Raw genomic sequence first — 56,387 nt, forward strand, 5'->3', positions numbered from 1 at the left:
ACAAGTTAAACGTTGCTGCGGTTTGGCCGGTGTTTTTGCATTGTCCGTAATATAGCGGATTAACAAAAACCGGTACGGCGTTGCCCCGCCCCGGCCCAAAGGGAACGGTTCCCTAAGGTGATGGAGCGCCGGGCGGATCGGTTCCGTACTATCCGTACTGCCTGCGGCCCGCCGCCTTGTCCTGATTTTTGTTAATCCGCTATGGTTTAAAGCTTTGTTTCTTAAGTCCGCAGAGTATGCCATGGTTAGACCTTCAACGTTGAGTGTTGTACTATTTTGTTTTTAATTGAATATAGAATTGAGGGCGGAACAGTCGGTGCAGGCACCGTTTGAAACCAGGCAAATCAGCTATGCCTGGCGGGAATCGGGCAGCCCTGAAGAAACCGTATTGACCGCACAAACCGCCGATTCCCCGGATTTACCCGTACAGGCAGTATTGAACCTAACGCACCGTTCCCATAACGGGAAACCCCTAATTCTCCCCTGACTTCAGACGGCATAAAGTCGGCATGCCGTCTGGAAACCAAAAATCTAAAAAGGAACAACCATGCAAACCCTGACCATCATCCGACCCGACGATATGCACCTGCACCTGCGCGACGGCGACGCGCTCAAAGCCGTTGCCCCTTATACCGCCCGCCAAATGGGGCGCGCCGTCATTATGCCCAACCTCAAACCGCCCGTCGTCAGCGTAGCCGACGCGCTTGCCTACAAAGCGCGCATTATGGCGGCGTTGCCCGAAGGCAGCGCGTTTGAGCCGCTGATGACGCTTTACCTGACCGACCAAGCCACGCCCGAACTCGTGCGCGAAGCCAAAGCCGCCGGCATCGTCGCCTTCAAACTCTACCCCGCAGGCGCGACCACCAATTCCGATTCCGGCGTAACCGACCTGTTCAAGCTCATCCCCGTGTTGGAAGAAATGGCAAAACAGGGCATCCTGTTCCTCGTTCACGGCGAAGTAACCGACCCCGAAATCGACATTTTCGACCGCGAAGCCGCCTTTATCGGGCGCGTGATGAAACCCGTTTTGGCGCAAGTGCCGAATCTTAAAGTCGTGTTCGAACACATCACCACCGCCGAAGCCGCCCGCCTCGTTTTGGAAGCCGGCGACAACGTTGCCGCCACCGTTACCCCGCAACACCTCCTGCTCAACCGCAACGACCTCTTGGTCGGCGGTGTGCGCCCCCATCATTTCTGCCTGCCCGTACTCAAACGCGAAACCCACCGTCAGGCATTGGTCGCCGCCGTTACCGGCGAGAAGGCGCACAAATTCTTCCTCGGCACCGACTCCGCGCCGCACGCCAAATCCGCCAAAGAAAACGCCTGCGGCTGCGCCGGTATGTTCAGCGCGATGACCGCCGTCGAACTTTACGCCGAAGTGTTTGAAAAAGCAGGCGCGTTGGACAAACTCGAAGCCTTCGCCTCGAAAAACGGCGCAAGGTTCTACGGCATTCCGGAAAACGCCGACACGATTACCCTTGTCAAACAAAGCCAAACCGTTCCCGCAAGCGTCCCTTACGGCGACGGCGAACTTGTCCCGATGCGCGCGGGCGGCGAAATCGGCTGGACGGTGCAGTATTGATTGAACGGTCAAGCAAAATGCCGTCTGAAAGGTTTTCAGACGGCATTTGTGTATTTTCCGATTCGGATTTTCCGAGTATCAACGGCGTTTGGGCTCGTCTGGGCGGATTTGGGCGGCGAGTTTGTCGAGGATGCCGTTGACGAATTTGTGCCCGTCCGTGCCGCCGAAGGTTTTGGTAACTTCGATGGCTTCGTTGATAATGACGGGGTAGGGCGTTTCGGGCATAGCGGAAAGCTCGTGGCAGGCGGTCAGCAAAACGGCGCGTTCGATGGGGTTGAGGTCTTTTTCGTCCCTGTCGAGCAGCGGGCGGATTTTTTGGATGTAGTCCGCTGCGTTGGTTTGTGTGCCGAAGAAGAGTTTGTTGAACAATTCTTCGTCCGCTTTGGCAAAATCGGACATTTCGCGGATGTTTTTAGCAATCTCGGGTGCTGCGGTGCGGTTGATAAGGGATTGGTAAACGGCTTGTACGGCAAGCTCGCGGGAACGGCGGCGGGCTGTTTTCATGATTTTTCCTTGAAACGGTTGGGCGGCACGGTATGCCGTCTGAAACGGAAAGGGCGCATCGGTGTACGCCCTGTTTGTTATTCTTCGTCTTCAAACTGTTCTTCGAGCAGAAGGTTGACGAGGTTGGCGCATTCTACGGCGACTTTGGCGGCATCCGAGGCTTTTTCTCCAATCCGTTCAATTGCCTGCGCGTCGTTTTCGGTGGTCAGGACGGCGTTGGCAATCGGGATGTTGTAGTCGAGTGCGACGCGGCCGATCCCTGCGCCGGATTCGTTGGCAACCAGCTCGAAATGGTAGGTTTCGCCACGAATGACGACGCCGATGGCAATCAGTGCGTCAAATTTTTCGGAAGAGGCAAAGTTCATCAGCGCGATGGGGATTTCAAGCGCGCCGGGTACGGTGGCGACGGTGATGTTTTCGTCTGCTACGCCCAATTCTTGGAGGGTGCGGCAGCAGACTTTGAGCATTTGGCTGCCGATTTCGTTGGTGAAGCGTGCCTGTACGATGCCGATGCGGAGGTGTTTGCCGTCGAGGTTGGGGGCGATGGTGTTCATTGGGTGTCCTTTGGTATTCGGGGTTTCGGAATGCCGTCTGAAGGTTTCAGTCTTGCGGCTGCCAGTCGGCAACGGTTTGGAATGTGCCGTCTTCGGCAAGCTCCCACGCGCTGCCTTCGGGTTGGGAAAGCAGTGCGGCGGTTTCAGGGTTGGTTTTGGTGATGTCGGCGAGGCTGACGATGCTGAAGTTGTCGGGGTCGTCGGTGTATTCGTCGGTTTCGTCGCCGCTGAAGAAACGCCAGCCGCTGTCGTTTTCAAAAACGGGGGCTTCGCGGTAAAGGAAGCCGACGGGCCGGTTTTGTTTGGCGACGGTGTTGGTGGCGATGCAGCGGTCGAGTGCCGAGGAAAGTGCTTGTGCAAATGCGTTCATTGCGGGAATACGTTGGGGGGGAACTTGCGGATTTTACCACGATTCCCGCGTTGTCGGCAGACGGCGGCGGTTTGGTGGTACAATGTGCGCCGTTTGCAGCCTTAAGGTGTTTCTGTATTTTTGGAGTATGGAAACGCATTCGGGCTGTTTTTTGCGGAAGACGGTAATGAAAGACGATGTTTTGAAACGGCAGGCACATACTGCGATACAGAAAAAGTTAGGCTACGCGTTCCGCGATATGTCGCTTTTGCGGCGGGCTTTGACCCACAGGAGCCATCATGCGAAGCACAACGAACGGTTCGAGTTTGTCGGCGATTCGATTTTGAATTATACGGTGGCGCGGATGCTGTTTGACGCGTTTCCGAAGTTGACCGAGGGCGAGTTGTCGCGGTTGAGGGCGAGTCTGGTCAATGAGGGCGTGCTGGCGGAAATGGCGGCGGAAATGAATGTCGGCGACGGTCTGTATTTGGGGGCGGGCGAGTTGAAGAGCGGCGGCTTCAGACGGCCTTCGATACTGGCGGACGCGATGGAGGCGATGTTTGCCGCCGTCAGCTTCGATGCCGATTTCAACACGGCGGAAAAGGTGGTGCGCCATTTGTTTGCAGAACGCGTCCGGCGCGCCGATTTCCAAAATCAGGCAAAAGACGGCAAAACTGCTTTGCAGGAGGCGTTGCAGGCGCGCCGTTTCGCCTTGCCGAAATACCGCATCGAAGAGCAAATCGGCCATGCCAACGACAGTATGTTTGTCATTTCCTGCGATTTGGGCGAACTGGGTTTCGTGTGCCGTGCCAAAGGGACGAGCCGCAAGGCGGCGGAACAGGAGGCGGCGAAAGAGGCTTTGAAATGGCTGGAAGAGAAGCTGCCGCTGAAGAAGAAAAAGAAATGAGGCGGCGCGTGAATATGCCGTCTGAAATGTGGATATGAAAGCGAATATGGATATTGAAACCTTCCTTGCAGGGGAACGCGCCGCCGGCGGATACCGTTGCGGCTTCGTGGCGATTGTCGGTCGTCCGAACGTGGGCAAATCAACGCTGATGAACCATCTCATCGGTCAGAAAATCAGTATTACCAGCAAAAAGGCGCAGACGACGCGCAACCGCGTAACGGGGATTTATACCGACGATACCGCGCAGTTCGTGTTTGTCGATACGCCGGGCTTTCAAACCGACCACCGCAACGCGCTCAACGACAGGCTGAATCAAAATGTTACCGAGGCGCTCGGCGGTGTGGATGTGGTGGTTTTCGTCGTGGAGGCGATGCGCCTTACCGATGCCGACCGCGTCGTGTTGAAACAACTGCCCAAGCACACGCCGGTCATTTTAGTGATCAACAAAATCGACAAGGACAAGGCGAAAGACCGTTACGCGCTGGAGGCGTTTGTTGCCCAAGTGCGCGCCGAATTTGAATTTGCGGCGGCGGAGGCGGTCAGTGCGAAACACGGTTTGCGGATTGCCAACCTGTTGGAGCTGCTCAAGCCGTATCTGCCCGAAAGCGTACCGATGTATCCCGAAGACATGGTTACGGACAAATCGGCGCGTTTTTTGGCGATGGAAATCGTGCGTGAAAAACTCTTCCGCTATTTGGGCGAGGAGCTGCCTTATGCGATGAACGTCGAAGTGGAGCAGTTTGAAGAGGGAGACGGTTTGAACCGCATCTACATCGCCGTTTTGGTCGACAAAGAAAGCCAAAAGGCGATTTTGATCGGTAAAGGCGGGGAGCGTTTGAAAAAAATTTCCACCGAAGCGCGGCTGGATATGGAAAAACTGTTTGATAACAAAGTATTTTTGAAGGTCTGGGTCAAAGTCAAATCCGGTTGGGCAGACGACATTCGCTTCCTGCGCGAGCTGGGTTTGTAGTTTTTCTTGCTGAACTTTACGCAAATGCCGTCTGAACAGGTTTCGGACGGCATTTTGTTTCAATCGGGAATATCTTTGTTAAAAACGGGTTGATATTATCTGTGCATATTAATATAATGATAATTATTATTAATTAAATAGGGGGGATAGGGATGCGTAAACTGAATTATTACGGTATTGCCTTGCTGCCGTTGATGCTGGCATCCTGCGGCGGCAATTTCGGCGTGCAGCCTGTTGTCGAATCAACGCCGACCGCGTACCCCGTCACTTTCAAGTCTAAGGACGTTCCCACTTCCCCCCCCCTGCCGAGCCTTCGGTAGAAACCACGCCGGTCAACCGGCCCGCCGTCGGTGCGGCAATGCGGTTGTTGAGGCGGAATACTGCTTTTCATCGTGAAGATGGCACGGCAATTCCCGATAGCAAACAAGCAGAAGAAAAGCTGTCGTTTAAAGAAGGTGATGTTCTGTTTTTATACGGTTCAAAAGGAAATAAACTTCAACAACTTAAAAGCGAAATTCATAAACGTGATTCCGATGTAGAAATTAGGACGTCAGAAAAGGAAAATAAAAAATATAATTATAAATTTGTGGATGCCGGTTATGTATATACTAAAAACGGAAAAGATGAAATCGAACAGAACTCAGGTGGTAAGCGGTTTACCCACCGTTTTGGTTATGACGGTTTTGTATATTATTCCGGAGAACGTCCTTCCCAATCTTTACCGAGCGCGGGAACGGTAAAATATTTCGGCAACTGGCAATATATGACCGATGCCAAACGTCATCGGACAGGTAAGGCGGTTGCCAGTGACGATTTGGGTTATATAACATTTTATGGTAACGATATTGGTGCAACTTCTTATGCGGCTAAGGATGCCGACGACAGGGAAAAACATCCTGCCGAATATACGGTTGATTTCGACAAAAAAATCCTAAAGGGCGAGCTGATTAAAAATCAGTATGTGCAAAAGAAAAATGATCCTAAAAAACCGCTGACCATTTACAACATCACTGCCGATTTAAACGGCAACCGCTTTACCGGCAGTGCCAAAGTTAACACCGAGGTGAAGACGAGACACGCTGATAAAGAATATTTGTTTTTCCATACCGATGCCGATCAGCGGCTTGAGGGCGGTTTTTTCGGCGATAACGGAGAAGAGCTTGCCGGACGGTTTATCAGTAACGACAACGGCGTATTCGGCGTATTCGCAGGCAAACAAAAAACAAACGCATCAGGCACAAATCCTGCTATGCCGTTTGGAAAACACACCAAAATCTTGGATTCTCTAAAAATTTCCGTTGACGAGGCGACTGATGAAAATCCCCGTCCGTTTGAGGTTTCCACTATGCCCGATTTTGGTCATCCCGACAAACTTCTTGTCGAAGGGCGTGAAATTCCTTTGGTTAGCAAAGAGAAAACCATCGATCTTGCCGACGGCAGGAAAATGACCGTCAGTGCTTGTTGCGACTTTTTGACCTATGTGAAACTCGGACGGATAAAAACCGAACGCCCCGCCGTCAAACCGAAGGCGCAGGACGAAGAGGATTCGGGTATTAATAACGGTGAAGAAAGCGAAGACGAAGAAGAAATCGCCGAAGAAAGCGAAGACGAAGTTTCCGAAGATGATAACGGCGAAGACGAAGACGAAATCGTCGAAGAAGAAGCTGATGAAGCTGAAGAAATCGAAGAAGAAGCTGAAGAGGAAGAACCCGAAGAAGAATCGCCGGAAGAAGGCAACGGTGTTTCAGACGGCATCCCGCCCGCCCCGGAAGCCCTTAAAGGCAGGGACATCGACCTTTTCCTGAAAGGTATCCGCACGGCGGAAGCCGACATTCCAAAAACCGGAACGGCGCATTATACCGGCACTTGGGAAGCGCGTATCGGCGAACCCATTCAATGGGATAATAAGGCGGATAAAGCGGCAAAAGCAGAATTTGACGTTGATTTCGGCAATAAATCGATTTCCGGAACGCTGACGGAGCAAAACGGTGTAGAACCTGCTTTCCGTATTGAAAACGGCGTGATTGAGGGCAACGGTTTCCACGCAACAGCACGCACTCGGGATAACGGCATCAATCTTTCGGGAAATGGTTCGACTAATCCTCAAAGTTTCAAAGCCGACAATCTTCTTGTAACGGGCGGCTTTTACGGCCCGCAGGCGGCGGAATTGGGCGGCACTATTTTCAATAAGGATGGGAAATCTCTTGGTATAACTGAAGATATTGAAAATGAAGTTGAAAATGAAGCTGATGTTGGCGAACAGTTAGAACCTGAAGTTAAACCCCAATTCGGCGTGGTATTCGGTGCGAAGAAAGATAATAAAGAGGTGGAAAAATGAATAAGAAACACGGTTTTCCGCTGACTTTGACGGCGTTGGCCATTGCAACCGCTTTTCCGGCTTATGCTGCCCAAGCGGGGGCGGCGGCACTTGATGCGGCGCAAAGTCAATCATTGAAAGAGGTTACCGTCCGTGCCGCCAAAGTGGGACGGCGATCGAAAGAGGCGACAGGTTTGGGCAAAATCGTCAAAACGTCGGAAACGTTGAACAAAGAACAGGTACTCGGTATCCGCGACCTGACGCGCTACGATCCGGGCGTGGCGGTTGTCGAACAGGGCAACGGCGCGAGCGGCGGCTACTCGATACGCGGCGTAGATAAAAACCGTGTGGCGGTTTCGGTTGACGGCGTTGCCCAAATACAGGCGTTTACCGTGCAGGGATCGTTGAGCGGATACGGCGGACGCGGCGGCAGCGGCGCAATCAACGAAATCGAATATGAAAACATCAGCACGGTGGAAATCGACAAAGGCGCCGGTTCGTCCGATCACGGCAGCGGCGCACTCGGCGGCGCGGTCGCCTTCCGCACCAAAGAGGCGGCAGACCTGATTTCAGACGGCAAAAGCTGGGGGATACAGGCAAAAACCGCTTACGGCAGTAAAAACCGCCAATTTATGAAGTCGCTCGGCGCGGGGTTCAGCAAAGACGGTTGGGAAGGGCTGCTAATCCGAACCGAACGCCAAGGGCGGGAAACGCGCCCGCACGGCGATATTGCGGACGGGGTGGAATACGGCATAGACCGTTTGGACGCGTTCCGCCAGACATACGATATTAAACGCAAGACAACAGAGCCATTTTTCTTAGTAGAGGGCGAGAATACACTCAAGCCCGTGGCAAAATTGGCGGGCTACGGGATATATTTGAACCGCCAGCTCAACCGCTGGGTAAAAGAACGTATTGAACAAAATCAGCCTTTAAGTGCTGAAGAAGAGGCGCAGGTGCGGGAGGCGCAGGCGCGCCACGAAAACCTGTCCGCCCAAGCCTACACGGGCGGCGGCAGGATATTGCCCGATCCGATGGATTACCGCAGCGGCTCTTGGCTTGCCAAGCTGGGCTACCGCTTCGGCGGCAGGCATTATGTCGGCGGCGTGTTTGAGGATACCAAACAGCGTTACGACATCCGCGATATGACGGAAAAACAGTATTACGGTACGGACGAGGCGGAAAAGTTTAGAGACAAGAGCGGGGTGTACGACGGCGACGATTTCCGCGACGGCTTGTATTTTGTGCCGAATATAGAAGAGTGGAAGGGCGATAAAAATTTGGTCAAGGGCATAGGTTTGAAATATTCCCGCACCAAATTTATTGACGAACATCACCGCCGCCGCCGTATGGGTTTGCTGTACCGTTATGAAAATGAGAAATACTCGGACAACTGGGCGGATAAGGCGGTGTTGTCGTTTGACAAACAGGGCGTGGCAACCGACAACAACACGCTGAAGCTGAATTGCGCCGTGTATCCTGCCGTGGACAAATCCTGCCGCGCGTCGGCGGACAAACCGTATTCCTACGACAGCAGCGACCGTTTCCACTACCGCGAACAGCACAATGTTTTGAATGCCTCGTTTGAGAAGTCGCTGAAAAACAAATGGACGAAACACCATCTGACTTTGGGCTTCGGTTACGATGCTTCCAAAGCAGTATCCCGCCCAGAACAGCTTTCCCACAATGCGGCAAGGATTTCGGAATCCACGGGATTCGATGAAAAGAATCAAGATAAGTACCGTTTGGGTAAGCCCGAAGTCGTCGAAGGGTCGGTCTGCGGCTATATCGAAACCCTGCGTTCCCGCAAATGCGTGCCAAGAAAAATCAACGGCAGCAATATCCACATTTCTTTGAACGACCGTTTTTCAATCGGCAAATATTTTGATTTCAGCTTGGGCGGCAGGTACGACCGGAAAAACTTCACCACGTCGGAAGAACTCGTCCGCAGCGGGCGGTATGCCGACCGTTCGTGGAACAGCGGCATCGTGTTCAAACCGAACCGGCATTTTTCCGTGTCTTACCGCGCCTCCAGCGGCTTCAGAACGCCTTCCTTCCAAGAACTTTTCGGGATAGACATTTATCACGATTATCCGAAAGGCTGGCAGCGTCCCGCCCTGAAATCGGAAAAGGCAGCCAACCGGGAAATCGGTTTGCAGTGGAAGGGCGATTTCGGCTTTTTGGAAATCAGCAGTTTCCGCAACCGTTATACCGATATGATTGCCGTTGCCGATCAAAAAACCAAATTGCCGGATTCAGCAGGACGATTGACAGAGATTGATATACGCGATTATTACAATGCCCAAAATATGTCGCTTCAAGGCATCAACATCTTGGGGAAAATCGACTGGAACGGCGTATACGGCAAACTGCCCGAAGGCCTGTACACCACATTGGCGTACAACCGTATCAAACCGAAATCGGTATCCAACCGGCCGGACTTGTCCCTCCGCAGCTATGCTTTGGATGCGGTACAGCCGTCGCGTTATGTTTTGGGGTTCGGATACGACCAGCCCGAGGGGAAATGGGGCGCAAACATTATGCTGACCTATTCCAAAGGGAAAAACCCTGACGAGCTTGCTTATCTGGCAGGCGATCAAAAACGATATTCGGCAGGAAGGGTTACGTCTTCTTGGAAAACGGCAGATGTTTCCGCTTATCTGAATCTGAAAAAACGGCTGACCTTGAGGGCGGCTATCTACAATATCGGCAACTACCGCTACGTTACTTGGGAATCCTTGCGCCAGACTGCGGAAAGCACGGCAAACCGGCACGGCGGCGACAGCAACTATGGAAGGTATGCCGCACCGGGCAGGAACTTCAGCCTCGCGCTCGAAATGAAGTTTTAAAGGAAATGCCGTCTGGAAGCTTGATCTGCACCCCAAAAGTCGGACTAAACCGCCAACTGATTAAGGTGCAGGTTTTTTTGATTCAATATAAACAAGATTTCCGCCGTCATTCCCGCGCAGGCGGGAATCCGGACATTCAATGCTAAGGCAATTTATCGGAAATGACTGAAACTCAAAAAACCGGATTCCCACTTTCGTGGGAATGACGCGATTAGAGTTTCAAAATTTATTCTAAATAGCTGAAGCTCAATGAACCGGGTTCCCGCCTGCGCGGGAATGACGGGATTAAGTTTTCAAAATTCATCAGAAATTATTGATTTAATGGCATAAATTTTTGAGATTATAGTGGATTAACAAAAATCAGGACAAGGCGACGAAGCCGCAGACAGTACAAATAGTACGGCAAGGCGAGGCAACGCCGTACTGGTTTTTGTTAATCCACTATAAGTCATTCCGGCGGCAATTTTTGTTGCTTTAACGGGATAGGCGGTTGGCGGTTGCGATAAAGGCGGCGACTTTGGCGGGGTCTTTTTTGCCTTTAGACGCTTCCACGCCGCCGGATACGTCGACCGCTTCCGCTCCGGTGATGCGGACGGCTTCGCCGACGTTTTCAGGGGTCAGCCCGCCGGCAAGCACCCACGGCTTGCCCGAATATTCCGCCAACAGCGTCCAGTCGAAGCGGTGTCCGGTGCCGCCGTATTCCGAAGGGTGATAGGCATCGAACAGCAGTGCCTGAGCGTTGGGGAAGCGCGTGGCGGCGTTTCGGATGTCTGATGCCGTCTGAACACGAATGGCTTTAATATAGGGGCGGTCGAACTGCCGGCAGAATGCATCGTCTTCGTCGCCGTGGAATTGGATGATGTGTATCGGCACTTCGGCAAGGATGCGGCGGATGTTTTGCGCGCTTTCGTTGACGAAAAGGGCGACAACGCTGACAAACGGCGGCAGTGCGGCGGCGATTTTTTGTGCTTTAATGATGTCGATAGCGCGGGGGCTTTGGGGGTAAAAAACCAGTCCCAATGCGTCTGCGCCGGCGTGGGCGGCATACAGTGCGTCTTCCGGTGTGGTGATGCCGCAGATTTTGGTGCGGATTTTCCTCATTCGGTATTCCTTTATTTGGGAAACGGTGCGCTTGTGCCGTTTCAGACGGCATTCCCGATCAGTCGATTTTGATGTATTCGACAGAAAGGATTTCAATTTCCTCACGGCCTTCCGGCGTGTTCAAAACCACTTCGTCGCCTTCGCGCGCTTTAATCAGGCAACGCGCCAACGGCGAAATCCAAGAAATTTTGTTTTGCGCGGTATCGATTTCATCGACGCCGACGATTTTGACGGTTTGCTCGCGCCCGTCGCCACGCAACAGACCGACGGTCGCGCCGAAAAATACTTGGTCGGTCGCTTCGCGCAATTCGGGATCGACGACGACGGCAGCCTCCAAACGTTTGGTCAGGAAACGGATGCGGCGGTCGATTTCGCGCATACGGCGTTTGCCGTAAAGATAGTCGCCGTTTTCGCTGCGGTCGCCGTTGCCTGCCGCCCAGTTGACGATTTGGACGATTTCGGGGCGTTCTTTATTGACCAGTTGATAAAGCTCGTCTTTCAATGCCTGCCAGCCGGCGGGCGTAATGTAGTTTTTGGTTTCGGTACTCATATCGTGTGCGGATGAAACGGGAAATGTGATGCCGATATGGGAAATGCCGTCTGAAAACCCAACGTTCGGATTTCAGACGGCATCGCGGTTTGGGAAGCCTTATTCTTCGTCGCCCGCATCGCTGATGCTGATGCTGTGTTCCATCCTGCTCGGGTGGATTTTCAGACCGGCGCAGCCGGATTTCTCGGCAGACAGGCGGTCGAGGTAGGCATCATCGATGTCGCCGGTCCGATAAATGCCGTTGAAACAGGACGAATCGAAGGATTCGATTTTCGGGTTGAGTGCTTTGACGACGGCTTCCAAATCGCCCAAGTCTTGAAACACGATGCCGTCCGCGCCGATTTCGGCGGCGATTTCCGCCGCGCTGCGCCCGTTGGCAATCAACTCTTCGCGCGTGGGCATATCGATGCCGTACACATTGGGATAGCGCACTTCGGGCGCGGCGGAGGCGATATAGACTTTGCGCGCGCCCGCCGCGCGTACCATTTCGACGATTTCGCGGCTGGTCGTCCCGCGCACGATGGAGTCGTCCACCAGCAACACGCTTTTGCCTGCAAATTCGGTTTCCATCGGGCTGAGTTTTTGGCGCACGGATTTTTTGCGCGTCGACTGACCGGGCATGATAAAGGTGCGGCCGATATAGCGGTTTTTAATCAAACCCTCGCGGTAAGGCTTTTTGAGGTGGACGGCAAGTTCCATTGCACTGGGGCGGCTGGTGTCGGGAATGGGCATCACGACGTCGATGCCGTCCACGGGCAGCTCGCGTTTGATTTTTTCCGCCAAGGACACGCCCATATCCAAGCGCGACTGGTAAACGGACACGCCGTCAATCACGGAGTCGGGGCGGGCAAAATAAACATATTCAAAAAGGCAGGGGCTGAGTTTGGCGCGGTCGCTGCATTGTCGGGCGATGATTGTGCCGTTAAAGCCGACAAATACCGCTTCGCCCGGCCGGATATCGCGTTCCAAATCGTAGGCAAGCGCATTGAAGGCGACGGATTCGGAGGCGACGGCATAGGATTTCCTGCCTTCGCTGTCGGTTTGCGAACCCAATGCCAGCGGGCGGATGCCGTAAGGGTCGCGGAAGGCGAGCATACCGTAGCCCGCAATCATGGCAACCACGCCGTATGCACCGCGCACCAGGCGGTGGACTTCGGCAACGGCGTTGAAAATATTGTCGGCATTGAGCCGGTGCGGGTCGGCGTTTTTAGAGACTTCGCGGCGCAATTCGTGCGCGAATACGTTGAGCAAAACTTCGGAATCGGAGCCGGTGTTGATGTGGCGCAGGTGTTTGTTACACACGTTTTCATACAGTTCGGCAGTGTTGGTGAGGTTGCCGTTGTGCGCCAAAACGATGCCGAAAGGCGAGCTGACGTAGAAAGGCTGCGCCTCCGCGCTGCTGCCGGCGTTGCCCGCCGTGGGATAACGGACGTGGGCGATGCCGGCGTTGCCGGTCAAATCGCGCATATTGCGCGTGCGGAACACTTCGCTCACCATCCCTTTGCCTTTGTGCATATGGAAGGTACCGCCTTCCGCCGTTGCAATGCCCGCCGCATCCTGCCCCCTGTGCTGCAACATCTGCAAACCGTCGTACAGAAGCTGGTTCACGGGTTCATGACTGACCAAACCTAATACGCCGCACATATCGTCTTCTCCGATTCGAGGTTTAAGGGTGAAACGGAATTATAAAGCAAACGGCGGCTTTTTGCCCGAATTGTTGACAATATTTGTGTAAAGTCAGGCAGGTGCGCTTTGTCTGTCGGGGTGTGTCAAGGAAAGAAAAGGCGTTTCGGACGGCATAAATCAGGTATGCTGTCTGAAACGCCACGTATGCGGATTAGTCGTCGTCGAGGGATTCGGGTGCGTTGTCCGTATGGTTTAACACCGCTTCGGAAAGCGATACGAAAAACGGTACGGTATAGGACTGTTGCCATTCTTCGGTATCGGGCAGGTCGGTTTTTGAAGCAAGCATGATCAGCAGGGTAACAATCAAAACGCCTTTCAATGCACCGAATACACCGCCCAAAATGCGGTTGGCAAAGCCCAGACCGACCGCCGAAACTGCGCCGGTCAGCAGCGAACGGAGCATTTTCTGGATCAGACAGGCAATGACGAACAGGGAAATGAATGACAGAGCCAATGCAAACAGGCGGGGTTGGAACGAGGCAAAGGCGAGGTCGGCGAAGGGTGCGGCAAAGAGTTTGGCAAAAAAGAAGGAAACCACCCATGCCACCATCGAACCTGCTTCCGCAATCACGCCGCGCATCGTGGAAATGACGATGCAGGCGGCGATGACGGCGGAGGCGAGGAGGTCGGCAATGGGGAGGCTATTCATTCGTTACCTGGCCGGCGATGCCGTGCACGCGCAGTTTGTTCAAATCGCGTTCGGCATCCCTTGCGTTTTTATAGTTGCTTGATTTGACGCGGTAAACTTTGCCGTTGTCGGTCATGATTTCGGTGATGGTCGAATCGATACCCGCCGCCTTCATTTTACGCTGGAGGCTCAAGGCGCGTTCTTTTTCGGCATAACCTGCCTGAATGGCGGCTTTTTTGCCCGCCTTGCCGGATTTTTCCTTCTCGGCGGTTTTGGTTTTGTCCGCTTTGTCGGTTTTTTGCGCCGTTTCGTGTTTTTTGCCGTCCGAACGGTCTTTTTCGGCTGTCTTTTTGCCTTCAGCCTTGTCGGCTTTTTTCGCTTCTTTTACCGCGCTGTCGGATTTTGCCGTATCCGGTTTGGTTTTTTCGGCAGCAGTTTTCGGTTTGTCGGCAACTTTTTCGGCGGTTTTGGTTTCTTTGGCTTTGGGCTTGGCTTCGGCAGTGCGTTCCGCTTTTTGCGGTTTGGGTTCGGCAGAGCGTTTCGGTTTTTCAACCGCTACCGTATCCGTACTGTCGGCAGTTGCCGACACTTTTTCGGCAGCGCGTTGTTTTGCCTGCTTCGGTTCGGTTTTGGCGGTTTCTGCCTGTTGCAGTTTCTCGGATTCTTCCAAACCTTTGATGTTGCTGTCTTCGAGCCGGTCGTTAATCAGCACCAGCGGCGCGCCTACGTTTTCAGGCTCGCTGATTTCGCTGTCGGCGGCAGAAGGCTTGTCTTCGCCTGCCAAGTCCTGCGGTTTGTCGGCGGCGGTTTCCCCGTTTTCGGCGGCGGATTTCAAGGCAGGGGTTTGTGCCGTGTTTGCCGTTTGGCTTTCCGTTGCGCCGGTTTCGCCGGCCTGCGGTGCGGGATTGCTGTCGGCAGGATCGGAACTGAGTGCGGCTGCCAGCAGGATGCAGGAGGCGGCAACCAGGGAGCTTGCCGTTACGAGGCGGCGGCGGTTGCGCCGTTTCAGCTGTTCGTAACCGGTCAGGACTTCGTTTTGTTTGTTTTCGGACATAGAAGTTTCCTTTTCACAGTACCGACATTACGTCGGCGACGGTATGAAATGAGCCGAATACGACGATTCTGTCGTCTTCGCCCGCTTTTGAGGCTGCCGCCCGGTACGCGTCGCGGACGGCGGCGAATGTCTGTATGTTTTCGATGTGGTGTTGTTCCAATTTGGCTTTCAGTGCATCCGCCGTCATACCGCGCGGCACGTCCAAAGGCGCGATATACCACTCGTCAAACTGGTCTTTAACGGTTTCCGACACGCCGTCTATGTCTTTGTCGGACAGCATACTGAACACGGCGGTGCGCTTTTGCGCGTAGGCAAGGTTGATTAGGTTGCGGCGCAGGGCGCGGGCGGCGTGGGGGTTGTGTCCGACATCCAATACGGTCAGCGGCCGGCCGGGCAGGACTTGGAAGCGTCCGGGATTTTCAACCAGCAGCAGCCCGCGTTTGATTGCACCAATGTCCACCGGCAGTCTGTCGTCGAGGCATTCCAATACGGTCAACGCGCAGGCGGCGTTAGAAAGCTGGTATGCGCCGCGCAATGCGGGGAAGGGCAGGGCATTGCGGTTGCGTGCGGGGCCGTCTGAATGCTGCGGCCGGAAGCGGTAGTTCCATTGGATGTTTTCCATCGCGTGAAACTCGAAATCGCGCTGTACCATCAGCAGTTTCGCGCCTATGGCTTCGGCGTGTGCGACCAATGATGCGGGCGCGGGGTTTTGACCGCAGATGGCGGGTTTGCCGCTGCGGAACACGCCTGCCTTTTCAAAGCCGACCTGTTCGACCGTATCGCCCAAAAATGCCTGATGGTCCAAATCCACACTAGTAACCACCGCGCAATCGCCGTCAAACGCGTTGACCGCGTCCAAACGTCCGCCCAAGCCGACTTCCAATATCATTACATCCACTTGTTCGCGTATGAAGATGTCGACAGCCGCCAAGGCATTGAATTCAAAATAAGTCAGCGATATTTCGCCGCGCGCGGCTTCGATGCGCTCGAAAGAGGCAATAATCGTATCGTCCGAAACGGGTTCGGCGTTGATGGCGATGCGTTCGTTGTAATGCAATAAATGCGGGCTGGTCAGCGTGCCGGTTTTGAAGCCTGCCTGTTTGTAAATCTGTGTCAGGTAGGCGCAGACCGAACCTTTGCCGTTTGTTCCCGCGACGACGACGACGGGGCATTGCGGTGTCAGGTTCATGCGCTTTTTTACTTCGCTTACGCGCTCCAAACCCATGTCGATCAAACCGCCGCTGTGGGCGGTTTCCAAATGCGAGAGCCAGTCTTGTAGTGTTTTCATGAGTGTTTCGTTTTCAAATGCCGTCTGAAATCAGTCTGATGTATCGGTTTCGGCGGTTTTTTTCGGCTGCCGCCAAAGCACCCAGACTTTCAGCCGCCGGTAGGATTCTTTGTCCGTCATGTCGGGCATGATGCATTGGCGGACGGTTTTGCCGCCTGTGTCCCATTGTAAGAATAAGGCATAAGGCGTAACCATACTGCTGCCCGCAAGTGTTGCCGCTGTTTTGTCTTTGCCGGATACGATTTCCGCCCGTCCGTCGCGGTCTATGGTAATGGCGGTTATGGCATGGCGGTGTTTCAGATTCGTTATCCTGAGCGAGTATGCGTAACTTGCCGCCAAAGCCGCCAAACCGAACCACATCATCCGGCCGTAAAACCAAGTCAGGCAGACGGCAATGGAAGCCGAGTGGAGTGATACGGTCAGGATGTTCAGGATGCGGGACGGCCTCAATGCCGTCTGAAAGGCGCGCATGGCGTTACATCATATTGTCGAACACGGGCGTGATGTTCAAATCCGCTTCTTCCATATCCAAAACCATATCGTGGATTTCAATGTCGAAAAATTCCCAAAACGCCTTCAGCCCCATATCTTGCGGCCATTTGTCCTTGTCGATGTCCCAACCTGCCAGCTCCGCCTCAAAAATCTGCCGGTAGCGTTCGTCGAAGTAGGAAACGACGGCTTCCGGTTCGTCGAACTGCGGAACGAGGAAGACGGAACAGTCGGCGCGAAGCTGTTCTATGGTCAGGTCGGGCATATTTTCGTCGGTGCTTTTGAGCCATTCCAAAAAGCGCGCGGTCGGCTTGAGGACGGCGGCGGTGCGGTCAACAAAATACATGGTGTGCTTTCTCAATCATCTTGCGGTGTCGGGCTATGCCGTCTGAACGTTCGGTTTTCAGACGGCATAGCATCAATGGGTCATGACTTGTTGCAGGAACTGCTTGGCGCGTTCGTGTTTCGGGTTGGTGAAAAACGCTTCCGGCGTTTCGTCTTCAAGGATTTGCCCTTTATCGACGAAAATCACGCGGTCGGCAACTTCGCGGGCAAACCCCATTTCGTGGGTTACGCACATCATCGTCATGCCGCTTTCCGCCAAGTCTTTCATCACTTTCAACACTTCGCCGACCATTTCGGGGTCGAGTGCGGAAGTCGGCTCGTCAAACAGCATCACGCGCGGCTCCATCGCCAGCCCGCGCGCAATCGCCACGCGTTGCTGCTGGCCGCCGGAAAGTTGGGAAGGGAAGGCGTCTTTTTTGTGTGCCAGTCCGACGCGTTCCAAAAGCTCCATTGCCTTTTTCTCCGCCTGTTCCGCATTTTGCCCCTTAACCTTCATCGGTGCGAGGGTGATGTTGTCCAACACGGTCAGGTGCGGGTAGAGGTTGAAACTTTGAAACACAAAGCCGACTTCTTCGCGGATTTTGTTCAAATCGGTTTTGGGGTCGGCAACGTTGACGCCGTCCACCCAAATCTCGCCGCTTTCGATGCTTTCAAGCTGGTTGACGGTGCGGATGAGTGTGGATTTGCCGCTGCCCGAAGGCCCGCAGACGACGACCACTTCGCCTTTTTTGATTTCCAAGTTTATGCCGTTGATGACGTGCAGGTCTTTGAAATGTTTGTGTACGTTTTTGAATTTGATCATAGTGTCCATTCTTTTCGGGCAGTCTGAATCCGTCTGGCTGATTAAGGGTAAAACTTATTCAAATCGGCAACCAATTTGGTTAACTCTTCCTGATTCGGCTTATTCATGCCCCGGTAAACTTTGACGTAGCCTTTGTCGTTTTTCATATTCACGACATAGATGACGAAACGTGTGCCGTTGAATCCTTTTTCCGCATCGCAGGTGTAGTACGTCACACCCCCGCTTTCCGCTTTTTCCAGTACGCAGTCGTTTTTGCGGTAACCTTGCTCCTTCGCTATCCAATCCCGCGCAAATGAAGCCCTGTACGCGTCCGGCACGCGGACTTGGTCGACCAATAAATCATGATCGGGATTTTGGGAATAACCGTAATGGAAAACGGCGTTTGAACCGTTCAATTGCGCCTCCGGCATTTGATAACGCCGGTTTTGGAAAAACGCATCGTTCGGGTTCATGCAGGCAGTTAAAAGAAAAGTCAGGAGTGCGGCTGTGTATTTCATAGTTTGTTCACTCGGGCGGTTAAAGGAAAAGTCAGGAATACGGTTGTGTATTTTATGGTTTATTCTCTTATAAACAGTTATAAACGGTTTCAAGGCGGCTTGCCGGCAATTCAACGCACGAAATTCCGTTTGTACGCCATATGGTTTTCAATATTGGCTTTGGCATCTTTTTCATCCCAAACCTGCAATTCCCACGGATAGTAGAAATTGCTGCTGTTTTTGAAATAAATGTGTATGCCGATATAGCCGCCGGCATCGCGCAAATACCAGTTTTTCAAGCCGTATTCTGTTTTCCAGCCGTCAAGTTTTTCTAAAATCCCGGCGACTGTTTCAGACGGCCAAATCAGCCGCGCGCCGAAAATATCGTTCAGGATGTTGTTGGTCGGATATTGGGTGCCGCGTGCCAGATAGCGGTTGATTTTATCATGTATGCTTTCTGCGGTTTTCACGCGGTAGAAAAAGTCTATGCCGCGCGTATCGGCAAAGGCTAAATAATCGTTAACCGCTTCGTGCAAATTAAGGCGGTAAGACAAAATATGTTCGGTCGGAACGTTTTTGAGCGTGTGGCTCAAATTGATTTTCCGCACTTTGCCGGTTTCAAAATAATCCTGCGAATATTGTGCGTGCAGGCGGTTGATTTCGCGGATCAAACGCTCGGTTTTCTGCAGGTTGCTTTCCATCGCCGCGTCCCTTTTCAGACGGCCTTGTCCGCCAGATAATTGCTCAACGCCACATATTTCTCCGGCGCGATGTGTTCGGCACGGTCTTGCGGACTGATGCCGACTGCCTGCAAATCATCGTCGTCGGCAAGCTCTTTCAGATTGTTGCGTATGGTTTTGCGGCGTTGGCGGAAGGCGAGTTTCACCAGTTTGGCGAAATGCTCGAAATCGTCCGCCTTGCCGATACGGTGTTTCACCGGAATCATGCGCACCACTGCGGAATCGATTTTCGGCGCGGGATCGAACGATTCGGGCGGCACGTCAATCAGCAGCTCCATATCGAAAAAATATTGCAGCATCACACCCAAGCGACCGTAGTCGTTGCTTTTCGGCGCGGCAACCATGCGCTCGACCACTTCTTTTTGCAACATAAAGTGCATATCGGCGACATCGTCCGCCACCTCCGCCAGTTTGAACAAAAGCGGCGTGGAGATGTTATACGGCAGGTTGCCGACGATTTTCTTTTTGCCTGAGATGCCGTTGAAATCAAACTGCAACACGTCGCCTTCGTGAATCACCAGTTTATCCGCAAACGGCAGCGTTTTCAGACGGCATACGATGTCGCGGTCGATTTCGACAACGTGCAGGCGGTTCAGCTTTTTCGCCAAAGGTTCGGTAATTGCCGCCAAACCCGGGCCGATTTCAATCACGACATCATCCGCCTGCGGGCGCACGGCGTTGACAATATCGCCGATAATCCGCGTGTCCTGCAAAAAATTCTGCCCGAAACGCTTGCGGGCTTTGTGTTCTTTCATCGTGTTTCCTCTTCGGTTGAAACCCCGCCCTTTAGGGCGGCAGGATCAGACTCTGTTTGGGCGGGGCGTAACCCCTTCCAAATCAGGACGACACATAGGGCGGTGCTTTATGTGTCGTCCTGTGTGTTGGAACATAAATGTGTTTACAGTATCCGTTTGATGTCGGCATTGTAACCGAAAACGGCAGGGCGTGATAATGCTGTTTGAAGGCTTGCCGTGTTTGGCGGTTTGGTGCAAACCGGCTGTCTGCCGCTTTGCCTGTTGGAGGATTGAACGTGTCTGAAAATCTGCTTGAAATCGAAACCCATCCCTTCGATCCCGTGTTGCCGCCGAAGGCTGCGGTCATGATGATGGGGACGTTTCCGCCCAAGGAAGACAAACGCGCGATGCAGTTTCATTATCCGAATTTCCAAAACGATATGTGGCGCGTTTACGGGCTGGTGTTTTTTAACGATGCGGCGCATTTCCGGATGCCGTCCCACGGGGAGGCTGCGCACTCTGAAAAAGCGTTTGACGCGGAGAAAATCAAGGCGTTTTTGCACGAACGGGGGATTGCGTCCTGTCCGACCGTGTTGAAGGCGGCAAGGGAGCACGGCAATGCGTCCGACAAGTTTTTAAAGGTAGTTGAAACCGTCGATTTGGCGGCGGTGTTGGCGAAAATACCAGACTGCCGCCATATTTGTACGACAGGCGGCAAGGCGACGGAAATCCTGCTCGATATTCAGGGCGGCGGCATCAAAATGCCGAAAACGGGCTAAACCGTGCCGTTTCCGTTTGCCGGACGGGATTTGACACTGACGCGCCTGCCTTCGACTTCGCGCGCCTATCCTTTGAGTTTGGCGAAAAAGGCAGCGGCGTATCGGGCGTTTTTCGAAATGGCGGGCTTGTGTGAAAAGCAGTTATAATTGCCGACAATTTCCCGTTCAGACGGCATGTTTGAAAAAACGGAAATGCCGTCTGAAAACCTGAAGCATAAGGAAGAATCCGATGAAGAACTACCACGCGCCCGACGAGAAGGGCTTTTTCGGCGAACACGGCGGGCTTTATGTTTCCGAAACCCTGATTCCCGCTTTGAAAGAGCTGGAACAGGCCTACAACGAAGCGAAAAACGATCCTGAATTTTGGGCGGAGTTCCGCCGCGATTTGAAACATTATGTCGGCAGGCCCAGCCCCGTTTACCACGCCGCGCGGTTGTCCGAGCATTTGGGCGGCGCGCAAATCTGGTTGAAGCGCGAAGACTTGAACCACACCGGCGCGCACAAGGTCAACAACACCATCGGTCAGGCATTGCTTGCCCGCCGTATGGGCAAAAAACGCGTCATCGCCGAAACCGGCGCGGGTCAGCACGGCGTGGCTTCTGCCACCGTCGCCGCACGTTTCGGCATGACTTGCGACGTGTACATGGGTGCGGACGATATTCAACGCCAAATGCCGAATGTGTTCCGTATGAAGCTGCTTGGTGCGAATGTCATCGGCGTTGACAGTGGCAGCCGTACTTTGAAAGACGCGATGAACGAAGCGATGCGCGAATGGGTCGCCCGAGTGGACGATACGTTCTACATCATCGGCACCGCCGCCGGCCCCGCGCCGTATCCCGAAATGGTGCGTGATTTCCAATGCGTCATCGGCAACGAAGCCAAAGCGCAGATGCAGGAAGCCACCGGCAGACAGCCCGACGTCGCCGTTGCCTGCGTCGGCGGCGGCTCGAACGCCATCGGTTTGTTCTATCCCTATATCGAAGAAGAAAACGTACGTTTGGTTGGCGTAGAAGCAGGCGGTTTGGGCGTGGATACGCCTGACCACGCCGCGCCGATTACTTCGGGCGCACCGATTGGCGTACTGCACGGCTTCCGCAGCTATCTGATGCAGGACGAAAACGGCCAAGTCTTGGGGACGCACTCTGTTTCCGCAGGCTTGGATTACCCCGGCATCGGCCCGGAACACAGCCATCTGCACGACATCAAGCGCGTCGAATACACCGTTGCCAAAGATGACGAAGCACTCGAAGCCTTTGACTTGCTCTGCCGATTCGAGGGCATCATCCCCGCGCTCGAATCCAGCCACGCCGTTGCTTGGGCGGTGAAAAACGCGCCGAAAATGGGTAAAGACCAAGTGATTTTGGTCAACCTGTCGGGTCGCGGCGACAAAGACATCAATACCGTGGCGAAACTCAAAGGCATTGAGCTGTAGCTTTGTTAGTCTGATAAAAATGCCGTCCGAAGCTTGAGTTCAGACGGCATTTTATTTTGCTATGAATTTGGTATTTTAGAAACGAATCTGTATTTTAATTTGTCCGGATTTTTGTTTTTCCAATTGTTTTCCTTTTGTAATACTGCCATTTACGTTTAATGTAACATTACGGTACAGTAACGCGGCGCCTGCTGAATATTGCTGTTGATTATCTGCTTTATAGGCGAAGGATTTACCGCCCACATTCACGCCGCCTTTGCCATAATTGGCAAAGTAAGCTGCAGATAACAAGGGTTTTACGGTAAGGTTGCCGACTTTAAACCGATAAGCAAAATCCAGTCCGGCCGTTAGTGTTTTCACTGCCATAGAACTTACTTTAACACTGTCGTCACCCAACTTGTAATCTGCAGATGACAGGCGGCTGTAACGGATACCCGCACTAGGGACAATCTCGAATTGATTGATTTTCAGCGTATTGCCCAAAGTAAGGCCGGTTTGGATGCTTGTTCGGTTAAAGTTTGCTTTTTGCTGCGTTTGTAACCGGCTTCTCAAGCTGCCCGCACCAATATCGCCGGCCACATACCAAGCATCATTTAAATAATACTTACCATAAAGGTTGGCTTGCACAAAAGTATTTTTGCCGCTCGCCTGATCAAAAGTATGCTGACTGTCAGAGTAAGTCAATACTCCGCCTATCTGCATATTTTCGGACAAGCTGCGGTCAATGCCGATTTGTGTTTGCGTGCGTTTCGAACTAAACCGGCGATATTGTGCGGAAGCATAATCACGGCCATAACCGGTGTTTGACATCCAAACACTGTTTTTTTCGGCATCAGCGCGTGATTTTTGTGCAATGTGCCGTGTTAATGAAGCACCTGTATCCAACAAGATAGATTGCGTGCTTGCCATTGCGTCAGATAAAGCCGAGTTAGTATTGGTGCTGACTGCATCGGCTTGCGCGGCGGCTTGGGTTCGCGGCTGCGCGGCTCTTGGTTGTAAACCCGCCGTCTCAACTTTTTCATGAAGTTCCGTATTATCTTGAGGGTGTTTGTCTGATGTGGAAACCGATTCAGATGCATCTTCATCAGATGATGGTTCCGATGATATAGCTCTACGGTTACGACTTTTGGGTTGGAATTGCGTTGCTTGGCGACGTTCTTCTTCCGCTTCATCTTCCAACTCCTCCAAGGGGATTTCTTCATAATCATTAATTAACTCCCTTCCCATTCTAGGTATTACACGAGCTAAATTACCTATTGATGATTCACTATTGTCTTTTGCATCATAATCATCCAATGAAAATACTGGCGCAGGAGGTCTAGGTAATATAGCCCGACGTCTACGACGTTTTGGTTTGGCATTAGCTTGATGACTTGCCTCTTCTGCTTTTTGTCTTGCCAACTCTCTGGCTTTACGCTCTGCTTCCGCCTTTTGTTTGGCGGCTAACTCTGCAGCTTTTCGTGCTTCTTCCTGCTGACGAGCAATTTCGGCTGCTTTGCGTTTTGCCTCTTCGTCTTTTTGACGTGCAACTTTTTCTGCTTCTGCTGCTTGCTGACGCTTCACTTGCTCCGCTTTTGCTTGTTGGCGGAGGGCTTCTTCGGCTTGATTTGCCTGCGGGCTAGGCGGTGCGACGACGATATTTTGAGGCTTGGCAATTTGTGCACCGTCCGTTTGTGTTGCCTTTTGTGCTTGAGAAGCCGTGTTTGCGGCAGGAGACGGGGCCGGCTTGACTGGGCGGCGGTTCCCGGCATAAGGATTGTACAACCGGGTAATACCGTTTTCTGTTTTGATTGTATAACGCAATGCGCCTAAATCGACGTAATGATTTGCCAAGGAAACAAAAAGGCGGGAGCGGTCTTGTACGGATGATGCATCAAAGAGATCCAGCCCTTCCTGATTAGGTTCGCCTGTTTTATTTTGAACATGGAGCTGATAATGGCCGGATGCGGATTCCTTCACAAGCACTTTATCCCCAAGATTTTTCGCCAAGTCCGTCAGATAATGAAAATGCCCGTTACCGGATAAATGATTGATTTTGATCGTGTGGTATTTATTTGCACTTTGCGCATCGGAAGCGTTGTTCAAATGAATATGGCTATCCGCCAATGACAGATTGTGTACTTGGCTGTCGCCGGTCAAATGCCATTTGCTATGTTGGTTTAGGCTGACACGGCTGTTTCCTTGTCCTTGAATTTTCCCCCATAATGCAGCCTTGCCCAAGACCAATGCCGCATTCTGATTCAAATTCACATTGCCGTTAATCCGTGTCGCATCAAAGCTGTTTAAAGCCTTATCGGATAAGTTGCCTGTGTTGCAGGTAACGTAACCGGTATAGTCCGAGCGCACGCAAACCTCATCGCCGTTTTTGTAACCCAAATTTACTTTGGCGTTGTCTGTTGCGGTGATGTTGGCGGTGATGTCGGATACATTTCTTCCGGAAGAGAATGATGCGGATTGGTTAACCGCAATTTCTGCGGCTTTGAATGTGCGGTTTATCCAGTCGTCTTCAAATACGACTTCATTGTTTTTGGAGAAATGTGCGTCTTTTCGGGCTGAAGATTTGTTCACAAAATCTCTTGCGTGTGGTGTTGGACGACCTGATAACAAGACATTGCCTTGAGTTACGCTTATTTTTCCGTTTAAATTCGCGCCGCCTGTTAACAAGAAACTGTTTTGCGCGCTTTTGCCATTGAAATTAAGGTTTAATGCCCCGTTATGTCCTTTTTCGTTTTCTTCGCCAAAGAAACCGCTAAAACCGCTAATACGCTGATTGTTTTTATGGTTCATCGCGTTTTTCTTGGCTTCTTCTTGTGTGCTGCCCATTAAAATCCAGTCGTTATTTTCCGTTTGTCCGTTTTCGGGCATCGGTGCGTTAACACTGCCACCGGATTTTAGGGCGTAATAACGATAGTTTTTGTAATAAAGATCTTTGCCTTGTGGGATGGGTCGCCTTGGCCGGTAATAATAACTATAATTATCTTCGTCATAGTCATTTTGTATACTATGTACCGAAAGGCTGTTCGGATTGGTAATTAAAGATTTACCCGTTAGTGTGATTGTGGAGGCGTGGTCTGTGTTGTGGTTGACAATGCGCGCGCCTTCATCCACGTTGCGGATGTGTTCAAAAGTCAAGTCATTGCCATTGGCATCCAAACGACCGCCACGGAAACCGAAATACAGATTATTCGGGTTAATCTGGTCCGGACTGTTCAGCACCAATGTACCGCGTCCGCTGACAATGCCGACTTGGGAGAAAGCCTGAACTTTTTGGTTTGAATCGGCTTTTTGATTCAGAATAACCGTACCGTCGCCGACCTTTAATTGCCCTTGGTTAACGCCTGTGCCGTTTATTTCCAAAGTGCCTTTGCCGATTTTTGCCAATCTGTCGCCATTCGGATTTTTGACTTGCCAAACGACTTTTTTGCCGTCGGCAACATCAATCCCCGCACCTAACCAAGTGATGTCATTATTTGCGCCTTTGACTGTGTAATCGCCTTTGAAAAACAGGCCGCCCGCGCCTTGGTTGATGTTTTGATCCAATACCAAAGTGCCGTTGTCTTCAAAGGTAACATTTTGTCCGTTGTTCGCATCTCCTTCATTGTTGGCAAGCCTTACCGCTGTCGAACCGATATGGCTGTTTGTACCCGTGGTTTTCCAATGATGTTCTCCATTACCTTTGACGGTGCCGGCGTTATCGTGTTGTTTGATTTTATCTGCAAATTCTTTTTTATAGATATTCCATTCTTGCCATGATTTTTTTCCGTAACCTGCCCAATAATCGTAAGTTCCCAAAAAGACCCATTGATTTTTTTGTTTGTCAAAAGCAAATAACGGAGAGCCGCTATCGCCCAACACGCCGTAATTTGTTAACGCATCTTGCGAAAGTGCTTGTTTAAGTTCTTCTGCCGAATACTGTTTATTATGATTACCAAAGCCGATCAAACCTTCGGTATTCATTGTTTGGTCAATATTAATATCTTTATAAGGCGTACCTGCAATGGCATAACGATAGGCTTGTGAAAGATCGCGCAAATCGTAGCCTTTTTCATTTCCTTCTTGATGATAAACCCCTTTTTCATAAACTAATTGCCTGCCCGCACCGATTCTGACAAAAGAGGAAAAACGGTTTTTATCTTTGTAAGTATCTAATCCGCCGCCGGCATCAGTTGGTGCAATCGGCGCAACTTCGGTTACAAACTTATTAAAACGCGCCATATTATAATCTTCGAGGCGGCCTAAATTGCTCGCACTCCAAGCTTTATGGGGTTCATAGTTATTTTGTTCGACAACGCGGTATTCATTTTCTTTGTCGGCTACATCATTATGACCGTTGTATTGGCCGTAATAAAAAGTATGGACTTCTGCTTTGGCGTGTTTGACGCTGACGGCATATTGGGGATCGACTACCGTTGCTATGCGTTTGTTGACATCTGCAACGCTAAAATCAATCATCGGTACGTTGGATAATGCGTTGCCGATGTTTTGACCTCGTTTGTTTTTCACTGATAAATCGGTTGCGCCGACAAAAAATTTGCCTTTGTTTTCTGCAAAGTCACGGAATATTTGATAATCGACATCGTCTCTCACCAATGCCGCTTCTGAGTATGGCGTAAGGGCATAGGCAAGAAAGATGGATAAGGATATGGCGTTAATTTTAAAACGTTTGGCTTTCATAAGGTTTTACCGTTTTAATAGCGATAATGTTTTGCATTTTACGCCGGTTGGGTGGTGTTGAGTATTTTTTTGTGTAACTCATTCATTTTGGTGTTTTATTGCCAATTTAAAAAAGAATCCTGATGTTTTTATTTCCGCTTTCTTTGTTCTGTTATTCAAGCGAAGATAGGAAGCCGGTTTTTGTGGTTCGGTTCTTTCCGATAAATTTCTGCGGCTTTTTGTCTTTGGATTCCCGCTTTTGCGGGAATGACGATGGAAAGTTTGCCGTTGTCTCGGATAATACTGAGGCTTTTCGTTTGCATTCTTATCATTTTCAAATCTTGTTATGACGGTTTTATGGCTTTGCTTTATCATCGTTTGTTTTTTATATCGGGAGTGGGGAGACGTGTTCCGTCGTTGGTTTTTGCCGTGTTGGGTTGTCGGCGTGGCAGTTTCGTTCGCACTGTCGGTTGTACCGCATTGGCCGTTTTGGTTGGCGGCTTTTGCGGTTTTGGCTGTGCTTGCAAGGCGTTTTGCGTTTGCCGGTCTGATGCTGTGCGTGTTGGCGGGCGCGGCTTACGGCGTATTCAGAACGGAAGCGGCACTGTCTTCGCAATGGCGGGCGGAGGCGGTTTCAGGCGTGCCTTTGACGGTGGAAGTGACGGATATGCCGAGGTCGGACGGGCGGCGCGTGCAGTTTGCGGCAAAGGCTGTGGACAGCGGCGGTCGGACGTTTGATTTGCTGCTGTCGGACTACAAACGGCGCGAATGGGCGGTCGGGAGCAGATGGCGGATAACGGCACGCGTGCACCCCGTCGTCGGGGAGTTGAACCTGCGCGGTTTGAACCGTGAGGCGTGGGCATTATCCAACGGGGTAGGCGGCGTGGGGACGGTCGGTGCGGACAGGGTTTTGCTGCATGGCGGAAGCGGTTGGGGGATTGCGGTTTGGCGCAGCCGCATCAGCCGCAATTGGCGGCAGGCGGATGCGGACGGCGGGCTTTCAGACGGCATCGGGCTGATGCGCGCGTTGAGCGTGGGCGAACAGTCGGCATTGCGCCCCGGATTGTGGCAGGCGTTCCGGCCGTTGGGGCTGACGCATTTGGTCAGTATCTCGGGTTTGCACGTTACGATGGTGGCGGTGCTGTTTGCGTGGCTGGCGAAGCGGCTGCTTGCCTGTTCCCCGCGCCTTCCCGCCCGGCCGCGCGCGTGGGTTTTGGCGGCGGGGTGTGCGGGCGCGCTGTTTTACGCGCTGCTTGCCGGTTTTTCCGTGCCGACGCAGCGCAGTGTTTTGATGTTGGCGGCGTTCGCGTGGGCGTGGCGCAGGGGAAGACTGTCGGCGTGGGCGACGTGGTGGCAGGCGTTGGCGGCGGTGCTGCTGTTCGACCCTTTGGCGGTTTTGGGTGTCGGTACTTGGCTGTCTTTCGGTTTGGTGGCGGCCCTGATATGGGCGTGTGCAGGGCGTTTGTACGAGGGGAAACGGCAAACCGCCGTGCGCGGGCAGTGGGCGGCTTCGGTGTTGTCTCTGGTTTTGCTCGGTTATCTGTTTGCCTCGCTGCCTTTGGTCAGCCCTTTGGTCAATGCGGTGTCGATACCGTGGTTTTCTTGGGTGTTGACCCCGCTGGCGTTGCTGGGTTCGGTCGTGCCGTTTGCGCCGCTTCAGCAGGCGGGGGCATTTTTGGCGGAATACACTTTGCGGTTTTTGGTGTGGCTTGCCGATGTGTCGCCTGAGTTTGCCGTTGCCGCCGCACCTTTGCCGCTGCTGGTGTTGGCGGTGTGTGCCGCTTTGCTGTTGCTGCTGCCGCGCGGCTTGGGTTTGCGTCCGTGGGCGGTGTTGCTGTTGGCAGGGTTTGTATCCTACCGTCCTGAAGCAGTACCTGAAAACGAAGCTGCGGTTACGGTTTGGGATGCGGGGCAGGGCTTGTCGGTGCTTGTGCGGACGGCAAACCGCCATCTGCTTTTCGATACGGGAACGGTAGCGGCGGCACAAACGGGTATCGTGCCGAGTTTGAATGCGGCGGGTGTCCGCCGTTTGGACAAGCTGGTTCTGTCGCATCACGACAGCGACCACGACGGCGGCTTTCAGGCAGTCGGCAAGATACCGAACGGCGGGATTTATGCCGGACAGCCGGAATTTTATGAGGGGGCGCGGCATTGTGCGGAACAGCGTTGGCAATGGGACGGCGTGGATTTCGAGTTTTTGAGGCCGTCTGAACGCAAAAATATCGATGATAATGGGAAAAGTTGTGTTTTGCGTGTTGTGGCGGGCGGTGCGGCACTGCTGGTAACGGGAGATTTGGATACGAAAGGTGAGGCGGAGTTGGTTAAAAAATACGGCTCAAACCTGTACAGCCAGGTTTTGGTTTTGGGACATCACGGCAGCAATACGTCCTCGTCGGGCGTGTTCCTCAATGCCGTTTCGCCCGAATATGCCGTTGCTTCAAGCGGTTATGCCAACGCCTACAAGCATCCGACCGAAGCGGTGCAGAACCGTGTCCGCGCACACGGCATCAAGTTGTTGCGGACGGATTTGTCGGGCGCGCTGCAATTCGGCTTGGGACGCGGAGGCGTAAAGGCTCAACGTTTGAGAGTGTATAAATTCTATTGGCAGAAAAAACCGTTTGAGTGAACGGGAAGGCTGGTGCCGGAACGGAAAATGCCGTCTGAAAGGGCTTCAGACGGCATTTCGAGGATGGGCTTAATGCCAGTAACGCCACCAGGGCATATCGTCGGGCTGCCAAGCGTGCGTCAAAAACGGGCTTTTCGGGAAGTTGGTTTCCAATACGCGGCGCGTATCGGCGGCAAGCTGGGGCTTGTCCAACTTCTTGTAGGCAAGTTCCAATATGGCCAGTGATTCTTCGACATAGCGTGTATTTTGATAGCTGCCGATAATTTTTTTGGCGCGGTTGGCGGCGGCGATATATGCGCCGCGTTTCATGTAGTAACGCGCCACCGACATTTCATTGCCGCCCAAAGCATCGACCAGTTTGACCATGCGTGCGGTTGCATCGGCGGCGTATTTGCTGTTCGGGAAGCGTTGGACGAGTTCCGCAAACGCCTGGTACGCTTCGCGGTTGGCTTTCGGGTCGCGGTCGGACCAGTCTTGCGAGGCCAGTTTGTTCAGGAAGGACTGATCTTCGTTAAACAGCACCAAGCCGCGCAGGTACAGCGCGTAATCCATGTTCGGATGCTGCGGATGGAGGCGGCGGAAGCGTTCGATTGCCGCCAGAGCCTTGTCTTTTTCATCGTCTTTATAATAGGCGTATGCGGTATCCAGTTGGGACTGCCGGGCATGGCGGCTGGTGGGGAAGCGCGATTCCAAGATTTCGTATAACTTGACAGCCCGCGTATAATTGCTGCTGTTCAATTCGTCCTGGGCTTCGGCATAGAGCTTCTCCACACTCCAATCTTGGGTAATCTGGGCATCTTTGTCGGCCGTACCTTGAGTGGCACAGGCACTCAGTGCCAAACCTAATGAAACCGTTAAAAGAATTTTTTTCATGCAGAATACTTCCTTTGATAATGAATCCGATTATAGCGACGATTCAGACTTTGCGTCAGCTTCCGGAACTGAAAACCGTATCGGTCTGACCGTTCCGCTCGAGCTTGCCGGCGGGCGGTTGGATGCGGTGTTGGCGAAACTTCTGCCCGACTATTCGCGCAGCCGCCTGACATCATGGATTAAAGAAGGCGCGGTTATTGTAAACGATAAACCTTCGCAACCCAAAGACAAAATGATAGGCGGCGAGCAAATTTGTGTAACCGTCCGTCCGAGTGAGGAAAATCTGGCGTTTGTTCCGGAGCCTATGGATTTGGATATTGTTTACGAAGACGATACCGTCATCGTCGTCAACAAACCGGCCGGACTGGTGGTGCATCCGGCGGCGGGCAACTGGACGGGGACGCTGCTCAACGGCCTGTTGGCGCATTGCCCCGAGCTGTCCCAAATTCCGCGCGCGGGCATCGTACACCGTTTGGACAAAGAAACCAGCGGGCTGATGGTGGTTGCCAAAACCCTGCCGGCGCAAAATTCCCTCGTGAGGCAGCTTCAAGAACGCACGGTCAAACGCATCTACCGCGCCGTCGCCAACGGCATCGTCCCCTTCGACGGTAAAATCGAAACCCAAATCGGACGCGATCCGCACAACCGCCTGAAAATGGCAGCCGTCAAATTCGGCGGCAAGCCTGCCGTAACCCACGTCAAAGTGTTGGAACGCTATCTTGCCCACAGCTACATCGAATGCTCGCTCGGAACGGGCAGGACGCACCAAATCCGCGTCCATATGCGCGAGGCCAACCATCCGCTTGCCGGCGACCCGGTTTACGGCAACCCGCGCCATCCGTGCGGCGACACGGTGAAAGAAGCCGTTAAAAGTTTGGGCGCGCGTCAGGCGTTGCACGCCTACCGCTTGAGTTTTACCCATCCGGAAAGCGGCGAAACCGTTTCGTTTGAGGCACCGATTCCGGACGACATATATCATTTGTTGTCCGTCCTCCGTCTTGAAGCCGGTTTGGATTCGTCTTTGAGCAATGAAGAGGAATGGCAGGACAAATTCGGCGCGGACGACGATGACGATTGGAACGAAGACGACTACGATGTCGAAGTGGTTTATGTAAGGGAGTGAGGCGGCTTGAAAGGCGGGGCGAACGCAGGCAGCCGAACCGGAGCAGCCGGGCAATCGTCCCCGCCGATTTCAAACAAAGGCCGTCTGAAGGGGCCGGGCAGAAACCGCCGGTTTCGGTTGCCCCGTTCAGACGGCATTATGATGAAAGGCGTTTAGGGTTTTTTATGTTTACCGGCTTTGGCCGCCCAATAAGTTGCCAGCAGCGAGCCGGAGATATTGTGCCACACGCTGAACAATGCGCCCGGAACGGCAACGACCGGCGCGGCGGCAAAGTGTGCGGCGGCAAGCGCGGCGGCCAGGCCCGAGTTTTGCATACCGACTTCGATGGCCAGCGTTTTTTGTGCATCATAAGGCAGGCCGGTCCATTTGGCGGCAAAGAAGCCGAGCAGGTAGCCGATGCCGTTGCGGAGTACGACAACCGCAAAAATCAGCAGGCCGCTTTCCATAATCTTGCCTTTGCTTGCCCCGACTACCGCGCCGATAATCAGCACGATGGCGGCAACGGAAACCAGCGGCAGCGCATCGGTCGGCTTTTCGGTTTTACTGCCCAAAACCTTATGGACAATCAAACCCAAAACAATGGGGAGCAAAACCATTTTGACGATGGACATCAACATACCGGCCGCTTGGATTTCCAGCATTTCACCGGCAAGCATCAGGAAGATGGCGGGAGTCAGCAATGGGGAAATCAGGGTGGAAACAGACGTAACGGCAACCGACAAAGCCACATTGCCGCGCGCCAGATAGGTCATCACATTGGAAGCCGTACCGCCCGGGCAGCAGCCGACCAAAATCACGCCGACCGCGATTTCGGCAGGCAGGTTCAACAGTTTGGACGGCAGCCAGGCGGTTGCCGGCATAATGGCGAATTGTGCGATTACGCCGATGATGACGGCTTTGGGATGTTTGAACAAAATATCGAAGTCGGAAGGTTTGAGCGTCAAACCCATACCGAACATAATAATGCCCAACAGCCAAGGAATATAAGGCCCCGCCCATTTGAAGGTGTCGGGCGCGAAAAAAGCGGCGGCGGCAAAGAGCGAGGTTCAGAGGGAAAATGTTTTTCCGATAAAGCTGCTGATTTTACTGAGGATATTCATAATAATGCGTTGCGTGTTTGTTTTTAAGGGAAGGCAAGCATACACGCCTTAACCTTAATTTGCAAAATGACCGCGCCTAAACAATGCCGTCTGAAAGTGGAGATTGGTTTTCAGACGGCATCGCCCGAGAGGTGTCGGAAATGGACTTTATCCCCATTCCTTTTCGGTTGAAACCCGTCTGTTTATAGCGATAGAATCTAATCGGAGGGCAGCCTCGTTCGGGCAACACGCAGTGCGGTGCTTGATGTGCCGTCCCCTGTTGAAGCATATAAAGCTCGGAGAAAGTATATAAGGGCATCATTCCCGCACCGGCAAGAATCCGACCCGAACGTTTGAAAACAATCCCGAATCTCCGAATTCCCGCCTGTGCGGGAATGACGAAAAAACAAGCATCCATTTGCCCCGAAGGCAGTTAATCAACCCTTTCCGCCGCACACCTATTCCAATATCCAATGAAAACCATCACAGAAACCCTAAATCTCGCCCCGAAAGGCAAAAACTTCCTGACCGCCGATTGGCCCGCGCCCGCCAATGTGAAAACCCTGATTACCACGCGCAACGGCGGCGTGAGCCAAGGTGCGTATCAGAGTTTGAACCTCGGTACGCACGTCGGCGACGACCCTGAAACCGTGCGCCGCAACCGCGAAATCGTGCAACAGCAGGTCGGATTGCCCGTTGCCTATCTCAATCAAATCCACAGCACCATTGTCGTCAATGCTGCCGAAGCATTGGACGGCACGCCCGATGCCGACGCTTCCGTGGACGACACGGGTAAAGCCGTCTGTGCCGTGATGACTGCAGACTGTCTGCTCGTTCTATTTTGCGACAGGGCAGGTACGGCGGTTGCCGCCGCACACGCGGGCTGGAGCGGTTTGGCGGGCGGCGTATTGCAAAACACCATTGCCGCGATGAAGGTTCCGCCTGTCGAAATTATGGCGTATCTCGGCCCTGCCATCAGTGCGGATGCGTTTGAAGTCGGGCAGGACGTGTTTGATGCGTTCTGCACGTCCATGCCCGAAGCCGCTGCTGCATTTGAACCCATCGGCGGCGGCAAATTCCTTGCCGACCTCTACGCGCTCGCCCGCCTGATTCTGAAGCGCGAAGGCGTGGGCGGCGTGTACGGCGGCACGCATTGTACGGTTTTGGAACGGGATATTTTCTTTTCCTACCGCCGCGACGGAGCGACGGGGCGTATGGCGAGCCTGATTTGGCTGGACGGCAATGCCGTCTGAACACGCCGCTGATATAATCTACCGACTTTATGCTTTTGAGAAAGGCAAGCGATGAACAAAATATTCCTTACTGCCGCAGCCTTGGTGCTGGGCGCGTGCGGTTTCCACCTGAAAGGTGCAGACGGCATTTCTCCGCCGCTGACCTACCGGAGCTGGCACATCGAAGGCGGACAGGCATTGCAGTTTCCTTTGGAAACCGCGCTGTATCAGGCTTCGGGCAGGGTGGACGATGCTGCCGGCGCGCAGATGACCCTGCGTATAGACAGCGTTTCCCAAAACAAGGAAACCTATACCGTTACCCGTGCGGCAGTCATCAACGAATATCTTTTGATATTGACGGTTGAAGCGCAGGTATTGAAACGCGGCGAGCCGGTCGGCAAACCGATGACCGTGTCCGTCCGCCGCATTTTGGATTATGCCGACAACGAAATTTTGGGCAAACAGGAAGAAGAAGAAACCCTGTGGGCGGAAATGCGGCAGGATGTTGCCAAACAGATTGTCCGCCGCCTGACCTTTCTGAAGGCGGAATGACGTGGCGGCACATATCGGACGCATCGATACGGACGCGCCTTTGAAACCTCTGTACGTCATCCACGGCGAGGAAGAACTGCTGCGTATCGAGGCAGTGGACGCATTGAGGGCGGCGGCGAAGAAGCAGGGTTATCTCAACCGCGAAGCCTATACCGCCGACGCGTCTTTCGATTGGAACGAACTGCTGCAAACCGCAGGCAATGCGGGTCTGTTTGCCGATTTGAAACTGTTGGAATTGCATATCCCCAACGGAAAACCCGGCAAAAACGGCGGCGAGGCATTGCAGGATTTTGCCGCCCGACTGCCGGAAGATACGGTAACGCTGGTTTTGCTGCCCAAACTGGAGAAAACCCGGCTCCAGTCCAAATGGTTTGCCGCATTGGCGGCAAAGGGGGAAGTGTGGGAAGCCAAACCGGTCGGTGCGGCGGCTTTGCCCCAATGGATACGCGGACGGCTGGACAAAATCGGTTTGGGTATCGAGGCAGACGCATTGGCACTGTTTGCCGAGCGCGTGGAAGGCAATCTGTTGGCGGCACGTCAGGAAATCGACAAGCTCGCGCTGCTGTATCCGAAAGGGCATGCCGTCAATATCGATGAGGCGCAAACCGCCGTTGCCAATGTTGCCCGCTTCGACGCGTTCCAACTGGCAGGCGCGTGGATGAAGGGCGATGTCCCGCGCGTATGCAGGCTGTTGGACGGGTTGGAGGAAGAAGGCGAAGAACCGGTGCTGCTTCTGTGGGCGGTTGCCGAAGACGTGCGGACGCTGATTCGGCTTGCCGCTGCCCTGAAACAGGGGCAGAGCATCCAATCCGTCCGCAACAGCCTCAGGCTTTGGGGCGACAAACAGACGCTCGCACCGCTTGCGGTCAAGCGGATTTCCGTCGTCCGCCTGCTTGACGCGCTCAAAACCTGCGCCCAAATCGACCGAATCATCAAAGGCGCGGAAGACGGCGACGCATGGACGGTATTCAAACAGCTTGTCGTGTCGCTGGCGGAATAAAGCGGTAATCCCCAAAATCCGAAAATACTGTAAAATACCGTTAATCCTGAAAAGTATTCACCAATCCGTCCGAAAACATTTCAGACGGCACGACCACCTCAATAAAGGAACATCAACCCTATGGACAATAAGACCAAACTGCGCTTGGGCGGCCTGATTTTACTGACCACCGCCGTTTTAAGCCTCATTATCGTATTGATTGTCGATTCCTGGCCGCTTGCCATCCTGCTTGCCGCCGTCATCGTCGCCGCCGCTGCGGGCGGCTTTGTTTGGACATCCCGCCGACAGCAACGCCAGTTTATCGAACGTCTGAAAAAATTCGACATCGATCCCGAAAAAGGCAGAATCAACGAGGCAAACCTGCGCCGTATGTACCACAGCGGCGGACAACACCAGAAAGATGCGATTACCCTGATCTGCCTGTCGCAAAAATGTTCGGTGGACGAGGCGCACGCTATGTTCAAAAAACGCCCGACACGTCAGGAAATCAATCAAATGGCGGCAAAACAGTCGCGCGGTCAGAAACGTCCGCACCGTTAACCGCCGCAAGGCATCTTTGCACAAATGCCGTCTGAAGTCTGTTGGCGTTTCAGACGGCATATTCCGATTGAAAAGATGATGATACTGAAAACCGCCCCGCTCAAACGCCGCTTTGCCGCCATACTGTATGAGATGCTGCTGGTCGGTGCGGCGACCTGTTTGGCAGCATTGCTTGCCGGTATTGCCGCCATTTTTCTGAATCCCGTTTCTATCGCGGTTTCTGCATTGGTAACGAGTATCCTGATAATGGGAGCATGGTGGCTTTATTTCCGCGCCAACTGGCACGGTCAGGGGCAGACCTTGGCGATGAGGACATGGAAAATCGGCTTGTGCGACCTTAACGGCATACAGCCGTCTTTGCACCTGCTGCGCCTGCGCTTTATTTGGGCGTGCATATTCATCGTCTTCATTCCTATGCTTGCTTATGCCGGATTGCGCCACTTCCTCGGCATTCCGCCCAAGGGCGCGGCCGGCGCGGCATTGGTTTGGCTGATTTTGCCGTGGGGGTTCGCCCTGCTGAATCCCGACCGGCAGTTTCTGTATGACTTCCTTGCCGGAACGAGGTTGGTGGATGTGAAAGAACAATCTTGAATTGCTTGCAACAGAGGTTTTCAGCCGATCAAGAATGCCGTCTGAAAAAAGTTTCAGACGGCATTGTCATGTTTGGAGAGAAAGGCAGGGTTATTCGATATTCTGCACCTGTTCGCGCATCTGTTCGATCAGGACTTTCAGCTCGACCGAGGCTTGGGTGCATTCGGTAGCGATGGATTTGCTGCCCAAAGTGTTGGCTTCGCGGTTCAGTTCCTGCATCAGGAAGTCCAACCGTTTGCCGCTGCTGCCTTTGTGTTCGGTAACGATACGGCGCACTTCGGCAATGTGGGTGCGCAGGCGGCTGAATTCTTCGTCGATGTCGGATTTTTGGATAAAGAGGGCAAATTCCTGTTGCAGCCTGTCGTTGTCGATGCTGCCGACGGCTTCGGCAAGGCGGGTGCGGATTTTTTCTTTATGCGCTTCCACCAGCGCGGGGAAGATTTCGCTCAAAGCATCGATGATTTCTTCCATGTTTTTAATGCGTTGTAACAGGTGTTCGCCCAATTTTTTCCCTTCACGCCGACGTGCGGCGGTAAAGTCTTTTAGTGCTTTGTCGGCCAGTTCGACAATGGTTTTCGCCAATGCTTCCGTATTTTCCTTTTGGCTTGCCAATACGCCCGGAAAGCGCAAAATATCAGCAACGCCCAGTTTTGCCAAATCATAATGTTTGCGGAGGTTTTTGTTGATTTCGGCAAGCTGTCCGACCAGAACGCGATTCAGTTCCAAAGACTGATTGCCGTTTTCCGCATCTTGAATTTGGATTTTGCATTCGACTTTGCCGCGCGCCAGATGGGATGAAATCTGCTCGCGGATGCTGTTTTCCAAATGGCGCAAATCGTCGGGCATCCTGATTTGAATGTCCAAAAAGCGGTGGTTGACGGCGCGGATGTCGAGGTTGATGCGTTTGCTGCCGCACTCTGCCGCCGCGTTGGCAAAGCCGGTCATGCTGTGGATGCGGATATTTCCGCTGCTCATGTCGTTCTCCGAAGTTCGTTAAAATGGAATCAATATATCACATCTGTATGGCGGCAAGCGTTTTCGGGTGTGAAAAATTGAAGATTTCGCAGCGGTAGATTGGAATCACGCGCTTTTGTTGCTGCAAGGAAGGGAAATGTATCAAGCAAAATCTCCAAAACCCGAACAGGCTATGGGTTTTTTGCCAAAATGATTTTTGCAAGCCGTTGGCTGCAAGTGCCGATTTATGCGGGGCTGACTGTTGTACGGGCGATTTGTGCCTATAAGTTTTTGAAATCGTTGAAGCATCTGGTCATGAATTTGGATGTGTCGGACGAAAACGCCATCATGCTCGCTGTTTTAAATCTGATTGATGTGGTTATGATTGCGAATTTGCTGACCATGGTGCAGATTGGCGGGTATGAGTCGTTCGTATCCCGGTTGCGTATCGACGACCATCCTGACCGGCCCGAGTGGTTGAGCCATGTGAATGCACCGGTATTGAAGGTAAGGCTGTCGATGTCGATTATCGGTATTCATCCATCCATTTGCTCCAAACATTTATCAATTCCGCCAATCTGTCGGAAAAGCAGCTGATGTGGCAGTGTCTGGTGCATGTCTGCTTTTTGATTTTGGCGATTGCGATGGCTTGGGCGGATAAAATCGTGTACGGCACGACGCACAAACCGCATTGATGTTTACCAAATAAAATACCCGACAAATTGTTTTGTCGGGTATTTTATTGTGTATATTTCAAACCGCTTCGGCTTCTTCGGTCAGGAAACCGCGCAGTTTCTGCATGGCTTTCGCTTCAATCTGGCGGATGCGCTCGGCAGATACGCCGTATTCGGCGGCAAGCTGGTGCAGCGTCAGTCCGCCGTCGTCTTGAAGCCAGCGGCTTTCCACAATGCGGCGGCTCCTGTCGTCCAATTGCGCCAAGGCGTTTTGCAGGCCTTCGGTTTGCAGGGCGTAATGCGCCTGTTTCGATAGTTGTCGGCTCGGTTCGGAATCGTGGTCGGCAAGCCAGTCGATGGGGGCGAAACTGTCCTCGTCGTCGCTGTTGTCTGCCATGATGGCGATGTCGTGTCCCGTCATGCGCTGTTCCATTTCCAGAACTTCGGAAAGTTTGACACCCAAATCGTCGGCGATGTCTTGTGCCTCTTTGGGAGACAGGACATTAAGGTTTTTACGCATGCTGCGCAGGTTGAAAAACAGCTTGCGTTGCGGTTTGGTGGTGGCAACGCGGACAAGGCGCCAGTTCCTCAGGATGAATTCGTGAATTTCCGCTTTAATCCAATGCACGGCAAATGAAAACAGGCGTGCACCTCGACCGGGCTCGTAGCGTTTGACCGCCTTCATCAGACCGATATTTCCTTCCTGAATCAGGTCGGCCTGATTCAGCCCGTAGCCGTCATAGCCGCGCGCGATGGAAACGACGACGCGCAGGTGGGACAGGATGAGTTGTTTGGCGGCGTTGAGGTCGCCCTTTATCCGGCGTTCGGCGAGGCGGGTTTCTTCTTCCTGGGACAGCATCGGGATGCTGTTGACGGTGTGGATGTATTGTTCGAGGCTGCCGTTGCCGCTTTGGATGGCGGGTAATGCGAAAGCGTTATTCATTTGGGGCATTTCCTTTCGGCTGAAACTGCGTATCGGCGGTTTGGTGTGTTGGGATGCAGTATATCACTGCTTGGCTTGTATTTTGTATGTTTGGCAGGAGATATACGCTAAGGTTTGAAAGACAGGAAAATTTTGTAAGGCAAGTTTGATTGATTTTGTAAACCTGATAGCTCAATTCGATTTTAGAATTATATTACATACGTGGTTGTATGTAAACGGCCGGTTTGAAAAAAGACAGCCCGTCCGGACGGACTGTGCAGGTATCAGTGTTCTTTGTTTCGGAAGATGAAAAGAATCAGTGCGGCTAGGGTCAATATGCCCATCAACCACCATGAACTGCCGGTTTTCATATAGGGCGTTTCGCCGATGTAGCCTTTGATGTGTCCTTCTAATACGGTTTCCGTATCGGGTTGGGCTTGGGCGATGATGTTGCCTTTGGGGGAGATGATGGCGGTTGCGCCGGTGTTGGTGGCGCGGACCATATAGCGTCCGAGTTCCATAGCCCGCGCCTGCGATTGTTGGAGGTGCTGGTACATGGCGTTGGATTTTCCATACCACGCCATATTGCTGACATTGGCAAGCAGTGTGGCGTCTTTGGCGGCGGCAATCAGTTCGTCGCCGAATCCGTCTTCGTAGCAGATGTTGAAGGCGATTTTTTGGTTTTTCATCATCATGGCGGATTGCTTGCCGCCGCCTTTGCGGAAGTCGGAAAGGGGCATGTCCATCATTTTGTAAAGCGGTGTGGTCAGGAGGGGCAGCGGTTTGTATTCGCCGAAGGGGACGAGGTGGTTTTTGGCGTAGTAAGGGATGCCGTCCTGATTGTTTTCCTGATAGCCGGTCAGGTTGATGACGGCGTTTTCGTAACCGTTGCCGTCCGAAGTGTATTGGCTGATGCCGACGGCGAGCGCGCTGCCGTTGTTTTGCGCCTGTTCGGCGAATTGCGCCAGTATGTTTTCCGGCAGGTTTTGGCGCATGATGGGAATGGCGGTTTCGGGCAGGATGACGATGTCGGCAGTGGTTTTGCCGACCTGTTCGTAATATTTCTGTATGGTCGGGATGACTTGGTCTTCACGCCATTTGAGGGTTTGGGCGATGTTGCCCTGAAGCAGGGCGACGGTGCTGCGGCTGCCGTCGGGGCGGGTGAAGTCGGTTTGTTGGGCGGTGTAGCCTGCGGCAAGCAGGGCGGCAATCAGAATGACCGGAAGCAGGCGTTTGCCCGAACGTGCGGTGTTGTCGATCGCCAAAACCAGCCAGACACCGAGAAAGGCGGTTGCCAGTGTAACCATGTGGATGCCGCCCAAGGGGGCGAAACCCGCCAGCGGGCTGTCCGGGGTGATTTGGGAGTAGCCGATTGCGCCCCAGCCGAATCCGGTCAGGAAACGCTCGCGGGCAAACTCGGTCAGCGTCCACAGGATGGGCAGTACCAGACCGGTCTTTATGCCCTGGGGCAGGGTAAATTTTTTCCACAGCCAGAAACACAGTGCCGGATAAAGGGCAAGGTAGGCGGGCAGCAGGAAGGTCAGCGGTACGGCATAGAGGTCGGGCAGGCCGGAAACGTCGTGCAGGGCAGTGTGTATCCAGTAGAACTGTGCCGTGTATGCGGTCAGACCGAACAGGTAGGCGGAAGAGGCGGCAAAACGCGGACGCAGTTCGATGAGGCGGACGAAGGCGCCGAAAATCAAGGGCATCAGCCAAAAGTGGTAGTAGGGTGCGAAGGCGAAGGGGGTGGCGGCGGCAAAAAGGATGAGCAAAGGCCAGTAGAGGGCGGGGTGCTGCCAGTATTTGTCCAGTTTGGAAAACATATTCGTCTGTCTGTTCGGAATATGCCGTCTGAACGTCTTTCAGACGGCATCGGTATTTGAAAAAGGAATCAATGCCTGACGAAACGATTCATCAGCGACAAGGCGGGGCGCAGGCAATCGAACCGGAAAGCGGCCCGACAACGAGGTTGGCGGAATACTCTGTCCAGCCAGCGTTCCAGTGTTGCGCGTGCAGGAAATCGTGCAAAAGGCCGAGGTTGTGGGCGGCGCATCAGCAGCATGCCCAAGTCGTCGAGTTTGACGATGACGGCGACGATTCCGTACACCAAAACAGTCATGCCGATGCCGATTGCCGCCATCACGAGCGAGCGCGTCATCAGGCTGTATTGTTCGACCACGCACAGCGCGATGATGATGATTTCTGCGGACAGGATAAAGTCGGTACGGATTGCACCTTTGATTTTAGCCTGCTCGTTAACCGCCGTTTCGCCGCCGTCATCGTGCGCGTCATGTCGGTGCAGAAACTTGTGCAGCAGCTTTTCCACGCCCTCAAAGCACAAATAAATCCCGCCTGCCGTCAAAAGCGGCGTAATGAGTTGCGGCAGGAAGGCGGAAAGCAGCAGAGCCGCAGACACCAAAACCGGCTTGTTGGCAAAAGAACCTTTCGCCACCGGCCAAACAATCGGCAACTCGCGTTCTGCCGATACGCCTGTAACCCGGTTGGCATTGGGTGTCAAATCGTCGCCGGCCACGCCGGCGGTTTTCTTTGCGGCGGCTTTGGTCATCAGGGCAACATCGTCCAAAACGGCGGTGATGTAGTCCGGCAGAGTAAATAGTGAGGCAAATGCCATAAAAAATCCTGAAATGCGGCGCAAAGTCCGACATTATATAGGAGAACGCGGGTTTGGGCGGTATCAGGCGGCATGAAACAGGAAAATGCCGTCTGAAGGCGGTGGCGGACATGAAATAAAGTTTCGTGAGAAGAAAATGCCGTGTTACAATCTTTCGATTCTAATTTCATGAATTTTAAGGGGGAGCCGTTGGCGTGGATTGGATGAACAGCCTGTTTCTGCTGGGTGGCGCACTGTTGTTCCTGAGCGTGGTTTCGACCACTTTGTCCGCACGTTTGGGAATGCCTTTGCTGCTGGTGTTTCTTGCCGTCGGCATGCTGGCGGGCGAGGAAGGCGTTGGCGGCATTGCCTTCAATAATGTCGTGATGGCGAATTTCATCAGCCAGCTTGCTTTGGCGGTTATTCTGCTCGACGGCGGTTTGCGGACGCAGCTTTCCAGTTTTCGGATTGCGTTGAAGCCCGCGTCGGTACTCGCTTCGTGGGGCGTGTTTGCCACTGTGCTTCCGCTGGGACTGTTTGCAACTTTTTATCTCGGTTTGGATTGGAAGTTCGGCGTGCTGATGGCGGCGATTGTCGGTTCGACCGATGCCGGCGCGGTATTCAGCCTTTTGCGCAACAGCGGCGTGCGTTTGAACGAACGGGTGCAGGCGACTTTGGAAATCGAATCGGGTGCGAACGACCCGATGGCGGTTTTTTTGGTTACGGCACTGATTACCATGATTATGCAGCCGGCGGAATCGGGTGCGGCAGCGTTTGTCCGGATGCTTGCGCTGCAAATCGGTTTCGGTCTGCTGACGGGTTGGGCGGGCGGAAAGATATTGGCAAAGCTGGTACGCCGTCTGAATCTTGCGGAAGGTCTGTACGCGCTGATGATTGTGTCGGGCGGGCTGCTTGTGTTTGCGTTTACCAATACCATAGGCGGCAGCGGCTTTTTGGCGGTTTACTTTGCCGGCATCATTGTCGGTAACCAGCGCAACCGTGCGACGGAACACGTTTTGCGTGTGATGGACGGTTTGGCTTGGCTGGCGCAGGCAACTTTGTTCGTCATGCTCGGTCTGCTGGTTTCTCCCGCCGGCGTGTTGGACAGGGCGGCGGAAGCCTTGGCGATTGCGGCGTTCCTGATGCTGGTCGCGCGTCCGCTGGCAGTGTTCGGCGGTTTGTGGAAATTCAATTACAGCCTGCGTGAAAAGGCGTATATCAGTTGGTTGGGCTTGCGAGGAGCCGTACCGATTTCGCTGGCGATGATGCCGCTGGTGATGGGCGTTCCCAATTCGCACCTGCTGTTTGATGTGGCGTTTGCCGTGGTGGTGCTGTCGCTGCTGATTCAGGGAACGACGATTCCTGTGATGGCGCGGCTGTTGAAGGTTGCCATGCCCAACAAGCCCGAACCGAAAGATACGCATGATATTTGGCTGGCGGAAAAGGAAATTGTCAGAATGTCGGCGTTTAAAGTGGTTGCCGAATCTGAAGCGGAGGGACACCATCCCGATACGGTCGAACCGATTTCCGATTCGTTTGACGCACGCTGTTTCGCATTGATACGCAACGGCAGCCGAATCGAAATGCAGTCCGACACCGTGCTTCAGGCGGAGGATTTGGCGTGGTACATCCTGCCCGACGGCAAGGTCGATAAAATGGCGAAATACTTTACCGAGACGGGTATCGGCGTCCGTGAAAATTTTGATTTCTTCGGTGAGTTTGTCGTTTCGCCGGCAGCACGTTCGGGCGATTTGGCACTTGCTTACGGTTTGAAGCTGGAAGCGGGCGAAGAGGGTTTGAGCCTTGCCGAGCTTTTCGATAAGCGTTCCGACAGTCAGGAGCCGGTCGAGGGCGACCGTATTGACATCGGCGGCTTTATGCTGACCGCGAAGGAGGTTGACGGTGGCGGCAATATCGGGTCTATGGGGCTGAAAGTACCGCGTTAGAAAGGTTTGATTTGAATGCCGTCTGAAGCCGGATTGCCGGTTTCAGACGGCATTTTGTCTGTTTGGTTTTTTTTGCCTTTTGCCTGTTTTACGTCTTTTTCGGTAACGCTTCCGCCGCCGTTGTCAAAGGCGTTCATGATATAAGTGGCGACGGCGGCAATGTCCGCATCGCTGATGGCGGTTGCGGGCATGAATCCGTTGTAGGTTTTGCCGTTGACTTTGATTGTACCGTTGATGCCTTTGACCATGCTGTGCAGCAGGACGTGCGGTTTGTTCATAATATAGTCCGACCGGAAAAGCGGAGGAAACGCAGTGCCGCGCCCTTCCCCTTTCTTGCCGTGGCAGGCGATGCAGTTGGATTCGTACACTTTTTGCCCTTTTGTCATGATGCTGTTGTCGGCGGCAGAAGCGGCGGCGCAGAGGAAGTGCAAGACGAGGGCGGTCGGCAGTCGGGTTGTGTTCATTGGCGTTTCCTTAATGTTTGAAACCTTGTTGTTGATTTTGCGTAGCGGGTGAAAGGTTTTTTTGCCGAATCGGTAGTAAGGTTGCACTTGATGTGCTGTCCGGCATAGATGCCATCATACGCTAAAGTAGCGGGAAAATGCCGTCTGAACACGGCGTTCAGACGGCATTTTAGACATGGCTCAAACAGTTTCAACGCCAGCCGCCAAGGTTTTCTTCGGCAAGTGCGACGAGTGCGTCTATCCAGTCGGGGTTGTCGTTGAGGCAGGGGATGTAGCGGTAGTTTTTTCCGCCCGCTTCATAAAACTGTTCCCGCCCCATCAGGGCGATTTCTTCCATGGTTTCCAAGCAGTCTGCCAAAAAGCCCGGGCAGAATACGTCCAGCTCGGTTACCCCCTGTTTGGGCAGTTTGCCGAACAAATCCTGCGTGCTCGGTGTAACCCATTTTGCCCTGCCGAATTGGCTTTGGAACGATACGGTATATTCGTCTTCGGTCAGTTCCAGTGCTTCGGCAAGCAGTTTGGCGGTGTGGCGGCACTCGTCGGGATAGGGGTCGCCGAGGTCGTAGTGCTTCTGCGGTACGCCGTGAAAACTCAACATCAGTTTTTTCCCACGCCCGTGTTCCGCCCAATATCGGAGGATGTGGTTTTTCATTGCATCAATGTAGCCGGCATCATCATAAAAGCGCGAAATGGTGCGGACGCTCATTTGGTTGCGTTGCAGCAGCAGTTGTTCGCACACTTTATCTACCGCCGCTCCGCTGCTGGAAGCGGCATATTGCGGATATAGGGGAATCGCAAGCAATCTGCCTACACCTTGGGATTTCAGCTCCGCCAATACATCCGCTATCGAAGGATTGCCGTAAGTCATGGCGTGGCGGACGATGAGGTCGGGCATACGTTCGGCAAGCGCGGCAGCTTGGCGTGCTGTGTAAACTTCTAGGGGCGAACCTTCCTTAAACCAGATTTTTTCATAGGCGTGCGCGCTTTTTTTGGGGCGGAACGTCAGTACCAGGCCATGCAGAATGGGATACCACAGCCATTTGGGCAGTTCGACGATGCGCCGGTCGGTCAGAAAGGATTTCAGATAAGGGCGTACCGCCTGTGCGGTCGGTGCGTCGGGTGTGCCGAGGTTCAACAGCAAAACGGCGGTACGGTTTTGTTGCGTATAGGAAAGGGAGGGTTCTGGAAGGAATGGAAGCATGATCGGTTTCTGAAAAATAGTGCAGGCAGGGTAAGGCGGCAAAATGCCGTCTGAAGCGGCTTCAGACGGCATTGCCGGGAATCAGTCCACGCCGCGCGCGCGGTTTTCGTGGAATTGCGCCTGCCAGTCGGCAAATTTGCCTTGTTCGACGGCATCGCGCATTTCCGCCATGATGACTTGGTAGAAATGCAGGTTGTGGATGGTGTTCAATTGCGCGCCCAAGATTTCGCCGGCGCGGTGCAGATGGTGCAGGTAGGCGCGGCTGAAATTTTGGCAGGCGTAGCAGGTGCAGCTTTCGTCTATCGGACGCTTGTCGGGCTTGTGTTTGGCGTTTTTGATTTTCAAATCGCCGAAACGGGTAAACAGCCAGCCGTTGCGTGCATTGCGGGTGGGCATCACGCAGTCGAACATATCGATGCCGTGCGCCACGCCGTACACGAGGTCTTCCGGCGTGCCTACGCCCATCAGGTAATGCGGTTTGTGTTCGGGCAGCATCGGGCCGACGGCGTGCAGCATACGGTACATTTCGGGCTTGGGTTCGCCGACGGACAAACCGCCGACGGCAAGGCCGGGAAAATCAAATTCCTCCAAACCGCGCAAAGATTCTTCGCGCAAATCCTCATACATCGCGCCTTGCACGATGCCGAACAGCGCGTTCGGGTTTTTCAAATCTTCAAAGGCTTTTTTGCTCCGTTCCGCCCAGCGCAAGCTCATTTGCAGGGATTTTCGCGCCTGTTCGCGCGTTGTTTCGCCCGGCGTGCATTCGTCCAACTGCATCGCGATATCCGAGTTCAAAACCGTTTGGATTTTCATGGAAATTTCAGGTGATAAAAACAGCTTGTCGCCGTTAATCGGGCTTTTAAACGTACAGCCTTCTTCGGTCAGCTTGCGCATATCCGACAAAGAAAAAACCTGAAAACCGCCCGAGTCGGTCAGAATCGGTTTGTCCCAGCCGATAAAACCGTGAAGCCCTCCAAACTGTTCGACGACCTCCAAACCCGGACGCAGCCACAAATGATAAGTGTTGCCCAAAATAATTTGCGCCTTGATGTCGTGCAGGTTTTGCGGGTTCATCGCTTTGACCGAACCGTAAGTACCGACCGGCATGAAAACCGGCGTTTCGATTTTTCCGTGGTTCAACTCCAGCGTGCCGCGTCGGGCGAGACCGTCTTTTTTGTGTAAAGTAAATTTAAGCATAAGATTGAATGTAAGTTGGGCGACAGGGGTCGAAATATATTTTAAAAGACGGCATTATAAATGAATTCCCACGGTTTTTCAGACGGTATCCCCAAATCTTGCCACAATGTTGCATAAAGAAATGCACATCTCTCTTGCAAAAATTAAAACGACCCGATAAAATACAAAAATTCTTTGAAGGCACGTAGCTCAGTTGGTTAGAGCACCACCTTGACATGGTGGGGGTCGTTGGTTCGAATCCAATCGTGCCTACCAAATTCCCATAACGGCATTTATGCCGTTATTTTTTAATCTTTCGGAGCGTTTGATGTTGAATATTACCTTGCCGGACTGTTCAGTCCGCCAATACGAATCCCCCGTTACCGTGGCTCAAATTGCTGCGTCTATCGGTGCCGGTTTGGCGAAGGCGGCGGTGGCAGGCAAGGTAAACGGCAAATTGGTCGATGCGTGCGACCCGATTGTTGAGGATTCTGCTGTTCAAATCATTACTCCGAAAGATCAGGAAGGCATCGAAATCATCCGCCATTCCTGCGCACATCTTGTCGGGCATGCCGTCAAGCAACTCTATCCTAATGCAAAAATGGTTATCGGCCCCGTCATTGAAGAGGGCTTTTATTACGACATCGCCACGGAAAAACCGTTTACACCGGAAGATGTTGCCGCCATTGAAGCGCGTATGAAAGAATTGATTGCCCAAGATTATGATGTGGTCAAAATCATGACTCTGCGTGCGGAGGCGATTAAAATTTTTCAAGAGCGCGGCGAAGAATACAAACTGCGCCTGATTGACGATATGCCCGAAGTGGAAGCGATGGGGATATATCATCACCAGGAATATGTCGATATGTGCCGCGGCCCGCACGTTCCGAATACCCGTTTCCTGAAAAACTTCAAACTGACCAAGTTGGCAGGCGCATACTGGCGCGGCGACAGCAATAATGAAATGCTGCAACGTATTTATGGCACTGCTTGGGCGACGAAAGACGAATTAAAAGACTATATCCAACGCATTGAAGAAGCAGAAAAACGTGACCACCGCAAATTGGGCAAGCAACTGGATTTGTTCCACTTGCAGGACGAAGCGCCGGGTATGGTGTTTTGGCATCCCAAAGGTTGGGCTTTGTGGCAGACTATCGAGCAGCATATGCGTAAAGAGCTGAATGCCGCCGGTTACAAGGAAGTTAAAACCCCCCAAATCATGGATAAAACCTTTTGGGAAAAATCCGGCCACTGGGACAACTACAAAGACAATATGTTCGTAACCAGTTCGGAAAAACGCGAATATGCGGTTAAACCGATGAACTGTCCGGGTCATGTTCAAATTTTCAACAACGGTTTGCGTTCATATCGAGATTTGCCGATGCGTTTGGCGGAATTCGGTTCTTGCCACCGCAACGAGCCGAGCGGCGCACTGCACGGTCTGATGAGGGTTCGCGGTTTTGTGCAGGATGATGCGCATATTTTTTGTACCGAAGATCAAATCGTCAGCGAGGCTCGTGCGTTCAATGAATTGTTGGTTCGCATCTACAAACAGTTCGGTTTCCATGATGTATCCGTCAGGCTTTCCCTTCGCCCTGAAAAACGCGCAGGTTCAGACGACGTGTGGGATAAGGCAGAGCAGGGTTTGCGCGAGGCATTGACTGCCTGCGGCGTGGAATGGGGCGAATTGCCGGGCGAGGGTGCGTTTTACGGGCCTAAAATCGAATATCACGTCAAAGATGCCTTGGGTCGTTCTTGGCAATGCGGTACATTACAACTGGATTTTGTCTTGCCGGAACGCTTGGATGCAGAATATGTAACAGAAAACAACGACCGAGCGCGGCCTGTTATGTTGCATCGCGCCATTTTAGGTTCTTTGGAGCGGTTTGTCGGCATTCTGATTGAGAACCATGCAGGCTCTTTCCCGTTATGGCTTGCACCGGTTCAAATGGTGATTATGAACATCACCGAAAATCAGGCAGATTATTGTCGGGAAGTTGCTGCCAAATTGCAGGCGGCAGGCTTCCGCGCCGAGTTGGATTTGCGTAATGAAAAAATCGGTTACAAAATCCGCGACAACAGCCAATACCGTTTCCCTTATCAAATCGTTATCGGCGATAAAGAGAAACAAGAAAACAAAGTTGCGGTACGCCGCAAAGCGGAAGACTTGGGTTCTTTGGATTTGGATGATTTCATTGCGCAATTGCAGCAAGAAATCACTGATGCCCTCGTCAATCATTAATTTTTATAGGAGTATTCATCATCGCTCAAGAACGCGAAGCACGAATCAACGGTGAAATTACCGCCAAAGAAGTGCGTTTAATCAGTGAGTCAGGCGAACAGCTTGGTGTCGTTTCAGTTCGTGAAGCTTTGGCTATGGCCGAAGGGCAGGATGTCGATTTGGTAGAGATTTCCCCAACTGCTAAACCTCCTGTGTGCAAACTGATGGATTACGGTAAATACAAATACCAACAAGCCAAGAAGCGCGACGAAGCCAAGAAAAACCAAAAGCAGGTGCAAATTAAGGAAATCAAATTCCGTCCGGGTACAGATGAGGGCGATTATCAAATCAAGATGCGCAACATCAACCGCTTCCTTGCCGACGGCGATAAAGTCAAAGTGACATTGCGTTTCCGCGGCCGTGAAATGGCTCACCAGCAACTCGGCGCGCAACTTTTGGAACGTGTAAAAGAAGATTTGGCTGAAGTGGCGCAAATCGAGTCCTTTCCCAAAATGGAAGGCCGTCAAATGGTGATGATGATTGCGCCGAAGAAAAAATAAAGCTATAATTTTCCGCTTACTCCGATTGCCGCTTCGGAGTAAGTTTTCAATTGCGGCAAAAAACCGTGGCATTGTGGGTTCAAGTGTTTGAAACCGATGTTTTAAAACCCCCTAATGCCTTATCCGATAACGAATGGAGTTTTCCCATGCCTAAAATGAAAACCAAGTCTAGCGCGAAAAAACGCTTTAAAGTACTGGGTAACGGCGGTGTGAAACGCGCTCATGCGTTCAAACGCCACATCTTGACTAAAAAGACCACCAAAAACAAACGCCAACTGCGCGGTACCTCTATGGTAAATGATCGCGATTTGGCTTCTGTTGCTAAAATGTTACCCTACGCTTAAGGAGTTTAGAATATGCCACGCGTAAAACGCGGTGTTACCGCCCGTGCCCGTCACCAAAAAATCTTCGCGTTAGCCAAAGGCTATCGTGGTCGTCGTAAAAACGTTTACCGCGTTGCCAAGCAGGCGGTAATGAAAGCTGGTCAATACGCATACCGTGACCGCCGCCAACGCAAACGCCAATTCCGTCAATTGTGGATTGTTCGTATCAATGCAGGTGCGCGTGAAAACGGGTTGTCTTACAGCAAATTTATGAACGGTCTGAAACGCGCCTCTATCGAAATCGACCGCAAAGTATTGGCTGATTTGGCCGTGTTCGATAAAGCCGCTTTTGCACAATTGGTTGAAAAAGCCAAAGCTGCTTTGGCTGCTTAATCCAAAAAATTGAAAAGGAAGCTGCGGCTTCCTTTTTTCTTTGTTTGCGGAAATTCTATGTGATTGATTTTCTTTCTTTAAAGTCTATTTTTTTAAATAAATTTGCGTTAAAATACAGAAAATTTATCCAATGGATTGGCCGTGAAGAAAATAAGGTCGTCTGAAGAGTCTGATATGTCAGGCTATACAGGCGGCCTCGTTGTTTCAGGTGGCATATCATTAATTGACAGGCTTGATATTATGGAAAATGTAAACCGTATCGTTGCAGAAGGCATTGCCGCAGTAGAAGCTGCGCAAGACTTCAACGCTCTAGAACAAATCAAAGCCCGTTATCTTGGCAAAACCGGCGAGTTGACCGGACTTCTGAAAACTTTGGGGCAAATGTCGCCTGAAGAGCGCAAAACCATAGGTGCGCATATCAATGAATGCAAAAACCGGTTTCAGACGGCTTTTAATGCCAAACGCGATGCCCTCAACGAAGCCAAGCTGCAAGCCCGACTTGCCGCCGAAGCCCTCGACATTACCCTGCCCGGACGCGCTCAGGAAGGCGGCAGCCTGCATCCCGTAACCCTGACCTTGCAACGTGTGGTCGAACTCTTTCACGGAATGGGTTTCGAAGTGGCGGACGGGCCTGAAATCGAAGACGATTTTCACAATTTCCAAGCCCTGAACATCCCTGCAAACCATCCTGCCCGTGCGATGCAGGATACGTTTTACGTTGAAAACGGCGATGTTTTGCGTACGCACACTTCCCCGATTCAAATCCGCTATATGCTCGATAAAAAAGAGCCGCCCATCCGCATTATCGCCCCCGGCCGCGTTTACCGTGTGGACAGCGATGCCACGCACTCGCCTATGTTCCATCAGGCCGAGGGTTTGTGGGTAGAAGAGGGCGTAACTTTTGCCGACTTAAAAGCAGTGTTCACTGACTTTATCCGTCGCTTCTTTGAACGCGATGACCTACAAGTGCGTTTCCGTCCGTCTTTCTTCCCATTTACCGAGCCTTCTGCCGAAATCGACATCATGGGAGAAAACGGCAAATGGTTGGAAGTAGGCGGTTGCGGTATGGTACATCCTAATGTGTTGAAAAATGTCAATATCGACCCTGAAAAATATACCGGTTTCGCTTTCGGTATTGGTCTCGACCGCTTTGCCATGTTGCGCTACAACGTCAATGACCTGCGCTTGTTCTTCGATAACGATTTGAACTTCTTGAAGCAGTTTGAATAAATCTCAAATAAACCCAATGGATAAATTAACCCCGGAGCAGCGCAAAAAATGTATGCAGTCCAACAAAAGTACAGGGACGAAACCCGAGCTTGTGTTGGCGAAGGCAATGTGGGCTTTGGGGCTCAGGTATCGGAAAAATAGCGGAAGCATTTTTGGAAAACCTGATTTTTCATTTAAAAAATATAAAGTTGCCGTATTTGTCGATGGGGAATTCTGGCACGGTAAGGATTGGGAACAGAAAAAAGCGGTAATAAAGGGAAATCGTGAGTTTTGGATTGCCAAAATTGAGCGCAATATCCAAAGGGATATAGAAGTAACAGGCCGTCTGAAAGCCGAGGGCTGGACGGTTTTACGTTTTTGGAGTAACGATGTCGTCAAAAATACAACCTGCTGTGCCGAAAAAGTCAAAGAAATCATCCAAACAAGATGAATTGATTTACAAAAACAAGATTAAGGAAGATGGGCAGGATGAACGGTTAAAAGAAAAAGCAGCACAATACCGCCTTTTTGAAAACAACGATACTTTTCAGACGGCCTTGAAACCCAAATTTACCTTTATCGACTTGTTCGCAGGTATCGGGGGCTTCCGCATCGCGATGCAGAACTTGGGCGGGGAATACGTGTTTTCGAGCGAGTGGGACGAAAAAGCCAAACTGACGTACGAAGCCAATTTCGGAGAAGTGCCGTTTGGCGATATTACTTTGGAAGAAATCAAACAATACATTCCGAAGCAATTTGATGTGCTGTGTGGGTTTACCTTATCAAAATAAAGATTTTAGAAATATGAGGCTTTCTGATTATATTTTGAATAATAAAATAAATATAAATAATTTATCTGATAAACAGGTACAAGAAATTATTGACTATTTTTCTTCAGAAATAGACGACTGGTTATTGGCAAGCGAGAAGGAGTTAAAAGATTATGATGTATACCTATACAAATTAGTACTAGATGGACAGCAATATGTTCAGGGAATAAGAAAATCTGTATTGTACGATTTCCTTATGGAAAATCAGAAAGATAGCTGATAAAAATGAAAAAATGGACTAGAGATGAAACCCTGGTTGCCCTTTATCTTTATTACATCATTCCTTTTCAAAAGGTTAGTAAGGACAATCCTGTTATTCAAGAATATGCTGAAATACTGGGCAGGACACCGTCCGCACTCGGTATGAAGATAGGAAATTTGGGTCGTTTAGATCCTACGCTGAAAGTCAAAAATATTTCGGGATTAAGTAATGGCAGTAAAATGGATGTTGTCGTATGGAATGAGTTTTCAGGAGATTGGGAGCAACTTAATAAAGAATTTGAGGGAGTCATTTCCCAATACCAATCAAATGATGAGAATAGTAATATTGAAATAGAATCACCTGAGATTCCAAAGGGAAGGGAAAGGTTTGCAAGAATATCAGTACGCGTCAATCAGGGCTTTTTCCGTTCCAGTGTTTTGGCAGCATACAATAATCAATGTTGTATTACTGGATTAAAACAACCTGAATTGTTAGTTGCTAGTCATATCAAACCCTGGAGGGAAGATAAGGATAACCGTTTAAACCCAAGGAATGGGCTATGTTTGAATGCGTTACATGACAAAGCTTTTGATAGGGGGTTGTTAGGAATAGATGAAAATTTCAAAATTATATTTTCTCCACTACTGGCAAAAACAGAAGGATTTGATGATTTATTTAAACCATATGAAAATCGGATGATAAGACTGCCTGAAAGACTAAACCCAAGTCTGGAATTTTTAAAATTTCACAGAGAAAATATTTTTCAGAGTTGAGTAAATATCAACATTAACCAGAATTCTAAAACAGACTGTCTGAACGAAAATTGATAAAACAAAAGTTAATTAATTGATTGAGAACATAACATGCAATTCTCCTACTCATGGCTGAAAACCCAAGCCAATCCTGATCTTTCTGCCGATAAACTGGAACATCTTTTGACCATGGCCGGTTTGGAAGTGGAAGAAATCGATACTGCCGCCCCTGCTTTCAGTGGCGTGGTTGTTGCCGAAGTAAAATCTGTTGAAAAACATCCTGATGCAGACCGTTTGAACGTTACTCAAGTTGATGCCGGTACGGGCGAGTTGGTTCAGATTGTTTGTGGTGCGCCGAATGTCAAGCCGGGCATTAAAGTGCCGTGTTCGTTGCCGGTTGCCGTTTTGCCGGGCAATTTTAAAATTAAGCCGACTAAAATGCGCGGCGTACCATCAAACGGTATGCTGTGTTCGACCAATGAACTGGGTTTGCCTGATGATGGTGTAGACGGCCTGCACATTCTGCCTGAAGATGCGCCTGTCGGTACCAACATCCGCGAATACTTGGATTTGGACGATATGCTGTTTACGTTGAAAATTACGCCTAACCGCGCTGATTGCTTGAGTGTTAAGGGCATTGCGCGTGAGGTTTCTGCGTTGACTCAATGTGCGTTTACGCCTGTTGAAATTCAGACGGCCCCTATCGGCAGTGAGAAAAAACAGGCTGTCCGTATTGATGCACCGGCTGACTGCGGCCGTTTTATCAGCCGCGTTATTGAAAATGTCAACGCGAAAGCGGCTACTCCTGATTGGATGAAACAACGTTTGGAACGCAGCGGTATCCGCAGCATTTCCGCATTGGTGGACATTGGCAACTATGTGATGCTGGAAATCGGTCAGCCTATGCATGTTTTCGATGCTGATAAGCTGTCGGGCAGTTTGATTGTCCGCCGTGCTCAAAATGGCGAGACTTTGGCGTGTCTGAATGAGAAGACGGTTACTTTGGCTGACAATACACTGGTGGTCGCTGATGAAAAAGGTGCGTTGAGCTTGGCCGGCTTGATGGGTGGCGCGGCGAGCGCGGTTTCAGACGGCACGCAAAATATCGTGCTGGAAGCGGCTTGGTTTGAGCCCGAAATCATCGTCGGCAAATCGCGCCAATACGGTTTCGGTTCGGATTCGTCGTTCCGCTTCGAGCGCGGCGTGGATTACCGTTTGCAGGCGGATGCCATTGAACGCGCCACCGAATTGGTTTTGCAGATTTGCGGCGGTGCGGCAGGCGAGATGGTGGAAGCACAAGGTAAATTGCCCGAAGCCAAGCAGGTCGGATTGCGTTTGGGTCGTCTGAAAACCGTGTTGGGCGTGGACATTCCTGCCGAACAGGTGGAAACCATTTTGCAACACTTGGGTCTGCAGCCTGAGAAAACGGCGGAAGGCTTCCGCATTACCGCGCCGAGCTTCCGTTTCGACATCGAAATTGAGGCTGATTTGATTGAAGAAATCGGACGCGTTTACGGCTATGAAAACATCCCCGACGATTACACGTCAGGCCGTCTGAAAATGTCGGAACTGCCCGAAACACGCCGTCCGCGTTTTGCCGTTTACAACGAAATGGCGGCGCGCGGCTACCGCGAAGTGATCAGCTATGCCTTCGTTGACGAGCAGTGGGAACTCGATTTTGCCGCCAACGCCGCCCCCATCCGCCTGCAAAACCCGCTGGCGGCGCAATATGCCGTGATGCGTTCTACGTTGATTGGCGGCTTAGTGGAAATTTTGCAAAACAACCTGAACCGCAAGCAAAACCGCGTGCGCGTGTTTGAAATCGCCTGCGTGTTCGGCAAAGGTTCAGACGGCCGGTTTGTCCAAAACGAACGCATCGGCGGTCTGTGGTACGGCGCGGCGATGCCCGAACAATGGGGTGAGAAAACGCGCAATGCGGATTTTTACGACATCAAGGCGGACGTGGAAAATCTGTTGAAAAACAAAGCGGTCGAGTTCGTTAAAACCGGACATCCCGCCCTGCATCCCGGACGTGCCGCCAATATCGTTTCAGACGGCAAAGTCATCGGCTTTGTCGGCGAACTGCATCCGAAATGGCTGCAAAAATACGACCTGCCGCAAGCGCCGCTGGTATTTGAAATCGATATGGCGGCTGTGTTGGAATGCGGGAAAACGCGCTATCGGGCCGTATCGAAATTCCAGCCGGTGCGCCGCGATTTGGCGTTTGTGATGCCGGAAGTTATGAATCATGATGATTTACTGCTTGTCTTGAAAGGCGCAGCAAACAAGTTGGTACAGGAAATCAGCGTGTTTGACGTGTATCGCGGCACGGGTCTGCCCGAAGGGATGAAGAGCGTGGCGGTTAAAGTGATTTTGCAGGATATGGAAAACACGCTGACGGATGAGGCGGTCGAGCCGCTTATTGGAAAACTGATTGGCGTGGCAACGGAGGCAGGGGCGCGGCTTCGCAGTTAAAAAATAAATATTCGCTTGAATTTTAAATAAAAATTGGTAATAATCCACAACTGTTACAACAGAAGGTAATCATATGACACTAACTAAAGCAGAACTGGCCGATATTTTGGTGGATAAAGTCAGCAACGTCACCAAAAACGATGCCAAAGAAATTGTCGAACTCTTTTTTGAAGAAATCCGCAGCACTTTGGCAAGCGGCGAAGAAATCAAAATTTCCGGTTTCGGAAATTTCCAGTTGCGCGACAAGCCGCAACGCCCGGGCCGTAATCCGAAAACCGGCGAGGAAGTGCCGATTACCGCCCGCCGCGTGGTAACTTTCCATGCCAGCCAGAAACTCAAAGGCATGGTGGAACACTACTATGACAAACAACGTTGATTTGACGATTCCTGCAAAACGCTATTTCACGCTGGACGAGTTGTGCGGACTGTTGCAAATCAGCCCCTATGGTTTTGCGCAATGGCAGCATGATCACGGTGTGGTTGTCGGTTACGGCGGAGAACGCTACACCCGTTTGGATGTGGTGAAACTGTTGAAACTGAAGAGCACGTTTGCACCGTATGCAGAAGGTGCGGAATCGGGTTCGGACGGCAACCGTCCGGTTACGCTTCAGGAAATCGGAGACGGTCTGAAAGACCTGTTGGAGGATTTGGATAAGGAGTTGTGCTGATTTGAGACCGGTTGCAGGTATGCAGCCGGTTTTGTTTTACACGCTAAAAATAATTATTGCGTGATTTCACATTGTTTCGGCTTGAAGCACATGGTTTTGTAATCATTTACAGGCAGCTCGCTTGGAATCCTGTTCGGGCGGTTTGCTGTTTACTTAAATATAAGGATGACGGTCAATGAGATTTTTCGGTATCGGTTTTTTGGTGCTGCTGTTTTTGGAAATTATGTCGATTGTGTGGGTTGCCGATTGGCTGGGCGGCGGTTGGACGCTGTTTCTAATGGCGGCAACCTTTGCCGCCGGTGTGCTGATGCTCAGGCATACGGGGCTGTCCGGTCTTTTATTGGCTGGCGCGGCGGTAAAAAGTAGTGGGAAGGTATCTGTTTATCAGATGTTGTGGCCTA

52 protein-coding genes, 1 tRNA gene and 6 pseudogenes (1 of these 59 running past the window's edge) are annotated in these 56,387 nt (G+C 52.0%); 31 read left to right on the forward strand and 28 right to left on the reverse strand.

Annotated elements, in window-relative coordinates:
• On the reverse strand, positions 1 to 243 hold a 243-nt coding region (locus DFR77_RS13570), incomplete at its 3' end, for a hypothetical protein (RefSeq protein ID WP_346223240.1).
• Between the two features lie 46 nt (positions 244 to 289).
• On the opposite strand from DFR77_RS13570, the pseudogene DFR77_RS14470 reads away from it, so the two are divergent.
• Together DFR77_RS14470 and pyrC are read left to right on the forward strand one after the other, a co-directional pair.
• Positions 290 to 487: pseudogene (locus DFR77_RS14470) on the forward strand (NMCC_0638 family (lipo)protein); the annotation flags it as partial.
• Between the two features lie 60 nt (positions 488 to 547).
• A complete protein-coding gene (gene pyrC, locus DFR77_RS00010) occupies positions 548 to 1,582 on the forward strand; it encodes a dihydroorotase (protein ID WP_003692693.1) in 1,035 nt (344 codons plus the stop codon).
• A 78-nt stretch (positions 1,583 to 1,660) separates the two neighbouring features.
• On the opposite strand, the gene nusB is transcribed toward pyrC, so the two are convergent.
• From nusB to DFR77_RS00025, 3 genes are all read right to left on the reverse strand, one after another.
• Positions 1,661 to 2,086 carry a transcription antitermination factor NusB gene (gene nusB, locus DFR77_RS00015; RefSeq protein WP_002241285.1) on the reverse strand — a complete coding sequence of 142 codons (426 nt, stop codon included), beginning with the start codon at positions 2,084 to 2,086 and terminating at the stop codon, positions 1,661 to 1,663.
• 77 nt (positions 2,087 to 2,163) lie between these two features.
• Entirely contained in the window at positions 2,164 to 2,640 is a 477-nt protein-coding gene (gene ribH, locus DFR77_RS00020; RefSeq protein ID WP_003687601.1) for a 6,7-dimethyl-8-ribityllumazine synthase, read from the reverse strand.
• A 46-nt stretch (positions 2,641 to 2,686) separates the two neighbouring features.
• On the reverse strand, positions 2,687 to 3,010 hold the full coding sequence (locus tag DFR77_RS00025) for a DUF2185 domain-containing protein (RefSeq protein ID WP_002238889.1): 324 nt from the start codon (positions 3,008 to 3,010) through the stop codon (positions 2,687 to 2,689).
• 166 nt (positions 3,011 to 3,176) lie between these two features.
• Here DFR77_RS00025 and rnc point away from each other — a divergent pair, with 166 nt between their 5' ends.
• The 4 genes and pseudogenes from rnc to lbpA all read left to right on the forward strand — a co-directional run bounded on the left by rnc (position 3,177) and on the right by lbpA (position 10,032).
• Entirely contained in the window at positions 3,177 to 3,896 is a 720-nt protein-coding gene (rnc, locus tag DFR77_RS00030) for a ribonuclease III (RefSeq protein WP_012503422.1), read from the forward strand.
• A 46-nt stretch (positions 3,897 to 3,942) separates the two neighbouring features.
• Positions 3,943 to 4,866 (forward strand): GTPase Era, encoded by a 924-nt coding sequence (gene era, locus DFR77_RS00035; RefSeq protein WP_025455773.1) that lies wholly within the window; start codon positions 3,943 to 3,945, stop codon positions 4,864 to 4,866.
• A 152-nt stretch (positions 4,867 to 5,018) separates the two neighbouring features.
• A pseudogene (locus tag DFR77_RS00040) lies at positions 5,019 to 7,204 on the forward strand (transferrin-binding protein-like solute binding protein).
• Positions 7,201 to 10,032: a lactoferrin/transferrin-binding protein LbpA gene (lbpA, locus tag DFR77_RS00045; RefSeq protein ID WP_003692697.1), complete on the forward strand. Its 2,832-nt coding sequence runs from the start codon at positions 7,201 to 7,203 to the stop codon at positions 10,030 to 10,032. Before DFR77_RS00040 ends, lbpA begins: the two are co-directional and overlap by 4 nt.
• Positions 10,033 to 10,506: 474 nt before the next feature.
• On the opposite strand, the gene DFR77_RS00050 is transcribed toward lbpA, so the two are convergent.
• The 12 genes from DFR77_RS00050 to rsmA all read right to left on the reverse strand — a co-directional run bounded on the left by DFR77_RS00050 (position 10,507) and on the right by rsmA (position 19,946).
• Positions 10,507 to 11,133, reverse strand: coding sequence for a phosphoribosylanthranilate isomerase (locus DFR77_RS00050; RefSeq protein WP_003687611.1), 627 nt, complete (start codon positions 11,131 to 11,133; stop codon positions 10,507 to 10,509).
• 58 nt (positions 11,134 to 11,191) lie between these two features.
• Positions 11,192 to 11,683, reverse strand: a complete 492-nt coding sequence (greB, locus tag DFR77_RS00055; RefSeq protein ID WP_003687613.1) for a transcription elongation factor GreB — start codon at positions 11,681 to 11,683, stop codon at positions 11,192 to 11,194.
• A 99-nt stretch (positions 11,684 to 11,782) separates the two neighbouring features.
• Entirely contained in the window at positions 11,783 to 13,327 is a 1,545-nt protein-coding gene (gene purF, locus DFR77_RS00060) for an amidophosphoribosyltransferase (protein ID WP_003687614.1), read from the reverse strand.
• A gap of 193 nt (positions 13,328 to 13,520) precedes the next feature.
• Entirely contained in the window at positions 13,521 to 14,018 is a 498-nt protein-coding gene (locus tag DFR77_RS00065) for a CvpA family protein (RefSeq protein ID WP_003687616.1), read from the reverse strand.
• Complete coding sequence (ftsN, locus tag DFR77_RS00070) at positions 14,011 to 15,051, reverse strand: cell division protein FtsN (RefSeq protein WP_003687618.1); 1,041 nt, start codon at positions 15,049 to 15,051, stop codon at positions 14,011 to 14,013. Before ftsN ends, DFR77_RS00065 begins: the two co-directional genes overlap by 8 nt.
• Before the next feature lie 13 nt (positions 15,052 to 15,064).
• Positions 15,065 to 16,339, reverse strand: coding sequence for a bifunctional tetrahydrofolate synthase/dihydrofolate synthase (gene folC / locus DFR77_RS00075; RefSeq protein ID WP_003687619.1), 1,275 nt, complete (start codon positions 16,337 to 16,339; stop codon positions 15,065 to 15,067).
• A gap of 30 nt (positions 16,340 to 16,369) precedes the next feature.
• A complete protein-coding gene (locus DFR77_RS00080) occupies positions 16,370 to 16,810 on the reverse strand; it encodes a protein YgfX (protein WP_003687622.1) in 441 nt (146 codons plus the stop codon).
• A gap of 4 nt (positions 16,811 to 16,814) precedes the next feature.
• Complete coding sequence (locus DFR77_RS00085) at positions 16,815 to 17,174, reverse strand: hypothetical protein (RefSeq protein WP_003687624.1); 360 nt, start codon at positions 17,172 to 17,174, stop codon at positions 16,815 to 16,817.
• A 72-nt stretch (positions 17,175 to 17,246) separates the two neighbouring features.
• Positions 17,247 to 17,975, reverse strand: a complete 729-nt coding sequence (locus tag DFR77_RS00090) for an amino acid ABC transporter ATP-binding protein (protein ID WP_047923992.1) — start codon at positions 17,973 to 17,975, stop codon at positions 17,247 to 17,249.
• A 41-nt stretch (positions 17,976 to 18,016) separates the two neighbouring features.
• A complete protein-coding gene (locus tag DFR77_RS00095; protein ID WP_003690747.1) occupies positions 18,017 to 18,472 on the reverse strand; it encodes a hypothetical protein in 456 nt (151 codons plus the stop codon).
• Between the two features lie 110 nt (positions 18,473 to 18,582).
• Positions 18,583 to 19,152 carry a nucleotidyltransferase family protein gene (locus tag DFR77_RS00100; RefSeq protein ID WP_003687630.1) on the reverse strand — a complete coding sequence of 190 codons (570 nt, stop codon included), beginning with the start codon at positions 19,150 to 19,152 and terminating at the stop codon, positions 18,583 to 18,585.
• Between the two features lie 14 nt (positions 19,153 to 19,166).
• A complete protein-coding gene (rsmA, locus tag DFR77_RS00105; RefSeq protein ID WP_003690749.1) occupies positions 19,167 to 19,946 on the reverse strand; it encodes a 16S rRNA (adenine(1518)-N(6)/adenine(1519)-N(6))-dimethyltransferase RsmA in 780 nt (259 codons plus the stop codon).
• Positions 19,947 to 20,142: 196 nt separating this feature from the next.
• On the opposite strand from rsmA, the pseudogene DFR77_RS00115 reads away from it, so the two are divergent.
• Both DFR77_RS00115 and trpB read left to right on the forward strand, forming a co-directional pair.
• Positions 20,143 to 20,851 (forward strand): annotated as a pseudogene (locus tag DFR77_RS00115) (uracil-DNA glycosylase family protein).
• A gap of 82 nt (positions 20,852 to 20,933) precedes the next feature.
• The gene (gene trpB, locus DFR77_RS00120; protein WP_003687637.1) at positions 20,934 to 22,136 is read left to right on the forward strand and encodes a tryptophan synthase subunit beta; all 1,203 of its coding nucleotides are present in this window, start codon (positions 20,934 to 20,936) and stop codon (positions 22,134 to 22,136) included.
• A gap of 75 nt (positions 22,137 to 22,211) precedes the next feature.
• Here the strand turns inward: trpB and DFR77_RS00125 are convergent, their stop codons facing one another.
• Positions 22,212 to 26,810: a S6 family peptidase gene (locus DFR77_RS00125; protein ID WP_113852012.1), complete on the reverse strand. Its 4,599-nt coding sequence runs from the start codon at positions 26,808 to 26,810 to the stop codon at positions 22,212 to 22,214.
• A gap of 78 nt (positions 26,811 to 26,888) precedes the next feature.
• Positions 26,889 to 27,164: a hypothetical protein gene (locus DFR77_RS13210; RefSeq protein WP_154212468.1), complete on the reverse strand. Its 276-nt coding sequence runs from the start codon at positions 27,162 to 27,164 to the stop codon at positions 26,889 to 26,891.
• 31 nt (positions 27,165 to 27,195) lie between these two features.
• On the opposite strand from DFR77_RS13210, the gene DFR77_RS00130 reads away from it, so the two are divergent.
• Positions 27,196 to 29,415, forward strand: a complete 2,220-nt coding sequence (locus DFR77_RS00130) for a DNA internalization-related competence protein ComEC/Rec2 (protein ID WP_154236097.1) — start codon at positions 27,196 to 27,198, stop codon at positions 29,413 to 29,415.
• 69 nt (positions 29,416 to 29,484) lie between these two features.
• Here DFR77_RS00130 and DFR77_RS00135 read toward each other — a convergent pair whose 3' ends face one another.
• Positions 29,485 to 30,288, reverse strand: coding sequence for an outer membrane protein assembly factor BamD (locus DFR77_RS00135; protein ID WP_003687645.1), 804 nt, complete (start codon positions 30,286 to 30,288; stop codon positions 29,485 to 29,487).
• Between DFR77_RS00135 and rluD the strand changes: the two genes are divergently transcribed.
• Positions 30,287 to 31,411, forward strand: coding sequence for a 23S rRNA pseudouridine(1911/1915/1917) synthase RluD (rluD, locus tag DFR77_RS00140; protein WP_003692709.1), 1,125 nt, complete (start codon positions 30,287 to 30,289; stop codon positions 31,409 to 31,411). The two genes, DFR77_RS00135 and rluD, sit on opposite strands and share 2 nt — an antisense overlap.
• 152 nt (positions 31,412 to 31,563) lie before the next feature.
• Here rluD and DFR77_RS00145 read toward each other — a convergent pair.
• Positions 31,564 to 32,511 (reverse strand): annotated as a pseudogene (locus DFR77_RS00145) (bile acid:sodium symporter family protein).
• A 76-nt stretch (positions 32,512 to 32,587) separates the two neighbouring features.
• On the reverse strand, positions 32,588 to 32,812 hold the full coding sequence (locus tag DFR77_RS00150; RefSeq protein WP_225577482.1) for a hypothetical protein: 225 nt from the start codon (positions 32,810 to 32,812) through the stop codon (positions 32,588 to 32,590).
• A gap of 151 nt (positions 32,813 to 32,963) precedes the next feature.
• On the opposite strand from DFR77_RS00150, the gene pgeF reads away from it, so the two are divergent.
• From pgeF to DFR77_RS00175, 5 genes are all read left to right on the forward strand, one after another.
• Positions 32,964 to 33,743 (forward strand): peptidoglycan editing factor PgeF, encoded by a 780-nt coding sequence (gene pgeF, locus DFR77_RS00155; protein WP_113852013.1) that lies wholly within the window; start codon positions 32,964 to 32,966, stop codon positions 33,741 to 33,743.
• A gap of 51 nt (positions 33,744 to 33,794) precedes the next feature.
• The gene (locus DFR77_RS00160; RefSeq protein ID WP_003692715.1) at positions 33,795 to 34,274 is read left to right on the forward strand and encodes an LPS-assembly lipoprotein LptE; all 480 of its coding nucleotides are present in this window, start codon (positions 33,795 to 33,797) and stop codon (positions 34,272 to 34,274) included.
• Position 34,275: 1 nt separating this feature from the next.
• Positions 34,276 to 35,274: a DNA polymerase III subunit delta gene (gene holA / locus DFR77_RS00165; protein ID WP_003687654.1), complete on the forward strand. Its 999-nt coding sequence runs from the start codon at positions 34,276 to 34,278 to the stop codon at positions 35,272 to 35,274.
• A gap of 120 nt (positions 35,275 to 35,394) precedes the next feature.
• On the forward strand, positions 35,395 to 35,814 hold the full coding sequence (locus DFR77_RS00170) for a hypothetical protein (RefSeq protein WP_002217668.1): 420 nt from the start codon (positions 35,395 to 35,397) through the stop codon (positions 35,812 to 35,814).
• A gap of 75 nt (positions 35,815 to 35,889) precedes the next feature.
• Positions 35,890 to 36,405, forward strand: coding sequence for an RDD family protein (locus DFR77_RS00175; protein WP_033908763.1), 516 nt, complete (start codon positions 35,890 to 35,892; stop codon positions 36,403 to 36,405).
• Positions 36,406 to 36,495: 90 nt separating this feature from the next.
• Here the strand turns inward: DFR77_RS00175 and DFR77_RS00180 are convergent, their stop codons facing one another.
• Complete coding sequence (locus DFR77_RS00180; RefSeq protein ID WP_003696791.1) at positions 36,496 to 37,380, reverse strand: YicC/YloC family endoribonuclease; 885 nt, start codon at positions 37,378 to 37,380, stop codon at positions 36,496 to 36,498.
• Between the two features lie 99 nt (positions 37,381 to 37,479).
• Here DFR77_RS00180 and DFR77_RS00185 point away from each other — a divergent pair, with 99 nt between their 5' ends.
• A complete protein-coding gene (locus DFR77_RS00185) occupies positions 37,480 to 37,956 on the forward strand; it encodes a TIGR00645 family protein (RefSeq protein ID WP_003687659.1) in 477 nt (158 codons plus the stop codon).
• 156 nt (positions 37,957 to 38,112) lie between these two features.
• Here DFR77_RS00185 and rpoH read toward each other — a convergent pair whose 3' ends face one another.
• From rpoH to DFR77_RS00205, 3 genes and pseudogenes are all read right to left on the reverse strand, one after another.
• Positions 38,113 to 38,976, reverse strand: a complete 864-nt coding sequence (gene rpoH, locus DFR77_RS00190) for an RNA polymerase sigma factor RpoH (protein WP_014580118.1) — start codon at positions 38,974 to 38,976, stop codon at positions 38,113 to 38,115.
• A 263-nt stretch (positions 38,977 to 39,239) separates the two neighbouring features.
• A complete protein-coding gene (lnt, locus tag DFR77_RS00200) occupies positions 39,240 to 40,778 on the reverse strand; it encodes an apolipoprotein N-acyltransferase (RefSeq protein ID WP_047926209.1) in 1,539 nt (512 codons plus the stop codon).
• A 68-nt stretch (positions 40,779 to 40,846) separates the two neighbouring features.
• A pseudogene (locus DFR77_RS00205) lies at positions 40,847 to 41,587 on the reverse strand (DUF808 family protein).
• 203 nt (positions 41,588 to 41,790) lie between these two features.
• On the opposite strand from DFR77_RS00205, the gene DFR77_RS00210 reads away from it, so the two are divergent.
• A complete protein-coding gene (locus tag DFR77_RS00210; protein WP_113852014.1) occupies positions 41,791 to 43,512 on the forward strand; it encodes a potassium/proton antiporter in 1,722 nt (573 codons plus the stop codon).
• Here the strand turns inward: DFR77_RS00210 and DFR77_RS00215 are convergent.
• The 3 genes from DFR77_RS00215 to tgt all read right to left on the reverse strand — a co-directional run bounded on the left by DFR77_RS00215 (position 43,509) and on the right by tgt (position 46,374).
• A complete protein-coding gene (locus tag DFR77_RS00215; protein ID WP_010359846.1) occupies positions 43,509 to 43,976 on the reverse strand; it encodes a cytochrome c2 in 468 nt (155 codons plus the stop codon). The two genes, DFR77_RS00210 and DFR77_RS00215, sit on opposite strands and share 4 nt — an antisense overlap.
• Positions 43,977 to 44,166: 190 nt before the next feature.
• The gene (gene hemH / locus DFR77_RS00225) at positions 44,167 to 45,177 is read right to left on the reverse strand and encodes a ferrochelatase (RefSeq protein ID WP_010359848.1); all 1,011 of its coding nucleotides are present in this window, start codon (positions 45,175 to 45,177) and stop codon (positions 44,167 to 44,169) included.
• 81 nt (positions 45,178 to 45,258) lie between these two features.
• Positions 45,259 to 46,374, reverse strand: a complete 1,116-nt coding sequence (gene tgt / locus DFR77_RS00230) for a tRNA guanosine(34) transglycosylase Tgt (RefSeq protein WP_003690771.1) — start codon at positions 46,372 to 46,374, stop codon at positions 45,259 to 45,261.
• A 178-nt stretch (positions 46,375 to 46,552) separates the two neighbouring features.
• On the opposite strand from tgt, the gene DFR77_RS00235 reads away from it, so the two are divergent.
• The 14 genes and pseudogenes from DFR77_RS00235 to DFR77_RS00300 form a co-directional block, all read left to right on the forward strand.
• Positions 46,553 to 46,629 (forward strand) — tRNA-Val (locus DFR77_RS00235).
• Between the two features lie 52 nt (positions 46,630 to 46,681).
• A complete protein-coding gene (thrS, locus tag DFR77_RS00240) occupies positions 46,682 to 48,595 on the forward strand; it encodes a threonine--tRNA ligase (protein WP_113852018.1) in 1,914 nt (637 codons plus the stop codon).
• A 17-nt stretch (positions 48,596 to 48,612) separates the two neighbouring features.
• The gene (infC, locus tag DFR77_RS00245) at positions 48,613 to 49,134 is read left to right on the forward strand and encodes a translation initiation factor IF-3 (RefSeq protein WP_010951024.1); all 522 of its coding nucleotides are present in this window, start codon (positions 48,613 to 48,615) and stop codon (positions 49,132 to 49,134) included.
• 146 nt (positions 49,135 to 49,280) lie between these two features.
• A complete protein-coding gene (gene rpmI / locus DFR77_RS00250) occupies positions 49,281 to 49,478 on the forward strand; it encodes a 50S ribosomal protein L35 (RefSeq protein WP_002232040.1) in 198 nt (65 codons plus the stop codon).
• Positions 49,479 to 49,490: 12 nt separating this feature from the next.
• Positions 49,491 to 49,850 carry a 50S ribosomal protein L20 gene (gene rplT / locus DFR77_RS00255; RefSeq protein WP_002214103.1) on the forward strand — a complete coding sequence of 120 codons (360 nt, stop codon included), beginning with the start codon at positions 49,491 to 49,493 and terminating at the stop codon, positions 49,848 to 49,850.
• A gap of 240 nt (positions 49,851 to 50,090) precedes the next feature.
• Positions 50,091 to 51,080: a phenylalanine--tRNA ligase subunit alpha gene (gene pheS, locus DFR77_RS00260; RefSeq protein ID WP_010951025.1), complete on the forward strand. Its 990-nt coding sequence runs from the start codon at positions 50,091 to 50,093 to the stop codon at positions 51,078 to 51,080.
• A gap of 16 nt (positions 51,081 to 51,096) precedes the next feature.
• Entirely contained in the window at positions 51,097 to 51,510 is a 414-nt protein-coding gene (locus DFR77_RS00265; RefSeq protein ID WP_003690774.1) for a very short patch repair endonuclease, read from the forward strand.
• A gap of 106 nt (positions 51,511 to 51,616) precedes the next feature.
• Positions 51,617 to 51,826, forward strand: a pseudogene (locus DFR77_RS13910) (DNA cytosine methyltransferase); the annotation flags it as partial.
• Positions 51,819 to 52,109 (forward strand): hypothetical protein, encoded by a 291-nt coding sequence (locus DFR77_RS00275; protein ID WP_003704415.1) that lies wholly within the window; start codon positions 51,819 to 51,821, stop codon positions 52,107 to 52,109. The pseudogene DFR77_RS13910 and the gene DFR77_RS00275, both read left to right, overlap by 8 nt.
• 5 nt (positions 52,110 to 52,114) lie before the next feature.
• A complete protein-coding gene (locus DFR77_RS00280) occupies positions 52,115 to 52,864 on the forward strand; it encodes an HNH endonuclease (protein WP_003704414.1) in 750 nt (249 codons plus the stop codon).
• A 90-nt stretch (positions 52,865 to 52,954) separates the two neighbouring features.
• Positions 52,955 to 55,318, forward strand: coding sequence for a phenylalanine--tRNA ligase subunit beta (gene pheT / locus DFR77_RS00285; RefSeq protein WP_003687684.1), 2,364 nt, complete (start codon positions 52,955 to 52,957; stop codon positions 55,316 to 55,318).
• Positions 55,319 to 55,391: 73 nt separating this feature from the next.
• Positions 55,392 to 55,694 (forward strand): integration host factor subunit alpha, encoded by a 303-nt coding sequence (locus DFR77_RS00290; RefSeq protein ID WP_003687686.1) that lies wholly within the window; start codon positions 55,392 to 55,394, stop codon positions 55,692 to 55,694.
• Positions 55,678 to 55,986 carry a hypothetical protein gene (locus tag DFR77_RS00295; protein ID WP_003690777.1) on the forward strand — a complete coding sequence of 103 codons (309 nt, stop codon included), beginning with the start codon at positions 55,678 to 55,680 and terminating at the stop codon, positions 55,984 to 55,986. The genes DFR77_RS00290 and DFR77_RS00295 overlap by 17 nt, the downstream gene beginning before the upstream one ends.
• Before the next feature lie 175 nt (positions 55,987 to 56,161).
• On the forward strand, positions 56,162 to 56,387 hold the beginning of the coding sequence (locus DFR77_RS00300) for an FxsA family protein (RefSeq protein WP_003687689.1). Its footprint extends 260 nt past the window's final position; 226 of the gene's 486 nt are visible here — the first part of the coding sequence; the start codon lies at positions 56,162 to 56,164; its stop codon lies beyond the right edge, outside the window.

This window comes from Neisseria gonorrhoeae, assembly GCF_003315235.1.
Lineage (GTDB): Bacteria > Pseudomonadota > Gammaproteobacteria > Burkholderiales > Neisseriaceae > Neisseria > Neisseria gonorrhoeae.

What these genes read in the sequence shown, in the direction of transcription:
- pyrC (WP_003692693.1), top strand. Translation starts at nt 548, where the DNA reads ATGCAAACCCTGACCATCATCCGACCCGACGATATGCACCTGCACCTG.
- nusB (WP_002241285.1), bottom strand. Translation starts at nt 2,086, where the DNA reads ATGAAAACAGCCCGCCGCCGTTCCCGCGAGCTTGCCGTACAAGCCGTT.
- ribH (WP_003687601.1), bottom strand. Translation starts at nt 2,640, where the DNA reads ATGAACACCATCGCCCCCAACCTCGACGGCAAACACCTCCGCATCGGC.
- DFR77_RS00025 (WP_002238889.1), bottom strand. Translation starts at nt 3,010, where the DNA reads ATGAACGCATTTGCACAAGCACTTTCCTCGGCACTCGACCGCTGCATC.
- rnc (WP_012503422.1), top strand. Translation starts at nt 3,177, where the DNA reads ATGAAAGACGATGTTTTGAAACGGCAGGCACATACTGCGATACAGAAA.
- era (WP_025455773.1), top strand. Translation starts at nt 3,943, where the DNA reads ATGGATATTGAAACCTTCCTTGCAGGGGAACGCGCCGCCGGCGGATAC.
- lbpA (WP_003692697.1), top strand. Translation starts at nt 7,201, where the DNA reads ATGAATAAGAAACACGGTTTTCCGCTGACTTTGACGGCGTTGGCCATT.
- DFR77_RS00050 (WP_003687611.1), bottom strand. Translation starts at nt 11,133, where the DNA reads ATGAGGAAAATCCGCACCAAAATCTGCGGCATCACCACACCGGAAGAC.
- greB (WP_003687613.1), bottom strand. Translation starts at nt 11,683, where the DNA reads ATGAGTACCGAAACCAAAAACTACATTACGCCCGCCGGCTGGCAGGCA.
- purF (WP_003687614.1), bottom strand. Translation starts at nt 13,327, where the DNA reads ATGTGCGGCGTATTAGGTTTGGTCAGTCATGAACCCGTGAACCAGCTT.
- DFR77_RS00065 (WP_003687616.1), bottom strand. Translation starts at nt 14,018, where the DNA reads ATGAATAGCCTCCCCATTGCCGACCTCCTCGCCTCCGCCGTCATCGCC.
- ftsN (WP_003687618.1), bottom strand. Translation starts at nt 15,051, where the DNA reads ATGTCCGAAAACAAACAAAACGAAGTCCTGACCGGTTACGAACAGCTG.
- folC (WP_003687619.1), bottom strand. Translation starts at nt 16,339, where the DNA reads ATGAAAACACTACAAGACTGGCTCTCGCATTTGGAAACCGCCCACAGC.
- DFR77_RS00080 (WP_003687622.1), bottom strand. Translation starts at nt 16,810, where the DNA reads ATGCGCGCCTTTCAGACGGCATTGAGGCCGTCCCGCATCCTGAACATC.
- DFR77_RS00085 (WP_003687624.1), bottom strand. Translation starts at nt 17,174, where the DNA reads ATGTATTTTGTTGACCGCACCGCCGCCGTCCTCAAGCCGACCGCGCGC.
- DFR77_RS00090 (WP_047923992.1), bottom strand. Translation starts at nt 17,975, where the DNA reads ATGATCAAATTCAAAAACGTACACAAACATTTCAAAGACCTGCACGTC.
- DFR77_RS00095 (WP_003690747.1), bottom strand. Translation starts at nt 18,472, where the DNA reads ATGAAATACACAGCCGCACTCCTGACTTTTCTTTTAACTGCCTGCATG.
- DFR77_RS00100 (WP_003687630.1), bottom strand. Translation starts at nt 19,152, where the DNA reads ATGGAAAGCAACCTGCAGAAAACCGAGCGTTTGATCCGCGAAATCAAC.
- rsmA (WP_003690749.1), bottom strand. Translation starts at nt 19,946, where the DNA reads ATGAAAGAACACAAAGCCCGCAAGCGTTTCGGGCAGAATTTTTTGCAG.
- trpB (WP_003687637.1), top strand. Translation starts at nt 20,934, where the DNA reads ATGAAGAACTACCACGCGCCCGACGAGAAGGGCTTTTTCGGCGAACAC.
- DFR77_RS00125 (WP_113852012.1), bottom strand. Translation starts at nt 26,810, where the DNA reads ATGAAAGCCAAACGTTTTAAAATTAACGCCATATCCTTATCCATCTTT.
- DFR77_RS13210 (WP_154212468.1), bottom strand. Translation starts at nt 27,164, where the DNA reads ATGATAAAGCAAAGCCATAAAACCGTCATAACAAGATTTGAAAATGAT.
- rluD (WP_003692709.1), top strand. Translation starts at nt 30,287, where the DNA reads ATGCAGAATACTTCCTTTGATAATGAATCCGATTATAGCGACGATTCA.
- DFR77_RS00135 (WP_003687645.1), bottom strand. Translation starts at nt 30,288, where the DNA reads ATGAAAAAAATTCTTTTAACGGTTTCATTAGGTTTGGCACTGAGTGCC.
- DFR77_RS00150 (WP_225577482.1), bottom strand. Translation starts at nt 32,812, where the DNA reads ATGATGCCCTTATATACTTTCTCCGAGCTTTATATGCTTCAACAGGGG.
- pgeF (WP_113852013.1), top strand. Translation starts at nt 32,964, where the DNA reads ATGAAAACCATCACAGAAACCCTAAATCTCGCCCCGAAAGGCAAAAAC.
- DFR77_RS00160 (WP_003692715.1), top strand. Translation starts at nt 33,795, where the DNA reads ATGAACAAAATATTCCTTACTGCCGCAGCCTTGGTGCTGGGCGCGTGC.
- DFR77_RS00170 (WP_002217668.1), top strand. Translation starts at nt 35,395, where the DNA reads ATGGACAATAAGACCAAACTGCGCTTGGGCGGCCTGATTTTACTGACC.
- DFR77_RS00175 (WP_033908763.1), top strand. Translation starts at nt 35,890, where the DNA reads ATGATGATACTGAAAACCGCCCCGCTCAAACGCCGCTTTGCCGCCATA.
- DFR77_RS00180 (WP_003696791.1), bottom strand. Translation starts at nt 37,380, where the DNA reads ATGAGCAGCGGAAATATCCGCATCCACAGCATGACCGGCTTTGCCAAC.
- rpoH (WP_014580118.1), bottom strand. Translation starts at nt 38,976, where the DNA reads ATGAATAACGCTTTCGCATTACCCGCCATCCAAAGCGGCAACGGCAGC.
- lnt (WP_047926209.1), bottom strand. Translation starts at nt 40,778, where the DNA reads ATGTTTTCCAAACTGGACAAATACTGGCAGCACCCCGCCCTCTACTGG.
- DFR77_RS00210 (WP_113852014.1), top strand. Translation starts at nt 41,791, where the DNA reads ATGAACAGCCTGTTTCTGCTGGGTGGCGCACTGTTGTTCCTGAGCGTG.
- DFR77_RS00215 (WP_010359846.1), bottom strand. Translation starts at nt 43,976, where the DNA reads ATGAACACAACCCGACTGCCGACCGCCCTCGTCTTGCACTTCCTCTGC.
- hemH (WP_010359848.1), bottom strand. Translation starts at nt 45,177, where the DNA reads ATGCTTCCATTCCTTCCAGAACCCTCCCTTTCCTATACGCAACAAAAC.
- tgt (WP_003690771.1), bottom strand. Translation starts at nt 46,374, where the DNA reads ATGCTTAAATTTACTTTACACAAAAAAGACGGTCTCGCCCGACGCGGC.
- thrS (WP_113852018.1), top strand. Translation starts at nt 46,682, where the DNA reads ATGTTGAATATTACCTTGCCGGACTGTTCAGTCCGCCAATACGAATCC.
- rpmI (WP_002232040.1), top strand. Translation starts at nt 49,281, where the DNA reads ATGCCTAAAATGAAAACCAAGTCTAGCGCGAAAAAACGCTTTAAAGTA.
- rplT (WP_002214103.1), top strand. Translation starts at nt 49,491, where the DNA reads ATGCCACGCGTAAAACGCGGTGTTACCGCCCGTGCCCGTCACCAAAAA.
- pheS (WP_010951025.1), top strand. Translation starts at nt 50,091, where the DNA reads ATGGAAAATGTAAACCGTATCGTTGCAGAAGGCATTGCCGCAGTAGAA.
- DFR77_RS00265 (WP_003690774.1), top strand. Translation starts at nt 51,097, where the DNA reads ATGGATAAATTAACCCCGGAGCAGCGCAAAAAATGTATGCAGTCCAAC.
- DFR77_RS00275 (WP_003704415.1), top strand. Translation starts at nt 51,819, where the DNA reads ATGTGCTGTGTGGGTTTACCTTATCAAAATAAAGATTTTAGAAATATG.
- DFR77_RS00280 (WP_003704414.1), top strand. Translation starts at nt 52,115, where the DNA reads ATGAAAAAATGGACTAGAGATGAAACCCTGGTTGCCCTTTATCTTTAT.
- pheT (WP_003687684.1), top strand. Translation starts at nt 52,955, where the DNA reads ATGCAATTCTCCTACTCATGGCTGAAAACCCAAGCCAATCCTGATCTT.
- DFR77_RS00290 (WP_003687686.1), top strand. Translation starts at nt 55,392, where the DNA reads ATGACACTAACTAAAGCAGAACTGGCCGATATTTTGGTGGATAAAGTC.
- DFR77_RS00295 (WP_003690777.1), top strand. Translation starts at nt 55,678, where the DNA reads ATGACAAACAACGTTGATTTGACGATTCCTGCAAAACGCTATTTCACG.